General features: G+C 63.2%; 55 protein-coding genes and 1 tRNA gene (1 of these 56 running past the window's edge). 32 read left to right on the top strand and 24 right to left on the bottom strand.

The window, feature by feature from the left end; translation table 11 throughout:
• From FAA86_RS08235 to FAA86_RS08225, 3 genes are all read right to left on the bottom strand, one after another.
• Positions 1-78: the 5' end (the start) of a GNAT family N-acetyltransferase gene (locus FAA86_RS08235; RefSeq protein WP_113462127.1), read on the bottom strand. 699 nt of this gene lie to the left of the window's left edge; the window shows 78 of its 777 coding nt (coding positions 1-78); it begins with the start codon at positions 76-78; its stop codon lies off the left edge, out of view.
• A gap of 7 nt (positions 79-85) precedes the next feature.
• The gene (gene argJ / locus FAA86_RS08230) at positions 86-1,327 is read right to left on the bottom strand and encodes a bifunctional glutamate N-acetyltransferase/amino-acid acetyltransferase ArgJ (RefSeq protein WP_136539651.1); all 1,242 of its coding nucleotides are present in this window, start codon (positions 1,325-1,327) and stop codon (positions 86-88) included.
• Between the two features lie 65 nt (positions 1,328-1,392).
• Entirely contained in the window at positions 1,393-2,244 is an 852-nt protein-coding gene (locus tag FAA86_RS08225) for a peptidylprolyl isomerase (RefSeq protein ID WP_136539649.1), read from the bottom strand.
• Between the two features lie 245 nt (positions 2,245-2,489).
• Between FAA86_RS08225 and secA the strand changes: the two genes are divergently transcribed.
• The 4 genes from secA (at position 2,490) to FAA86_RS08205 (ending at position 9,224) form a co-directional block, all read left to right on the top strand.
• Positions 2,490-5,186, top strand: a complete 2,697-nt coding sequence (secA, locus tag FAA86_RS08220; protein ID WP_136539647.1) for a preprotein translocase subunit SecA — start codon at positions 2,490-2,492, stop codon at positions 5,184-5,186.
• Between the two features lie 108 nt (positions 5,187-5,294).
• Entirely contained in the window at positions 5,295-6,500 is a 1,206-nt protein-coding gene (locus tag FAA86_RS08215) for an acyltransferase family protein (protein ID WP_136539645.1), read from the top strand.
• 61 nt (positions 6,501-6,561) lie between these two features.
• A complete protein-coding gene (locus FAA86_RS08210) occupies positions 6,562-7,956 on the top strand; it encodes a lipopolysaccharide biosynthesis protein (RefSeq protein WP_136539643.1) in 1,395 nt (464 codons plus the stop codon).
• Positions 7,953-9,224: a GNAT family N-acetyltransferase gene (locus FAA86_RS08205; protein WP_136539641.1), complete on the top strand. Its 1,272-nt coding sequence runs from the start codon at positions 7,953-7,955 to the stop codon at positions 9,222-9,224. Before FAA86_RS08210 ends, FAA86_RS08205 begins: the two co-directional genes overlap by 4 nt.
• A 33-nt stretch (positions 9,225-9,257) precedes the next feature.
• Here the strand turns inward: FAA86_RS08205 and FAA86_RS08200 are convergent, their stop codons facing one another.
• The 3 genes from FAA86_RS08200 to FAA86_RS08190 form a co-directional block, all read right to left on the bottom strand.
• Positions 9,258-10,892 carry an AMP-binding protein gene (locus FAA86_RS08200; protein WP_136539639.1) on the bottom strand — a complete coding sequence of 545 codons (1,635 nt, stop codon included), beginning with the start codon at positions 10,890-10,892 and terminating at the stop codon, positions 9,258-9,260.
• Positions 10,893-11,070: 178 nt separating this feature from the next.
• Positions 11,071-11,559: a hypothetical protein gene (locus FAA86_RS08195; protein WP_136539637.1), complete on the bottom strand. Its 489-nt coding sequence runs from the start codon at positions 11,557-11,559 to the stop codon at positions 11,071-11,073.
• Between the two features lie 22 nt (positions 11,560-11,581).
• Positions 11,582-11,666 (bottom strand) — tRNA-Leu (locus FAA86_RS08190).
• A gap of 177 nt (positions 11,667-11,843) precedes the next feature.
• Here FAA86_RS08190 and FAA86_RS08185 point away from each other — a divergent pair.
• Positions 11,844-12,425 carry a YqaA family protein gene (locus FAA86_RS08185; RefSeq protein WP_113462118.1) on the top strand — a complete coding sequence of 194 codons (582 nt, stop codon included), beginning with the start codon at positions 11,844-11,846 and terminating at the stop codon, positions 12,423-12,425.
• An 11-nt stretch (positions 12,426-12,436) separates the two neighbouring features.
• The gene (locus FAA86_RS08180; protein WP_136539635.1) at positions 12,437-12,952 is read left to right on the top strand and encodes a disulfide bond formation protein B; all 516 of its coding nucleotides are present in this window, start codon (positions 12,437-12,439) and stop codon (positions 12,950-12,952) included.
• A 51-nt stretch (positions 12,953-13,003) separates the two neighbouring features.
• On the opposite strand, the gene FAA86_RS08175 is transcribed toward FAA86_RS08180, so the two are convergent.
• Both FAA86_RS08175 and FAA86_RS08170 read right to left on the bottom strand, forming a co-directional pair.
• Entirely contained in the window at positions 13,004-13,561 is a 558-nt protein-coding gene (locus tag FAA86_RS08175) for an HNH endonuclease (protein WP_113462116.1), read from the bottom strand.
• 106 nt (positions 13,562-13,667) lie between these two features.
• Complete coding sequence (locus FAA86_RS08170; protein WP_113462115.1) at positions 13,668-14,312, bottom strand: DNA-3-methyladenine glycosylase family protein; 645 nt, start codon at positions 14,310-14,312, stop codon at positions 13,668-13,670.
• A 44-nt stretch (positions 14,313-14,356) separates the two neighbouring features.
• Here FAA86_RS08170 and gluQRS point away from each other — a divergent pair, with 44 nt between their 5' ends.
• Positions 14,357-15,253 (top strand): tRNA glutamyl-Q(34) synthetase GluQRS, encoded by an 897-nt coding sequence (gene gluQRS / locus FAA86_RS08165; RefSeq protein WP_136539633.1) that lies wholly within the window; start codon positions 14,357-14,359, stop codon positions 15,251-15,253.
• Here gluQRS and FAA86_RS08160 read toward each other — a convergent pair.
• On the bottom strand, positions 15,224-16,114 hold the full coding sequence (locus FAA86_RS08160) for a YihY/virulence factor BrkB family protein (RefSeq protein ID WP_136539631.1): 891 nt from the start codon (positions 16,112-16,114) through the stop codon (positions 15,224-15,226). The genes gluQRS and FAA86_RS08160 overlap by 30 nt on opposite strands.
• A gap of 93 nt (positions 16,115-16,207) precedes the next feature.
• On the opposite strand from FAA86_RS08160, the gene FAA86_RS08155 reads away from it, so the two are divergent.
• The 12 genes from FAA86_RS08155 (at position 16,208) to FAA86_RS08100 (ending at position 28,836) form a co-directional block, all read left to right on the top strand.
• On the top strand, positions 16,208-17,032 hold the full coding sequence (locus tag FAA86_RS08155; protein ID WP_136539629.1) for an SDR family oxidoreductase: 825 nt from the start codon (positions 16,208-16,210) through the stop codon (positions 17,030-17,032).
• A 30-nt stretch (positions 17,033-17,062) separates the two neighbouring features.
• Positions 17,063-17,260, top strand: a complete 198-nt coding sequence (locus FAA86_RS08150; RefSeq protein ID WP_113462111.1) for a twin transmembrane helix small protein — start codon at positions 17,063-17,065, stop codon at positions 17,258-17,260.
• A gap of 4 nt (positions 17,261-17,264) precedes the next feature.
• Complete coding sequence (locus FAA86_RS08145; RefSeq protein WP_113462110.1) at positions 17,265-17,843, top strand: cob(I)yrinic acid a,c-diamide adenosyltransferase; 579 nt, start codon at positions 17,265-17,267, stop codon at positions 17,841-17,843.
• A 1,628-nt stretch (positions 17,844-19,471) separates the two neighbouring features.
• Positions 19,472-20,329: a rhomboid family intramembrane serine protease gene (locus tag FAA86_RS08140; RefSeq protein WP_136539627.1), complete on the top strand. Its 858-nt coding sequence runs from the start codon at positions 19,472-19,474 to the stop codon at positions 20,327-20,329.
• Positions 20,330-20,503: 174 nt separating this feature from the next.
• Entirely contained in the window at positions 20,504-21,253 is a 750-nt protein-coding gene (locus tag FAA86_RS08135; protein WP_136539625.1) for an electron transfer flavoprotein subunit beta/FixA family protein, read from the top strand.
• Positions 21,254-21,278: 25 nt separating this feature from the next.
• Positions 21,279-22,208, top strand: a complete 930-nt coding sequence (locus tag FAA86_RS08130; protein ID WP_136539623.1) for an electron transfer flavoprotein subunit alpha/FixB family protein — start codon at positions 21,279-21,281, stop codon at positions 22,206-22,208.
• A gap of 141 nt (positions 22,209-22,349) precedes the next feature.
• Complete coding sequence (locus FAA86_RS08125; protein ID WP_136539621.1) at positions 22,350-23,231, top strand: 3-hydroxybutyryl-CoA dehydrogenase; 882 nt, start codon at positions 22,350-22,352, stop codon at positions 23,229-23,231.
• A gap of 146 nt (positions 23,232-23,377) precedes the next feature.
• Positions 23,378-24,361 carry a thiosulfate ABC transporter substrate-binding protein CysP gene (gene cysP / locus FAA86_RS08120; protein WP_136539619.1) on the top strand — a complete coding sequence of 328 codons (984 nt, stop codon included), beginning with the start codon at positions 23,378-23,380 and terminating at the stop codon, positions 24,359-24,361.
• A gap of 67 nt (positions 24,362-24,428) precedes the next feature.
• Positions 24,429-25,250: a sulfate ABC transporter permease subunit CysT gene (gene cysT / locus FAA86_RS08115; protein WP_136539617.1), complete on the top strand. Its 822-nt coding sequence runs from the start codon at positions 24,429-24,431 to the stop codon at positions 25,248-25,250.
• A 4-nt stretch (positions 25,251-25,254) separates the two neighbouring features.
• On the top strand, positions 25,255-26,145 hold the full coding sequence (gene cysW / locus FAA86_RS08110; protein WP_136539615.1) for a sulfate ABC transporter permease subunit CysW: 891 nt from the start codon (positions 25,255-25,257) through the stop codon (positions 26,143-26,145).
• Positions 26,142-27,164 (top strand): sulfate/molybdate ABC transporter ATP-binding protein, encoded by a 1,023-nt coding sequence (locus tag FAA86_RS08105; protein WP_136539613.1) that lies wholly within the window; start codon positions 26,142-26,144, stop codon positions 27,162-27,164. The genes cysW and FAA86_RS08105 overlap by 4 nt, the downstream gene beginning before the upstream one ends.
• A gap of 136 nt (positions 27,165-27,300) precedes the next feature.
• The gene (locus tag FAA86_RS08100) at positions 27,301-28,836 is read left to right on the top strand and encodes an EAL domain-containing protein (RefSeq protein ID WP_167494919.1); all 1,536 of its coding nucleotides are present in this window, start codon (positions 27,301-27,303) and stop codon (positions 28,834-28,836) included.
• A 27-nt stretch (positions 28,837-28,863) separates the two neighbouring features.
• Here the strand turns inward: FAA86_RS08100 and tlpA are convergent, their stop codons facing one another.
• Positions 28,864-29,526 carry a thiol:disulfide interchange protein TlpA gene (gene tlpA, locus FAA86_RS08095; RefSeq protein WP_136539609.1) on the bottom strand — a complete coding sequence of 221 codons (663 nt, stop codon included), beginning with the start codon at positions 29,524-29,526 and terminating at the stop codon, positions 28,864-28,866.
• 24 nt (positions 29,527-29,550) lie between these two features.
• Between tlpA and argH the strand changes: the two genes are divergently transcribed.
• The 4 genes from argH to FAA86_RS08075 all read left to right on the top strand — a co-directional run bounded on the left by argH (position 29,551) and on the right by FAA86_RS08075 (position 35,361).
• Positions 29,551-30,954 (top strand): argininosuccinate lyase, encoded by a 1,404-nt coding sequence (gene argH / locus FAA86_RS08090; RefSeq protein ID WP_136539607.1) that lies wholly within the window; start codon positions 29,551-29,553, stop codon positions 30,952-30,954.
• Positions 30,955-31,075: 121 nt separating this feature from the next.
• Positions 31,076-31,264 carry an LPS translocon maturation chaperone LptM gene (gene lptM / locus FAA86_RS08085; RefSeq protein WP_229575016.1) on the top strand — a complete coding sequence of 63 codons (189 nt, stop codon included), beginning with the start codon at positions 31,076-31,078 and terminating at the stop codon, positions 31,262-31,264.
• A 13-nt stretch (positions 31,265-31,277) separates the two neighbouring features.
• Complete coding sequence (lysA, locus tag FAA86_RS08080) at positions 31,278-32,546, top strand: diaminopimelate decarboxylase (protein WP_136539605.1); 1,269 nt, start codon at positions 31,278-31,280, stop codon at positions 32,544-32,546.
• 133 nt (positions 32,547-32,679) lie between these two features.
• Positions 32,680-35,361, top strand: a complete 2,682-nt coding sequence (locus tag FAA86_RS08075; protein ID WP_136539603.1) for a TIGR02302 family protein — start codon at positions 32,680-32,682, stop codon at positions 35,359-35,361.
• 84 nt (positions 35,362-35,445) lie between these two features.
• Here the strand turns inward: FAA86_RS08075 and FAA86_RS08070 are convergent, their stop codons facing one another.
• The 3 genes from FAA86_RS08070 to FAA86_RS08060 form a co-directional block, all read right to left on the bottom strand.
• Positions 35,446-35,805, bottom strand: coding sequence for a response regulator (locus tag FAA86_RS08070; RefSeq protein ID WP_136539601.1), 360 nt, complete (start codon positions 35,803-35,805; stop codon positions 35,446-35,448).
• 150 nt (positions 35,806-35,955) lie between these two features.
• Positions 35,956-36,498 (bottom strand): hypoxanthine phosphoribosyltransferase, encoded by a 543-nt coding sequence (gene hpt / locus FAA86_RS08065; protein WP_136539599.1) that lies wholly within the window; start codon positions 36,496-36,498, stop codon positions 35,956-35,958.
• Positions 36,499-36,578: 80 nt separating this feature from the next.
• Complete coding sequence (locus FAA86_RS08060) at positions 36,579-37,241, bottom strand: hypothetical protein (RefSeq protein WP_136539597.1); 663 nt, start codon at positions 37,239-37,241, stop codon at positions 36,579-36,581.
• A 199-nt stretch (positions 37,242-37,440) separates the two neighbouring features.
• Between FAA86_RS08060 and ftsE the strand changes: the two genes are divergently transcribed.
• The 4 genes from ftsE (at position 37,441) to FAA86_RS08040 (ending at position 40,754) form a co-directional block, all read left to right on the top strand.
• Positions 37,441-38,100, top strand: a complete 660-nt coding sequence (gene ftsE, locus FAA86_RS08055; protein ID WP_102020914.1) for a cell division ATP-binding protein FtsE — start codon at positions 37,441-37,443, stop codon at positions 38,098-38,100.
• Positions 38,093-39,091, top strand: coding sequence for a cell division protein FtsX (locus FAA86_RS08050; RefSeq protein ID WP_136539595.1), 999 nt, complete (start codon positions 38,093-38,095; stop codon positions 39,089-39,091). Before ftsE ends, FAA86_RS08050 begins: the two co-directional genes overlap by 8 nt.
• A gap of 76 nt (positions 39,092-39,167) precedes the next feature.
• Complete coding sequence (locus FAA86_RS08045) at positions 39,168-39,890, top strand: YdcF family protein (protein ID WP_374725522.1); 723 nt, start codon at positions 39,168-39,170, stop codon at positions 39,888-39,890.
• Positions 39,891-39,971: 81 nt separating this feature from the next.
• Complete coding sequence (locus FAA86_RS08040; RefSeq protein WP_136539593.1) at positions 39,972-40,754, top strand: lysophospholipid acyltransferase family protein; 783 nt, start codon at positions 39,972-39,974, stop codon at positions 40,752-40,754.
• Between the two features lie 29 nt (positions 40,755-40,783).
• Here the strand turns inward: FAA86_RS08040 and FAA86_RS08035 are convergent, their stop codons facing one another.
• Positions 40,784-41,305 (bottom strand): gamma-glutamylcyclotransferase, encoded by a 522-nt coding sequence (locus tag FAA86_RS08035; RefSeq protein WP_136539591.1) that lies wholly within the window; start codon positions 41,303-41,305, stop codon positions 40,784-40,786.
• Positions 41,306-41,353: 48 nt separating this feature from the next.
• On the opposite strand from FAA86_RS08035, the gene FAA86_RS08030 reads away from it, so the two are divergent.
• Positions 41,354-42,364: a DUF2125 domain-containing protein gene (locus FAA86_RS08030; RefSeq protein WP_136539589.1), complete on the top strand. Its 1,011-nt coding sequence runs from the start codon at positions 41,354-41,356 to the stop codon at positions 42,362-42,364.
• 10 nt (positions 42,365-42,374) lie between these two features.
• Here the strand turns inward: FAA86_RS08030 and FAA86_RS08025 are convergent, their stop codons facing one another.
• The 3 genes from FAA86_RS08025 to FAA86_RS08015 all read right to left on the bottom strand — a co-directional run bounded on the left by FAA86_RS08025 (position 42,375) and on the right by FAA86_RS08015 (position 45,271).
• Entirely contained in the window at positions 42,375-43,316 is a 942-nt protein-coding gene (locus FAA86_RS08025) for a prephenate/arogenate dehydrogenase family protein (RefSeq protein ID WP_246035030.1), read from the bottom strand.
• A complete protein-coding gene (hisC, locus tag FAA86_RS08020) occupies positions 43,298-44,401 on the bottom strand; it encodes a histidinol-phosphate transaminase (protein ID WP_136539585.1) in 1,104 nt (367 codons plus the stop codon). Before hisC ends, FAA86_RS08025 begins: the two co-directional genes overlap by 19 nt.
• Positions 44,402-44,518: 117 nt before the next feature.
• Positions 44,519-45,271 carry a class I SAM-dependent methyltransferase gene (locus tag FAA86_RS08015; protein ID WP_136539583.1) on the bottom strand — a complete coding sequence of 251 codons (753 nt, stop codon included), beginning with the start codon at positions 45,269-45,271 and terminating at the stop codon, positions 44,519-44,521.
• A 91-nt stretch (positions 45,272-45,362) separates the two neighbouring features.
• Between FAA86_RS08015 and gloB the strand changes: the two genes are divergently transcribed.
• Both gloB and FAA86_RS08005 read left to right on the top strand, forming a co-directional pair.
• On the top strand, positions 45,363-46,133 hold the full coding sequence (gene gloB, locus FAA86_RS08010; protein ID WP_113461446.1) for a hydroxyacylglutathione hydrolase: 771 nt from the start codon (positions 45,363-45,365) through the stop codon (positions 46,131-46,133).
• Positions 46,133-46,555, top strand: coding sequence for a cupin domain-containing protein (locus FAA86_RS08005; protein WP_136539581.1), 423 nt, complete (start codon positions 46,133-46,135; stop codon positions 46,553-46,555). Before gloB ends, FAA86_RS08005 begins: the two co-directional genes overlap by 1 nt.
• A 9-nt stretch (positions 46,556-46,564) precedes the next feature.
• On the opposite strand, the gene FAA86_RS08000 is transcribed toward FAA86_RS08005, so the two are convergent.
• From FAA86_RS08000 to FAA86_RS07990, 3 genes are read right to left on the bottom strand one after another with little or no spacing between them, the layout of a single operon-like run.
• Positions 46,565-47,206 carry a lysoplasmalogenase family protein gene (locus FAA86_RS08000; RefSeq protein ID WP_136539579.1) on the bottom strand — a complete coding sequence of 214 codons (642 nt, stop codon included), beginning with the start codon at positions 47,204-47,206 and terminating at the stop codon, positions 46,565-46,567.
• An 11-nt stretch (positions 47,207-47,217) separates the two neighbouring features.
• On the bottom strand, positions 47,218-48,096 hold the full coding sequence (yddG, locus tag FAA86_RS07995; RefSeq protein ID WP_136539577.1) for an aromatic amino acid exporter YddG: 879 nt from the start codon (positions 48,094-48,096) through the stop codon (positions 47,218-47,220).
• Positions 48,097-48,129: 33 nt separating this feature from the next.
• Positions 48,130-48,891: a DUF3108 domain-containing protein gene (locus FAA86_RS07990; RefSeq protein ID WP_113461450.1), complete on the bottom strand. Its 762-nt coding sequence runs from the start codon at positions 48,889-48,891 to the stop codon at positions 48,130-48,132.
• Positions 48,892-49,128: 237 nt separating this feature from the next.
• Here FAA86_RS07990 and rpmB point away from each other — a divergent pair, with 237 nt between their 5' ends.
• The gene (gene rpmB, locus FAA86_RS07985) at positions 49,129-49,419 is read left to right on the top strand and encodes a 50S ribosomal protein L28 (RefSeq protein ID WP_113461451.1); all 291 of its coding nucleotides are present in this window, start codon (positions 49,129-49,131) and stop codon (positions 49,417-49,419) included.
• A 145-nt stretch (positions 49,420-49,564) separates the two neighbouring features.
• Complete coding sequence (locus tag FAA86_RS07980) at positions 49,565-50,203, top strand: queuosine precursor transporter (protein WP_113461452.1); 639 nt, start codon at positions 49,565-49,567, stop codon at positions 50,201-50,203.
• 78 nt (positions 50,204-50,281) lie between these two features.
• Here the strand turns inward: FAA86_RS07980 and FAA86_RS07975 are convergent, their stop codons facing one another.
• The 4 genes from FAA86_RS07975 to FAA86_RS25165 are packed head-to-tail and all read right to left on the bottom strand — an operon-like array spanning position 50,282 to position 54,883.
• Positions 50,282-51,304, bottom strand: a complete 1,023-nt coding sequence (locus tag FAA86_RS07975) for an esterase-like activity of phytase family protein (RefSeq protein WP_136539575.1) — start codon at positions 51,302-51,304, stop codon at positions 50,282-50,284.
• Complete coding sequence (gene cobT / locus FAA86_RS07970; RefSeq protein WP_136539573.1) at positions 51,297-53,192, bottom strand: cobaltochelatase subunit CobT; 1,896 nt, start codon at positions 53,190-53,192, stop codon at positions 51,297-51,299. The genes FAA86_RS07975 and cobT overlap by 8 nt, the downstream gene beginning before the upstream one ends.
• A gap of 13 nt (positions 53,193-53,205) precedes the next feature.
• Positions 53,206-54,198 carry a cobaltochelatase subunit CobS gene (cobS, locus tag FAA86_RS07965; RefSeq protein WP_113461455.1) on the bottom strand — a complete coding sequence of 331 codons (993 nt, stop codon included), beginning with the start codon at positions 54,196-54,198 and terminating at the stop codon, positions 53,206-53,208.
• 58 nt (positions 54,199-54,256) lie between these two features.
• Positions 54,257-54,883 (bottom strand): J domain-containing protein, encoded by a 627-nt coding sequence (locus FAA86_RS25165; protein WP_113461456.1) that lies wholly within the window; start codon positions 54,881-54,883, stop codon positions 54,257-54,259.
• Positions 54,884-54,910 lie beyond the last annotated feature (27 nt).

Raw genomic sequence — 54,910 nt, 5'->3', positions numbered from 1 at the left:
CGCCGGCCAGGCCCGGAAGCCGACCGCCTCGAGACGCCGGACGAGCGGCAGGTTAGGATCGCTTACCATTGCATGCATTCAGACGTCAGCTCCGATAGTCGCCATTGATGGCGACATATTCCTTGGTGAGGTCGCAGGTCCAGACGGTTGCGGTGCCGGAACCGAGACCGATATCGACGGTCACCGGGATGTCCTCCCGCTCCATCACGGCGGTTGTCGCCTCTTCCGAATAACCAGGATCGCGCTCGCCGTTGACGGCAACACGAACATCGCCGAACCAGATCGCCAGACGATCGCGATCGGCCATTTCGCCCGACTTGCCCACCGCCATGACGATGCGGCCCCAATTGGCATCTTCGCCGGCAACGGCCGTCTTGACCAGCGGCGAGTTGGCGATCGAGAGCGCGATCTTCTTCGCCGCCAGATCGCTCTCGGCGCCCTTGACGGTGATCTCCACCATCTTGCGAGCCCCTTCGCCATCGCGGACGACCTGCAGCGCGAGATCCTTCAGAAGATCGTTGAGTGCCGTCTTGAATTCGCCGAGCCGGGCATCGCCCGCGTCGCTCACCTCCGCCTGCCCATCGGCACGCGCAGCGCCCGTTGCAAACAGCATCAGCGTGTCCGAGGTCGAGGTATCGCTGTCCACGGTGATCGAATTGAAGCTCGGCTCGACGCCAGCAGAAAGAAGTCCCTGCAGGGCGGCCGGCGCGATATCCGCATCCGTCACCACGAAGGACAGCATCGTCGCCATGTCGGGTGCGATCATGCCCGCACCCTTGGCGATCCCGTTGATGGTCACGGTCACACCGTCAATCTTGGCACTGCGGGTCGCGACCTTCGGGTACGTATCCGTGGTCATGATCGCCTTGGCTGCCTCGAACCAGAAATCACCCGTCGCGTCCTTGGCCATCTGGTCCAGGACACCGGCAAACTTCGTCGCATCCAACGGCTCGCCGATGACGCCGGTCGAGGCGAGATAGATTTCGTTCTCGCCACAGCCGAGTGCTGCAGCCGCCGATTTCGCGGTAAGCTCCGTCGCAGCCTTGCCCTTCACGCCGGTAAAGGCATTGGCATTGCCGGAATTGACGACAACGCCACGCGCCACGCCATGCGGCAGGTTCTGCCGGCAGAAATCGACCGGCGCCGACGGGCACTTCGACTTGGTGAACACACCCGCGACGGCAGCCGGCTGGTCGAAGGCCATCAGCAGCACGTCGGTGCGGTTCTTGTACTTGATGCCCGCTGCGGCGGTTGCCATCCGCACACCGCGGATTTCAGGCATCTCGGCATAGGTTTTCGGAGCGAGGGGAGAAATGCTGGAAGACATGGCGCGGCCCGTAATGGAAGGCCCGCAAACTGCGGGCCTTGAGAAAAACAATGATGCGGCGAAGCTTACTGCTGCTCGGCCTTGTTCGCCTCTTCATAGCCCTTGCGCAGGGCTTCGTCGGTGATCTCGATCTTCTGCTCGCTCTTCGCCTTTTCGATGAGCGCGAGATACTTGTCGCGCATCACCAGCTGGCGCACCTGCTGCTCAACGGCTTCGAAAGCCGGCGGCGGCGCATCGCGCTTGTCTTCGAGCAGAATGACGTGGAAGCCGAACTGGGTCTGGACCGGGGTCTTCGTATAGGCACCCTTTTCAAGCGCAAAGGCAGCCTGTTCGAATTCCGGTACCATGCGGCCCTTGGTGAAGTAGCCGAGATCGCCGCCTTCGGTCTTGTTCGGATCCGTCGACTTTTCCTTGGCGATTTCGATGAAGTCCTTGCCGGCATCGAGATCGGCGATGATCTGCTTGGCCTCTTCCTCGGTCTTGACCAGGATGTGGCGGGCGCGAACCTCTTCCTGCTTCGGAAGCGCTGCGATTTCCTTTTCGTAACGAGCCTTGACCTCGTCCTCGGTCACGGCGTCGACGACGTTCTTCTTGAAGAACGCATTGTGCAGCTCGCGCTCGGCGATGAAGGCCATGCGGCGCTTGTATTCCGGGTCGTCCTGCAGGCCGGCAGCGGTCGCGTTGGCGGCGAGCAGCTTCACGTCGATCGCGCCCGAGAGAGCGGCAACCTTCTTCTGTTCGTCAGGAAGCTGGGCCAGCTGCGGATCGAGGTTGGCGATCGCCAGATCCAGTTCCGACTGGGTGATCTCCAGGTCACCGACCTTGGCGACGACCGTGGCGTCCTGAGCAAAGGCCGCGCCGGTCAGGGCCGAGATGGAAACGCAGGCGGCAAGCACGATTTTGTTGAGGCGAAGCATGAAAGACCTTTCGGATGGTGAACCGTTTGAAGACCGTTCGAATCGGGCAAAAGATTGTCAGATGCCCGGCGACCGAGGGGATTTGGCACCAGCCTGCGCCGTTGACATCATTCGACCCCCCTCTTATCTGTCACGCAACCTCGCGTCCAGAGTAGTTTCGGGACGCATTGTGCCTATTCGACCGCGCTAATGGTGGTCCGGAAGGTACGTCAACGATATGACGAAGGTCAGAAAGGACCATCGATATGGTCAGTCTTGGTGGACTTGCGCGCAAAATCTTCGGCTCGTCGAACGAGCGTCGGGTGCGCTCCTATGGACCGCGTGTTGCGGCGATCGGCGCCCTCGAAGAAAAGATGAAGGCGCTGTCGGATGCCGAACTTGCCGCCAAGACCGAAGAATTCAAGGCACAGCTCGCCGCTGGCAAGACCCTCGATGACATCCTCGTCCCGGCTTTCGCCGTCGCCCGCGAAGGTGCCCGTCGTGCGCTCGGCATGCGTCCTTTTGACGTACAGCTGATCGGCGGCATGATCCTCAACGACAATTCCATCGCCGAAATGAAGACGGGCGAAGGCAAGACGCTGGTCGCGACGCTGGCCGTCTACCTCAACGCGCTCGCCGGCAAGGGCGTGCATGTCGTGACCGTCAACGACTATCTCGCCCGCCGCGACGCCGCCACCATGTCGAAGATGTACGGCTTTCTCGGCCTGACCACGGGCGTCATCGTCCACGGCCTCTCCGACGACGAGCGTCGTGCGGCCTATGCCTGCGACATCACCTACGCGACGAACAACGAACTCGGCTTCGACTATCTGCGCGACAACATGAAATACGAGCGCGCCCAGATGGTGCAGCGCGGCCATAACTTCGCGATCGTCGACGAAGTGGACTCAATCCTCGTCGACGAAGCCCGCACGCCGCTGATCATCTCCGGTCCGCTCGATGACCGCTCTGAACTCTACAACACGATCGACGCCTTCATCCCGCTTCTGTCGGAAGAAGACTACGAAATCGACGAGAAGCAGCGCTCGGCCAACTTCTCGGAAGTCGGCACCGAAAAGCTCGAAAACCTGCTGCGGGAAGCCGGTCTCCTGAAGGGTGAAAGCCTCTACGACGTCGAAAACGTTGCAATCGTCCACCACATCAACAATGCGCTGAAGGCCCACAAGCTCTTCCAGCGCGACAAGGACTACATCGTCCGCAACGGCGAGATCGTCATCATCGACGAGTTCACCGGCCGCATGATGCCGGGCCGCCGTTACTCGGAAGGCCAGCACCAGGCGCTCGAAGCCAAGGAAAAGGTCCAGATCCAGCCCGAGAACCAGACGCTCGCCTCGATCACCTTCCAGAACTACTTCCGCATGTACAAGAAGCTGGCCGGCATGACCGGTACGGCGGCGACCGAAGCGGAAGAATTCGGCAACATCTACGGTCTGGAAGTCGTTGAAGTCCCAACCAACCTGCCGATCAAGCGTATCGACGAGGACGACGAGGTCTACCGGACCTTCGAAGAGAAGTTCAAGGCGATCATCGAGGAGATCAAGGCCGCCAGCGAGCGCAACCAGCCGGTTCTCGTCGGCACCACCTCGATCGAGAAGTCGGAACTGCTCGCCAACATGCTGAGCCAGTCCGGCTTCAAGGACTTCAAGGTCCTGAACGCCCGCTACCACGAGCAGGAAGCCTATATCGTGTCCCAGGCCGGCGTCCCCGGCGCCGTGACGATCGCGACCAACATGGCCGGCCGCGGTACCGACATCCAGCTCGGCGGCAACCTCGAAATGCGCCTCGAGCACGAACTGGCCGAGATGGAGCCGGGTCCGGAACGCGACGCCAAGGCCGAAGCCATCAAGGCGGAAATCGCATCCCTGAAGCAGAAGGCGCTCGAAGCCGGCGGTCTCTATGTGATTGCCACCGAACGCCACGAAAGCCGCCGCATCGACAACCAGCTGCGCGGCCGTTCCGGCCGTCAGGGCGACCCCGGCCGTTCGAAGTTCTACCTGTCCCTCCAGGACGACCTGATGCGCATCTTCGGCTCCGACCGCATGGACGGAATGCTGCAGAAGCTGGGCCTGAAGGAAGGCGAAGCCATCGTCCATCCCTGGATCAACAAGGCGCTCGAACGCGCCCAGAAGAAGGTCGAAGCCCGCAACTTCGACATCCGCAAAAACCTTCTGAAATACGACGACGTCATCAACGACCAGCGCAAGGTCATCTTCGAACAGCGCATCGAACTGATGGACGCCGCAGACGTATCCGCGACCGTCACCGACATGCGCCATGAAGTCATCGAGACCATGGTGGGCATCCACGTTCCCCCGAACGCCTATGCCGAGCAGTGGGATGTCGCCGGCCTCAAGCAGAAGGTCGCGACCACCCTCAACCTCGACCTGCCGGTCGATGCCTGGGCGGCGGAAGAAGGCATCGCTGAGGACGACATCTACAACCGCATCATGGAAGCCGCCGACAAGGCCTATGCGGAGAAGTCGGAACGCTTCGGCCCCGAGCTGATGGCCTATGTCGAGCGCTCCGTCGTTCTGCAGACCATCGACAACCTCTGGCGCGAGCACATCGTCAACCTAGACCACCTGCGTTCCGTCGTCGGTTTCCGTGGCTACGCCCAGCGCGACCCGCTGCAGGAATACAAGGCCGAAGCCTTCGAACTCTTCCAGGCCCTGCTCGCAAACCTGCGCGACGCCGTGACCATGCAGATGTCGCGCGTCGAACTGGTACGGGAAGCCCCGCCGGCACCGACCCCGCCGCCGATGCAGGCCCATCACATCGACGCCACGACCGGCGAGGACGATGTCGGCGAAGGCTCGGCCGTCCCTGCCAGCGATCGCGATCCGCAGGATCCGAAGTCCTGGGGCACCGTCGGCCGCAACGAGCCCTGCCCCTGCGGCTCCGGCAAGAAGTACAAGCACTGCCACGGCGCGCTCGAGGCCTGATCCCCAGGCCCTCCGGTTTGAGGCTTTCTCAACATTTCGCCTGTAGTCTCCGATGATGAGGGGAACCGCGCCGCCCGGCCCGGTTCCCCTTTTCCTTTGGAGGTCGGAATGTCGGCTGGTTCAGCACGGGAGCATCAGTGGGATTCGCTGCGCGCGTTCCTGATGCTTCTCGGCATCCCCTACCACGCCGCCATGGCCTACAATGCACGCGTCCTCTGGGATATCCAGTCGCCCGACAAGAGCGAGATCCTCACTTTCCTCAGCGGCTTTCTCGTCACCTTCCGCATGCCCGCCTTCTTCATGGTCGCCGGCTATTTCGCGGTGATGATGCTGGAGAAGCGGCCGCCCGTGCTTTGGCTGCGTGGCCGCCTGACCCGTCTCGGTGTCCCCTTCCTGACCGGCCTCGTTCTGCTTGCCCCGCTCCAGATCGCGCTGATCGACCTCAACGGCGCGATGACGGGCACCACGCCACTCCCGACAGCGCTTGATCGCGCCGTCTCAGACGTGCTCCATCCGGGCTTCAGCTGGATCATGCACCTCTGGTTCCTGCCCGCGCTGATGGCCTACAGCATCCTGCTGGCATTGGCATGGCGACCCCTTCACCGGCCACCCTTGGCGAGCCTGGTGGCACGCATCCATCGCCACGCTGTCGCCCATCCCTTAATGAGCCTCTCGGCCCTCGCCTTTGCGATCGCGGGTTGGGAAGTCAGCGTCCACCTCTCCCATCAGGCCATCCTCTCGCTGCCCGGCACGCTGCCCTATCTCCTCGCCCACGGCATCGACCCCTATCTGCGTTACCTGCCCTTCTTCCTGGTCGGCGCGACCCTGAGAAGCGCACCGGCCATCCGGAAAGCCTTCGTCTGGCAGAAAGGCTGGCAACTCCCGACAATTGCCATCACCACAGCCGTTCTGGCATCCCTCCTGCGCGGGCGCGGCGCTTCCGAGATCGAGGCGCTTTACAACGCCGTCGACGGTGCCGCCGCCATCCTTCTCAGCCTTGTCGTCATCGGCATTGCCGAACGCTTCTGGAACCGGCCGGATGCCCGCGTCGACCGGATCGTCGACGCCTCCTTCACGATCTACCTCCTGCATCATCCGATCATCTACGGCCTCGCCACGATCGGGCTCCTGGTCCACTGGCCACCGCTCCTGGAATTCCTCCTGATCTGCCTGGTGACCCTCGTCCTCTCCTATGCAGCACACCGCCTGATCCGCCTCTCGCCGCTTGCGCTCTTCCTCTTCAACGGCCTGCCGATGAGCCGCAAATCCCTGGACGACAGCCGTCCGCAAAGCGGCATCACCACACTTCGTTAACCCTGATCTGTCATCACTGGAGCCCACACCCGATCCAGCGAGAAGTATTGCGTCCGTACCGATGACTGTTCTGGAGACAGCGGAAAAATGGTTGCCCGCGGGCCAGCGTCTGGTCCGTGCGCTCCGTGCCGAAGACGAGACGGCCCGCGCCCAGCGCATGGCTGCGACCGCCTTTGCCATCCGCGTGGTCAGCGCCGGCATCGCCTTCGTTTCGCAGATCATCCAGGCCCGCCTGATGGGCGAGTTCGAATACGGCATCTTCGTTTTCGTCTGGGTGCTCGTGGTGCTGGCCGGCAACTTCTCCTGCCTCGGCTTCCACACCGCCGTCATCCGCTTCCTGCCGCAATATGACCTCGAGCGTGCCGAAGCCGAAATCCGTGGCCTCACCTCCACGGCGCGCCTCTTTGCCATGACCAGCGCCAGCATCCTGGCTCTCACAGGCATTTCGGCCCTGCATCTCTTCGGCGACAGCATCGAGCACTATTACCTCGTGCCCCTCTTCCTCGCCGTCTTCGCCCTCCCGATGATCGCCCTCGGCGATGTGCTGGACGGCACGGCCCGCGCCAACCGCTGGGCAATCCTCGGCCTGAGCCCGACCTATATCGTCCGCCCCAGCCTGATCCTGATCTTCATGCTGGGCGCGGTCGCAGCTGGCGCGCCCGCAACCGCCGTCACCGCCATGCAGGCAGCCCTCGCCGCGACCTATGTCACCTCGCTCGGCCAGTTCCTGATGGTCGATCGCCGCCTGATCAACCGCTTTGCCAAGGGCAGCCGCCGGATCGACTTCTCCGCCTGGATCAAGGTCGCCCTGCCGATCTTCTTCATCGAAGGCTTCGGCTTCCTGCTCACCAATTCGGATGTCATCGTCGTCGGCTTCTACCTGCCGCCGGACCAGGTGGCCGTCTACTTCGCCGCGGCAAAGACCATGGCGCTCGTCCAGTTCGTCTTCTTCGCCGTCAAGGCCGGCGCCACGCCGCGCTTTTCCGGCCTGATCGCCGAGAACGACCGCCAGGGCCTCGCAAGCTTTGCCGTCACCGCGGCCCGCTGGAGCTTCTGGGCGTCGCTTGTTGTCGGCGCCATCGTGCTGATGCTCGGCGAACTGCTGCTCGGCCTCTTCGGCTCCGCCTTCACGGCAGGCTATGTCCTGATGGTCATCCTCTTTGCCGGCAACATGGCCAAGGCCCTTGTCGGTCCCGCCGAAATGCTGCTCACCATGGCCGGCCGCCAGCAGCTCTGTGTCGCCGTCTACGCCGTGGCGCTCGCCTGCAATATCGGCCTCAACATCACGCTGATCCCCGCCTGGGGTCTGGCAGGCGCCGCCACCGCAACTGCGACGGCCATGAGCGTCGAGGCGCTCCTTCTGCACCTGGCCGTCCGCCGCGCACTCGGCATCACCGTCTTCGCGCTTGCCACGCCGCATGCCCTGACGCCCCGCCCGGAGGCCGTCCACCCATGAGCGATCGCATCTACAACGAGAGCATGAACAGCGACGCCAACCGTCTGGTTGGCAGCCTCGCAGGCGGCCCCACGGCCCCCGTCGCCGATCTGGAAGTCTCGGTCGGCCGCCCCGGACGGCGGCTCAGCGTCTATCCCAGCCAGATGGGCTACGAGCTTCAGGACGAGCTCGAATACCTGACCTACCGCGTGATGGAGGCCAACGTCTTCTTCGCGCCGCGTTTCCTGGCACCCGCCATGCCGCGCCTGGAAGAGCGTCAGGTTCGCTTCGCCGTCATCCGCGACGAGGACGAGCGCCGCTCGCGTCTGCGCCTGCTCTTCCCCTTCTCGGTCGAAAAGCCCGGCTTCTCCGTCGGCCCCTCAATCATCCGCGTCTGGGCCAACCCCTTCGGCCCGCTCGGCACCCCGCTCGTCGATGCCGAAGGTGCCGCCGAAACCATCGACAACCTGCTCGAAGCGCTCGCAAGACCGGAAGCGCGCCTTCCCGGCCTGCTGGTCATCCCCGACCTTCGCCTCGAAGGCCGCTTCGCCCAGCTTGCCCGTGCCGTCGCGCTTGCCCGCGACCTGCCGCTCACCGTCACCAACGAATTCCAGCGGCCCATGCTGCAGAGCTTCGAGGATGGCCCGAACTACCTGCAGGCGGCTCTGAACAAGAACCATCTGCGCGAGATGCGCCGCCAGTTCCGCCTGCTCTCCGAGCATGGTTCGGTCACCTACAACGTCGCCCGCCAGCCGGACGAGATCCGCGTCCGAATGGAAGAGTTCCTGGCCCTGGAAGCAAGCGGCTGGAAGGGGCGCAAGCGCTCCGCCATGGTCAACGACCGCCTGCGCGCCGCCTTCGCCCGCGAGGCGATCACCAATCTCGCCGAAGCCGACGCCGTGCGCATCCACACGCTCGATCTTGACGGCCGGGCCATCGCGTCCATGGTGGTCTTCATCATGGCTGGCGAGGCCTATACCTGGAAGACGGCTTTCGACGAGACCTATGCCCGCTTCTCGCCGGGCAAGCTCCTGATGGCCGATCTCACCGAATGGCATCTCGACGACGCCAACATCGTGCGCACCGACAGCTGCGCCGTGCCGGACCATCCGATCATGAGCCGCTTTTGGCAGGAGCGCGAAGCCATGGGCACGCTGGTGATCGGCTTGAAGCCGAACGCGGACCGCGACGTCCGCCAGGTCGGCGCGCAGCTGCACATGTATCGGAACACCCGCAACATCGCCCGCATCCTGCGCGACAAGGTTCTGAACCGCCGCCTCGGCAACTGAGCGCGCGACGGGCAGAGCGGTCACTCTGCCGTTTCAGCTGGCCTTGGCGATTTCCTGATCCCGCAGCAGCCGGCGGATCACCTTGCCGCTCGTCGTCAGCGGAAGCTCGCCCACAAACTCGATCTCGCGCGGATATTCGTGCATCGAGAGCCTGTTCTTCACCCAGTCGCGGATCTCGGCAGCAAGGGCCGGATTGCCGGCAAAGCCGTCTTGCAGCACGACGAATGCCTTGACGATTTCCGTCCGCAAGGCGTCCGGCTTGCCGATGACGGCGGCCAGCCGCACTGCGGGGTGCCCGATCAGGCAATCCTCGATTTCCGCGGGGCCAATGCGATAGCCGGACGAGGTAATCACATCGTCGTCACGGCCGAAGAACTGCACATAGCCGTCCTCGTCCTGCCGACCAAGGTCACCCGTCTTCATCCAGTCGCTGACGAACTTGTCCGCCGTTGCCTTCTCGTTGTTCCAGTAGCCCAGGAACATCACCGGGTCCGGACGCCGGATCGCCACCTGCCCCGTTTCGCCGACCGGCACTTCCTGTCCGTCGCCGTCGATGATCGCGACCTCGTGGCCCGGCACCGCCTTGCCGATGAAGCCACCCTTGGTCACGCCGAGATGGGCGGCCGAGGAGAGCACGAAATTGCATTCCGTCTGGCCATAAAATTCATTCGGCACGATGCCGAGCACCGACTTCACCCATTCATAGGTCTCGCGACCTAGGGATTCGCCCGCCGAGCCGATGCTGCGCAGCACAAGATCATGAGCCTCGCGCGGCGCCTCCACGACCTTCAGGAGCCGAAGGGCCGTCGGCGGAATGAAGGCATTGCGCACCTTCATCTCCGACATGATCCGGAAGGCCATATGCGGGTCGAACTTCTGCGCCGGCGAGGACACGACCGGAACGCCGAGCATCAGGGCCGGCAGAAGGGCATTCAGAAGCCCACCCGCCCAGGCCCAGTCGGACGGAGTCCAGACCTTGTCGCCAGGCTGCGGCAAATAGTCATGCGCCAGCTGGAAGCCGGGGATATGGCCGGCAAGCACCCGATGCCCATGCAGCGCGCCCTTGGGCGGCCCTGTTGTTCCCGAGGTGTAGATCATCAGCGCCGGCGTATCGGGACCGCTTTCGGCGATCTCGAAATGGGTGGGCCGCCCATCGATCAGCGCGTGGAAGCCCATGACGTCAGGCCCGGGCCCGTCGATCGAAATCACCGTCTCCAGCGCCGGCAGCCTCGCCTTGATCGTCTTCAGGCGCTGAAGACCGAAGCTGTTGGTCACGATCACCTTGGCGCCGGCATCCCGCAGCCGGTATTCGAGCGCCTCTTCGCCGAACAGCAGCGCCAGCGGAAGCGCAATCGCGCCCATCTTGTAGATCGCGACATGCGCGACGACGGTTTCGAAGCTCTGCGGCAGGAGCAGCGCGACGCGGTCACCGACCAGAACATGGAGATCGGTCAGCGCATGCGCCAGCGCGGAGGATTGCGCGGCAAGCTCCCGATAGGTCATCGAGAGGTGTTGGCCGTCGGGAGAGAAATGCTGGAGGCAGACCTGATCCGGCGCCTTGGCTGCCCATTCGTCGGAGACCACGCGTCCGATGTTGAAGTCGGCAGGAATATCCCATCGGAAATCCCGGCGAAGTGCCTCGAAAGTATCGCGCGGCTCAAGCAGCATGGCTGAGGTTCCGGATCGTCATGCTGTCTCTGCTAACATTCATCTCGCAGATGCACAACAAAAGGCTGAAATCAGCATGAACGGGGGGGAAATGTTGCGTCACGACGCCTGCTTGCATGATGTCGCAAGGGAGACGCGATCGATCAGGCTCACACGAGAGGGCGAGACCGGCTATCGGTCAGGCCTTTTTCTGCGCCGCTTCCGCACGCATCAGGGCGACAAGTGCCTTCAACTCGCCACCGCGCACCATCTGGGCCGGAGTGCGGCCACCGAAATTCTCGAGACGATGGCTGCGATACCACTTCTCGGCCACCTCTTTCGATCCAAGGCGCTTGAGCGCGAGCGCGAGGACCAGCGCCTTGGCATCCGCCGCCGAAACGGTGCCGGCCTCGATGGCTGCATCGATACGCGCGATCTGCGACTGGACCGACTGCTGCTTTAGCTTCTGGCGCATGGCCGCGACCTGCGGCGCGACGGGTGCCACGATATTCACCTTGGCCTTGCCGTCTGCTGCCGCCACCGGAGTTGCAAGGACGGGCGCCGCGGCCTTAGCCTTGCGCTTGCCCTTGGTCGCGACGGGCTTCGCCACGGCCTTCGGCAAAAGCGCCGCATCCACGACCACCTGCTTGACGGGCTGGGGGATACGGATCTTGCCGGAAGTGCTCATCGCGTCTGCCTCTTTGGGATGGTGGTGCCCCATGCCGGAATCGAACCAGCACTCCTTTCGGAACTCGATTTTGAGTCGAGCGCGTCTACCAGTTCCGCCAATGGGGCACATGAGCGTCGGTTGGACTGCGCCGGACTATACGAGGCAGGGTGTGACGGTCAACGCCTTTTTCGCGGTGACATCACACAAACCCAAGCGATTGCAGCAGGCAGAAGCTGCCCCGCCATTTACACCGGGCAACGAGGCTCCTAGAACGCAGCAGAACTTGCAGAACGGAACACTCAATGCTTCGCCGCATCTACGACTGGACGATGTCCCTTGCCGGCACCCGGCATGCCGATCGGGCCCTCGCCGGCGTCTCCTTCATCGAAAGCTCCTTCTTTCCGATCCCCCCGGATGTCCTGCTCATCCCGATGGTGATCAGGCGCCGCAGCGACTGGTTCAAGCTGGCTCTCATCTGCACGGCGGCATCCGTTCTTGGCGCATTCCTGGGGTACGCCATCGGCATGTTCCTCTTCGAAGCGATCGGACGGCCGATCCTCGCCTTCTACGGCAAGGAGGATGCCTTCGAGCAGGTGGCCGGCTGGTACAACAGCTGGGGTGGCTGGGGCGTCCTCTTCGCCGCCATCACGCCCTTCCCCTACAAGGTGCTGACGATCTTCTCCGGTGCCACCGGCCTCAATTTCATCGTCTTCACCGTCGTCAGCATCATCGGCCGCGCCTTCCGCTTCTTCCTCGTTGCCTTCCTGCTGAAGCTATATGGCGAGCCCATTCGGCTCTTCATCGAGAAATATCTCGGCCTTCTTTTCACCCTCTTCATGGTGCTGCTGATCGGCGGCTTCTATCTCGTCAAATTCGTGCTCTGAGAGTGTCGCAGATGAATTCCCTTCTCTCTCCCTTCAAGTCCGACGCAGCCCTCGCCGCTCTCCTAACCTTCGGCATGGCGCTGGTCGTCGGCTCGGCGCTCGGCTTCGAACATATCGGTGGCTACGTACCCTGCGCGCTCTGCCTGATGCAGCGCAATCCCTATTACATCGGCATCGGCGTCGGCGCCTTGGCCATCCTGTCTGCCGTCTTCCGCCTGCCGCCCGTCGTTACCAAGGTCCTGCTGGTGGCGATCGCACTGCTGATGCTGACGGGCATGGGCCTCGGCATCTACCATTCGGGCGTCGAATGGGGCTTCTGGGAAGGTCCCGCCAGCTGCACCATCGGCGCCACGGGCGGCGATACCCCGGTCAATGTGCTGGAAGCCTTGAACGCCACCAAGGCGCCTTCCTGCACCGAGGCGACGCTTCGGGTGCTGGGCTTGTCGTTCGCAGGCTGGAACGTGCTGACCAGTGCGGCCCTTGCAGCCCTGGCGCTCTGGGGCGTCTTCCGCAAGCCGGCTAACTGAGGCAGGCCAGGGCGGCGCAACAGCGCCGCCTCTCCGGGTCGAATGCAGGCCTTAGGGCTGCAGTTCGGTATCCCAGTAAAGATAGTCCATCCAGCTTTCATGCAGGTAGTTCGGCGGGAAGAGCCGGCCGTTGTTGTGCAGGTCCTGGACGGTCGGCCGATACGGCGTCTGGTGCGGGTGCATGCCGGCCTGCTTCGGGAGTTTCGATCCCTTGCGCAGATTGCACGGCGAGCAGGCCGCCACGACATTCTCCCAGGTCGTCTCGCCGCCATGGGCACGCGGGATGACGTGGTCGAAGGTCAGGTCTTCGGGCGAACCGCAATACTGGCACTCGAACTTGTCGCGCAGGAAGACATTGAAGCGGGTGAAGGCCGGGTTCCGGGTCGGCTGAACATAGGTCTTGAGGCTGACCACGCTCGGCAGCCGCATCGTAAAGCTCGGCGAGCAGACGGAATGATCATACTCGGCGATGATGTTCACACGGTCGAGGAAGACCGCCTTGATCGCGTCCTGCCAGGACCAGAGCGACAAGGGATAATAACTCAGTGGCCGGTAGTCGGCATTCAGGACGAGCGCCGGCAGGGCCTGGGGAGAAACTGCAATCGTCAAGGCGTACTCCTGAGCGATTCGGCATCTGCCCTTCTATATTAGGTCCGTTGTTACAGCATTGTGAAGCCTGAATCTTTGAGCCGCATTGCGACCTCTCGGCGCGGGCTCATCGGGGCAGCGCGACACGTCCGGTGATCCGCGCATAATGCGCCCAGAAGAGGCGCGCCGCGACCGATCGGACCGGCGCCCAGGCCTGTGCGAGTTCGGCGACGACATCGGGTGCGGGTCGCTCGCCGGCGAAGAACACGTCGCCCACCGAGATCCTCAGCGCCACGTCTCCCACGGGAAAAATATCCGGGTGGCCGCCGCAGAACATCAGATAAACCTCAGCTGTCCAGGGGCCGACACCTTTCAGGCCGGTCAGGGCCGCCATCGCCGTTTCGGCCGGCATCTCCGCCAGTTCGTCGAGCCGGAACGGACCGCCGAGATCGGCCTTGGCGGCTGCTTCCAGCGCCTGCGCCTTGCCGCGCGAGAGACCGAAGGTGCCGATCAGTTCCGGTCCGAGCGCGAGATAATCCTCCGCCAGCGGCCGATTGCCCAGCACCGCCGTCATGCGCCGCCAGATCGCATCGGCACTCGCCCGCGACACCATCTGCGAAACGATGATCGAGGCAAGCCCCGCAAAGCCCGGAGCGGAAAGCCGAAGCGGCAGCGGCTGGCAGACCTCGGCGATCGGACAGAGCCTGGGATCGCGGTCGAGCAGAAGGGAAAGCCCCGCAGCGAGATCGTCCTCGCATCGGATCGTCGTCAACCCTGTCCCCTTTTCCTCATTCCACTCTCATGCGAAGGAAAAGCATGACCGAACGCGATCGTCAAACCGCCGGCAAGACTGCCCCCGTCTTTCGTTTCGCGCCGAGCCCCAACGGCCGGCTGCATCTCGGCCATGCCCTCTCGGCCCTCCTCAATGCCGACATGGCCAGAAAACAAGGCGGCCGCCTGCTGCTGCGCATCGAAGATATCGACCTCACCCGGTGCACGCCCGAACTCGAACGGGCCGTCATCGAGGATCTCACCTGGCTCGGCATCCCCTTTGAGCGCCCCGTGCGGCGGCAATCCGAACATTTTCCCCTCTATCGCGAGGCGCTCGACCGGTTGAAGGCGATGGGCCTGGTCTATCCCGCTTTTCTGACCCGCGGCGAGGTGAAGGCCCGCGTCTCTGCCTTTGAACGTGAAGGCGGCCTTTGGCCCCGCGACCCCGATGGCGCGCCGCTTTATCCGACCGAAGAGCGCGAACTGTCGGCAGCAGAGCGGGAGAGAAAGCTGGCCACCATCGATCGCCATGCCTGGCGGCTCGACATGGAAAAGGCGCTGAGCCTCGTTGGAAAGCCGCTCACCTGGCAGGAAACGGGCGACGGGCACAAGGGCGAGATCGAGGCGGACCCTGCCGCCTGGGGCGATGTCGTGCTGTGGCGCTCCGACGCGCCCTCGAGCTACCACCTCGCCGTCACCGTCGACGATGCAGCCCAGGGCGTGACCCATGTCGTGCGCGGCCTCGATCTCTTTCACGCCACCGCGGTGCACCGCCTGCTGCAGGAGCTTCTGGGTCTGACCGCTCCCGTCTACCACCACCACCGGCTGATCCCGGGGCCGGATGGCCGCAAGCTGTCGAAAAGCCTCGGCGATACGGCGCTCTCAGCACTGAGGGCAGAGGGCAAGACGCCTTCAGATATCCGCGCCATGGTCGGGATTTGAGATCCCGGCGGGTGCACCCTTCACCGGAACCACCCGGAACTTCATCAGCGCCGCATTGAATTCGGCCCCGATGATGAAGATCGCGCCGACCATGTAGAGGAAGACCAATACGACCATGATGGAGGCGAGGCCGGCATAGGTGGCGGCATAATTGGCAAACGAGGAGAGGTAGTAGGCAAAGAGCAGCGCCCCGACCAGCCAGAGGGCCAGCGTTAAGAGCACGCCCGGCAGCACATCGACCAGCCGCCGACGCCCGGCCGGGAGCCCCAGGTGGAAGACGACCAGCCCGACGACGAGGAACAGCACGGTGCCATAGATGCGCCAGTTGGCGATGATGGCGAGGAAGTTTTCGAGCAGCGGGAAATAGCGTTCGGCAAAGGCGAGCGCCACGGGCACGGCAACGAGCAGCGCGCTGATCGCCGCGAGCACCACGACGGCGCCGAGTACGAAGCCGAAGCTGACGAGGCGGGTCACGTACCATGGCCGCGTTTCGGCCACGCGATAGGCGCGGTTCAACGAGATCCGCAGCGCCTCGACCCCGTTGGAGGCGAAATAGGCGGCCGCCAGAACCGAGATCGTCAGAAGCCCGCCGCGCGGAATGGTCAGCACCTGCACGACCTGATCCGACAGGGGCTTTGCGATGGTCTCCGGCCAGGTGTCGAAGATCAGATGCACCGCCGTCTCGGCAAACTGATCCGCACCGAGAAAACTCGCAAGCGTCGTGCCGAAGATCAGGAACGGGAAGACCGCGAGCAGCGCGGAAAGCGCCACATGGCTCGCCATGGCCCAGCCGTCATCCTCGGAAAAATGCCACAAGGCATCGAACACCACCTTGTAGAGCATGCGCAGGGAAGTCTGCATCCGGTCTCCTTCGGACCACTAAGGACGATTGCGGGCTGCGGCCGAATATGGGAAACCCGTCGCGGTTTGCAAAGGAAGAACGAGGTTTTCCCTGTGAAGAGCATCATCGTTACCGGCTGTTCCTCCGGTATCGGCGCCTATTGCGCCGAAGCCTTGCAGCGCGATGGCTGGCGGGTCTTTGCAACGGTCCGCAAGCCGGAAGACCTCGGGCCGCTCGAAGCCAAGGGCATCGAAGCGCTGATCATGGATTACACCGATCCCGCCAGCATCGAAGCCCTCGTTTCGACCGTCTTCGAGCGCACCGGCGGCCGGCTCGACGCGCTCTTCAACAACGGCGCCTATGGCCAGGCAGGCGCGGTGGAGGATCTGCCGACGGAGGCGCTGAGGGAGCAGTTCGAGACCAATCTCTTCGGCTGGCACGACCTCACCCGTCGGGTCATTCCGGCCATGCGGACGCAAGGCGAAGGCCGCATCGTGCAATGCTCCTCGATCCTCGGCATCGTGCCCTATCGCTGGCGCGGCGCCTATACCGCCTCGAAATTCGCGCTGGAAGGCCTGTCGCTGACGCTCAGGATGGAGCTCGAAGGCTCCGGCGTGCAGGTGAGCCTGATCGAGCCCGGGCCGATCGAAAGCCGCTTCACCGCCAATGCCCTCATGCATATTCGCCGGGCCATCGATCTGGAAAACTCTGTTCATGCCGAGGACTATCGCCGCCAGCTGGCGCGACTCGATGGCACAGGCCCGGTAAACCGCCACAAACTGGGGCCTGATGCCGTCTACAAAGTCCTGACCCATGCCTTGACCGCCAAGCGCGCCCGCCCACATTATCTCGTGACCAAGCCGGCCAAGCAGGGGGCCCTGATCAAGCGCTGGCTGCCGGCCGACCTCTTCTATCGACTGATGCGTTCGCTGGACTGACCGGCGACGAACAAAGGCTCATCCCACGTTATGTCCACATTCACCTATGTCCTCGCCATCATCGTCATGGGGCTTGTCGCCCTCGTCCTCCTGAGAGGCCTCATCAACATGATGAAGGGCGGCGACGGCAATACCTCCAACAAGCTGATGCAGGCCCGTATCGTGCTGCAGGCGATCGCGATTGCGCTGATCATGCTCACACTTTGGCTGACCGGCGGAGGCCGCTGAACTCATGGTCAAGCTCAACAAGATCTACACCCGCACCGGCGATGACGGCACCACGGCTCTGGTCACCGGCCCGCGCCGGCTGAAGCACGATCTGCGTGTCGACGCCTATGGCACGATCGACGAAACCAATTCGGCGATCGGCATTGCACGGCTCCATACGGGCGAGATGCCCGAGCTCGACGCCATGCTGATGCGCATCCAGAACGACCTCTTCGACCTCGGCGCGGATCTCGCCGCACCGGAAACCGGCGAGGTTCTCTCCTACGAGCCGCTGCGCGTCATCGAGGCGCAGGTTGACCGGATCGAAAAGGAAATCGACCAGCTGAATGCCGACCTCGACCCGTTGAAATCGTTCATCCTTCCGGGCGGCACGCCGGCGGCCGCCTACCTGCACCTCGCCCGCACCACGGCGCGGCGCGCCGAGCGCATCATGGTCGAACTCTCCCGCTTCGATGGCGAGGAGGTCGGCGAACCGGCGCTGAAATACGTGAACCGGCTGTCGGATTTTCTCTTCGTTGCCGCACGGCATGCGAATGACGGCGGTCGGGCGGATATTCTGTGGGTGCCGGGGAAGAATAGGTAGGCGGAGGGCTATCTCTCCCCTTGTGGGCGAGGTTACAAAATCGAGGGCTTGGCCCGATCAGGGCTAAACCTCAGATTTTGTTGGTGAGGGGATCGGTTGTGGTGGCGGGTTCCCATCTCCTCCCTTGGTGGGGGAGAAAGCGATTTCGATGAATTAGGCGAGCGCAAGCCGCCTAAACATCTGAAATCGCAAGTGAGGGGGTCGGTTATCCCGTGCCCGCAGCACGGATCCCCTCACCAGGAAAATCTGAAGTTTAGGCGGCTTGCGCTCGCCTAAGCCTTCGATTTTCCGTCCTCCCCCACATCGGGGGGAGGTGACACCGAACTGTCAAGAAACCCAAGCTTCGCCGCCGGTCGGGATCATCTCCCTCCGGGTGGGTCGAACTTGTCTCGGACGAGGCGCCAGAAGCAACCTGTCTAAGTATGTATGTGGCTCCTTCCGGCGCCTCGTTCGGCGTCTATTCCGGCTGCATGCGTCTCTCTGGCAAGGCGGCGACGGGCGTCGTGACGATCCTTCGATCCGTCCGACGTTCGACCGGGCGCGGGTCCGGCTTTGGCAGAGGCCTCCTTGCGGAATGTCTGCCAGAGCCTGGCCGGTGGCCCGGGAGGTTCCCGGCGGATGGTGCACCATACCGACCGGCCCCTCGCCCGGGGGATGCGGCTCTCGGTCATTTTCGACCTCGGCCCTCATCCCCGCCGTCTTTGTCGCCCCGCCGTCTGGTGATGTTCGCGACGGCGTGGGCGCCTTGTCTGTGTGCCTCTAAGGCACGTCCTTCCGATCGGGGTATCCGGTGACGAGAGCATCCGACCCCATCACCTTCGTTACCAGCCCCTCGTCCGGAGGGAGACCGTTGCAGCGGGCCGGGATTTTGGATCTGCGACAACCCTCCATCCCGGCGCCGGCCCCGCCTCGCCTGACACCGCATCGTCAGGTGTATCCGAGGGCGGGACGGGGATTAGGATAAGAGGGTGGAAATGGGCGGGGATGAAAAAATGTGTGTGCGTTTGATTTTGTTGAGGAATCGCTGCGGGACGTCCCCCTTTTTTTCGGAAGTTGGCTTCGAATGCGTGGCTTTGCCCCTCACCCTACCCTCTCCCCGCAGGCGGGGAGAGGGGGGCGCAAGCGTTGGCCGTCGTGGCCTTCTCCCCGCCTGCGGGGAGAAGGTGCCGGCAGGCGGATGAGGGGCAGAGGCGGCAAGGGCGGCAGCCATCTATTGGCGGGCTTGTATTTGGATCCTCGGGTCAAGCCCGAGGATGACGACCTCTCGCGCGGGAGAAGGTATTCTCCTCGAGCGTTGTGCGATCGAAACGGTGGCGGAGGATACCTGTAGCTCCCCTCACACTCCGTCATCCTCGGGCTTGACCCGAGGATCCAGTCACAAGCCTCGGCATGCCCGGCCAAACCTTGAGATTTCGCGAGGGGGAGGGCTCGGTAATGTCAGCACCAGCCGAACCGATCCCCTCACCAACAAAATCTGAAGTTTAGCCCTGATCGGGCTAAGCCTTCGATTTTGTAACCTCTCCACAAGGGGAGAGGGGGGAGCCGCCGCACGCACCTTTCCCCCTGTCCCCATCCCCCAAGCTGCGCTAGCATCCTCCGACCCCATTCCGGCGAACCGACGAGGCGCGATGTTCATTCCCCTGCATGACCGAAACGCGCTCAAGCACATTCGCAAGCAATATGTGACGCTGGGGCTGATTGCAGCGAATGTGATCACCTATACGCTGGCGAGCGTGATGCCGGATGCCGCTTATGAGCTGGGGGTCTATGGCCTCGGCTTCATCCCGGCGATCCTCCTGGGCGGGGCGACGCTCGATCCGTCGCTGGTGCTGGTGCCGGAAGGCGCGACCTACATCACCTACTCCTTCCTGCATGGGAGCTGGCTGCATCTGGGCTCCAACATGCTTTTCCTCTGGGTCTTCGGCGACAATGTCGAGGATGCCATGGGGCACTTCAAGTTTCTGCTGTTCTACCTCGCCTGCGCCGCAGCCGGTGCGCTGTTGCATGGCCTGGTGCTGCCGACGAGCCAGGCGCCGCTGATCGGGGCGTCCGGCGCGGTCTCGGGCGTGGTGGCCGCCTATTTGATGCTGCATCCGAAGGTGCGTGTCTGGGTGCTGGTCTTCATGCGCTTTCCCCTGCCGCTGCCGGCCTTCATTCGGCTTCTCTTCTGGGTCGGGCAGCAATTCGTCATGCTGGTGATCGACGGCGAGAGCAATGTCTCCTGGGGCGCCCATGTCGGCGGCATCATCGTCGGGGCGGTCCTGGTGCTCTTTTTGCGACGTCCGGGCGTGCCGCTCTTCGATCGCGCGATCGTGACGCCCAAGGCCGTCCGGCATGCCGCACCCTCCGTGGATGTCGCGACCGTTGGTCCCTGGGGACAACGATCTTCAACGTCCGCATCGGAGGGAGACGTGCCGGCCACCGCAAACACGCGGGAAAGGCCGGCGCAGCAACCGGTTCGCAAGGTCACCCATTGGGGACGATGACAAGAGGTCGCGGACCGCACTGGTTGACGTGGACGTCAACGTCAATTATTGCTGTCGGCCAAACGGCATCGATCGTTGTGTTTGGGGAAAAAATGCGTATCGATGTCGCCAATCGACAAACGGCGGAGCGCATGTGAGCGCATTTTCCGGCGGAAGATTTGAAGAGAGGAACCCATGAAGATACTCGTCCCAGTCAAGCGGGTTGTGGATTACAACGTCAAGATCCGCGTCAAGCCAGATGGTTCCGGCGTCGAGCTCGCCAACGTCAAGATGTCCATGAACCCCTTCGACGAGATCTCCGTCGAGGAGGCACTGCGTCTGAAGGAAGCCGGCAAGGCTGAGGAAGTGGTCGTCGTTTCGATCGGCCCGGCCAAGGCTGAAGAGACACTGCGCACCGCCCTTGCCATGGGCGCCGATCGCGGCATCCTGATCGAGACAGATGAAACCGTCGAGCCGCTCGCCGTTGCCAAGCTCCTGAAGGGCGTGGTGGAAGCCGAAGCTCCGGGCCTCGTCATCGTCGGCAAGCAGGCGATCGACGACGATTCGAACCAGACCGGCCAGATGCTGGCAGCGCTCCTCGGCTGGGGTCAGGCGACGTTTGCCTCCAAGCTCGAACTCGGCGCCGACAAGGCAACCGTGACCCGCGAAGTCGACGGCGGTCTGCAGACCATCGACGTCAAGCTCCCGGCGATCGTCACCACCGACCTGCGCCTCAACGAGCCCCGTTATGCCTCGCTGCCGAACATCATGAAGGCCAAGAAGAAGCCGCTCGACAAGAAGGCTCCGGCCGACTTCGGCGTCGACGTTGCTCCGCGCCTGAAGGTTCTGAAGACCGAGGAGCCGGGTGGCCGCAAGGCGGGCATCAAGGTGAAGACGGTGGCCGAGCTGGTTGACAAGCTCAAGAACGAAGCCGGCGTATTGTAAGCGGAACGGACAGGAGAAACATAAAATGGCTATTCTTCTTCTCGCAGAACACGACAACGCGACCGTCTCCGAACAGACCGCCAAGGCCCTGACGGCGGCGACCCAGATCGGTGGTGATGTGCATGTGCTGGTCGCCGGCTCCGGCGCCAAGGCTGCCGCCGATGCCGCTGCCAAGCTTTCCGGCGTCTCCAAGGTGCTGCTCGCCGACGACGCCTCGCTCGCCAACAACCTGGCAGAGCCGCTGGCGGCTCTCATCGTCTCGCTCGCTGGCTCCTACGACACGATCATCGCGGCCGCGACTTCGGTCGGCAAGAACGTCGCACCCCGGGTTGCAGCCCTGCTCGACGTGATGCAGGTCTCGGAAATCATCGAGGTGGTTTCGGCGGACACCTTCAAGCGTCCGATCTATGCCGGCAACGCCATCCAGACCGTGCAGTCGACCGATGCCAAGAAGGTCATCACGGTGCGTACCGCTTCCTTCGCTGCTGCTGGCGAAGGTGGTTCGGCTGCTGTCGAGACGGTTGCTGCTGCCGCAAATCCCGGCGTTTCCAGCCACGTCTCCGACGCGCTGTCCTCGTCCGACCGCCCGGAACTGGCGTCTGCCAAGATCATCATCTCCGGTGGCCGCGCGCTCGGCTCCTCGGAGAAGTTCCAGGAAGTGATCCTGCCCGTGGCCGACAAGCTCGGTGCTGCCGTTGGTGCCTCGCGCGCGGCCGTCGATGCCGGCTACGCGCCGAACGACTGGCAGGTCGGCCAGACCGGTAAGGTCGTCGCCCCGCAGCTCTACATCGCCTGCGGCATCTCCGGTGCGATCCAGCACCTCGCCGGCATGAAGGACTCGAAGGTCATCGTCGCGATCAACAAGGACGAGGAAGCGCCGATCTTCCAGGTCGCCGATTACGGCCTCGTCGCCGACATTTTCGAGGCCCTGCCGGAGCTCGAGAAGGCGCTCTGAGCGCCATCTCGCAGCTGCGAAAGGACTGGTCAAAGACCGGTTTGCGGTCTATCAATCAGCCGGGTCCGTGATGAGCGGGTCCGGCATTTTTGTCGGTGCCATCTTCTTGAGTGAAGACGAGAACGGGTGAGGAGCGAGACGATGACGGACAAGATCAGCAATGTGGGTGTCGTGGGTGCCGGCCAGATGGGCTGCGGCATCGCGCAGGTCTCCGCCGCCGCCGGCTACAAGGTCACGATGTACGACCTCTCCAAGGAGCGGATCGAGGCAGGGCTCGCCACCATCAACGGCAATCTCGCCCGCCAGGTGACCAACGGCAAGATCACCGACGAGCAGCGCAAGGACGCGCTCGCCCTGATTTCCGGCTCTGCCGATGTCAACGACCTCGCCCCGGCCGACCTCGTCATCGAAGCGGCGACCGAAGACGAAACTGTCAAGCGCAAGATCTTTGCGACGCTGTGCCCGGTCTTGAAGCCCGAGGCGCTGATTGCCACCAACACCTCCTCGCTCTCGATCACCCGGCTTGCCTCGGCCACCGACCGGCCGGAACGCTTCATGGGCATCCATTTCATGAACCCGGTCCCGGTGATGAAGCTGGTCGAGCTGGTGCGCGGCATCGCGACCGACGAGACGACTTTCAAGACGGCGAAGGAGTTCGTCTCCTCGCTCGACAAGACGATCACGGTGGCGGAAGACTTCCCGGCCTTCATCGTCAACCGCATCCTGCTGCCGATGATCAACGAGGCGATCTACACGTTGTATGAGGGCGTGGGCTCCGTCGAGGCGATCGACACGGCGATGAAGCTCGGCGCCAACCACCCGATGGGGCCGCTGCAGCTCGCAGACTTCATCGGTCTCGACACGTGTCTTTCGATCATGCAGGTGCTGCATGAGGGCCTGTCGGACTCGAAGTATCGCCCCTGCCCGCTGCTGGTCAAATATGTCGAGGCCGGCTGGCTCGGGCGCAAGTCCGGCCGCGGCTTCTACGACTATCGCGGCGAAGTGCCGGTTCCCACGCGCTGATTCCCATTCCCGTCCGGCATCATCAGGCGGAAAGATATTTGCCCCTCGGGGTGATCATTGGTCGGCCATTCCTCGGAAGAGGCGGGCCGACCCTCTAGTTTGCGGGTCACATTCCCATCCCCCGCATACCGGAGACTGAAAAGTTCATGAAACGCCTCCTCCTCCTGAGCGCAGCCATCGTCGCCCTGTCCCTGCCGGTTTCGGCCAGCGCCGCTGACAAGCTGCTGAACGCCTCCTACGACATCGCCCGCGAAATCTTCGCCGCCCAGAACGAGGCCTTCATCAAGGCCAATCCGGGCGTGACCATCGATCAGTCGCATGGCGGCACCTCCAAGCAGGCCCGCGCCATCGTCGAAGGTCTGGAAGCCGATGTGGTGACCTTCAACCAGGTGACCGACGTCGAATTCCTCGCCAAGAACGGCTTCATCAACGAAGGCTGGCAGTCGGAATTCCCCAACAACGCCTCGCCTTTCTACTCCTTCCCGTCCTTCCTGGTGCGCGCCGGCAACCCGAAGAACATCAAGGACTGGGACGATCTCGCCCGTGACGATGTCCAGGTGATCTTCCCCAACCCGAAGACCTCGGGCAATGCCCGCTACACCTATCTGGCGGCGACCGCTTACGCGAAAGAGAAGTTTGCCGGCGACGAGGCCAAGGTGACGGAATTCGTCGACAAGATCTTCGACAACGTGCCGGTTTTCGACACCGGTGGCCGCGCCGCGACGACCACTTTCGTCGAGCGCGAGATCGGTGACGTCATCATCACCTTCGAAGCCGAGACCAAGTCGATCGCCAGGCAGTATGGCGAAGACAAGTATCAGCAGGTCGTGCCGTCGGTCAGCCTGCTCGCCGAATTCCCGGTCGCCATCGTCGACAAGGTCGCCGATGCCAAGGGCAGCCAGGAGCTTTCGAAGAAGTATCTGGACTTCCTCTATTCGCCGGAAGGTCAGAAGATTGCCGCCGACTTCGGTCACCGCGTGCATGACGAAAAGGTCTCTGCCGACTACAAGGACCAGTTCCCCGAGATCCGCCTCGTGACTGTTGAGGATGTCTTCGGTGGCTGGGACAAGGTCTCCAAGGAGCATTTCGCCGAAGGCGGCATCCTTGATGGGATCTATGGCAGCCGCTAAGACCGCGCTCGATTGATGTCAGGACCGGCGGATCATCCGCCGGTTTTCTCGTGAAAGGACGACGCCGTTGAAACGCCGCGTACTGCCCGGCTTCAGACTGTCCCTCGGGATCACGCTGGTCTATGCCGCGATCATCATCCTATTGCCGCTGGCCGCCCTGATCTTCAAGGCAGCGAGCCTCGGACCATCAGACTACTGGCGCATCGTCTCCTCCGAGCGTGCGGTGGCAAGTTATGGCGTGACGGTCGGCTCGGCGCTGGTCGCGACCCTGTTCAACCTCGTGTTCGGCCTGGCGCTCGCCTGGGTGCTGGTGCGCTATCGCTTCCCGGGACGCCGCATCATCGATGCACTCGTCGACCTGCCCTTTGCGCTGCCGACGGCGGTTGCCGGCATTTCGCTGACGACTCTCTTTGCCTCCAACGGCTGGTTCGGCTCGGCACTCGGTCAGATCGGCATCAAGGTCGCCTATACCCCTCTCGGCATCATGGTCGCCATGGCCTTCACCAGCCTGCCCTTCATCGTGCGCACGGTGCAGCCGGTGCTGGAAGAACTCGACCCGGCGCTGGAAGAGGCCGGTCAGACGCTGGGCTCCAGCGACTGGAGCATCTTCCGTCGCGTGATCCTGCCGCTTCTGACGCCGGCGCTGCTCGCCGGCACATCGCTCGCCTTTGCCCGCAGCCTCGGCGAATTCGGCGCGATCATCTTCATCGCCGGCAACCAGCCCTTCTCGACCGAGATCACGGCGCTCCTCGCCTTCATCCGGCTCGAGGAATACGACTATCCGGCATCGGCGGCGATTGCCTCGGTCATGCTGTTTGCCGCCTTCGTCATGCTGGCCGTGACCAATTACCTGCAGGCCCGCGCGCTGCGCTACATGGTGAAAGGGTGAACCCATGAGCCAGGCAACAAGCGGGCGCCGCCCGCCGCGCGTCGGAGACGCTCCCCTCTTCAAAAACGCGCTGATCGGCGTGGTGCTGCTGCTCGTCCTGTTTTTCGTGGTCGCGCCGCTTGCCGTCATCGGCATCGAGGCCTTCAGCCGCGGCGTACCCTACTTCGCGGCGACCATCACCGATCCCGACACCCGCCACGCGATCGGCCTGACGGTGCTGACGGCGCTGATCGCCGTGCCCGTCAACACGATCTTCGGCGTCGCTGCCGCCTGGGCGCTGACCAAGCATGATTTCCGTGGCAAGCGACTGCTGACCATCCTGATCGAGATCCCCTTCTCGATCTCGCCGGTTGTCGCCGGCGTTGCCTATCTCTTCGTCTATGGCCTGCAGGGCATTTTCGGCCCCGCCCTCGACAGCGCCGGCCTGAAGATCCTCTTTGCCCTGCCGGGCATCGTGCTCGCCTCGATGTTCGTGACCGCCCCCTTCGTGGCGCGCGAGCTGATCCCGTTGATGCAGGCGCAGGGGCGTGATCTCGAGGAGGCGGCGACCTCGCTCGGCGCGAGCGGCATGCGCACCTTCCTCTCGGTCACGCTGCCCAACATCAAATGGGCGCTGCTCTATGGCGTGGTGCTCTGCAATGCGCGTGTCATGGGTGAATTCGGCGCAGTCTCGATCGTCTCGGGCAACATCCGCGGCCAGACCAACACGCTGCCGCTGCATATCGAACTGCTCTACCAGGACTATAACGCCGTCGGTGCCTTCGCTGCCGCCTCGATCCTCGCGACGCTGGCGCTCGTGACGCTTGTCGCCAAGGTTCTGCTGGAACGCCAGGGCGCAGGTCGCCGCAACCGGCCGACCACGCTTGCCGGCAATACTTCGGAGAAGAATTCGTGAACATTCGCCTCGACACCGTCGTCAAGACCTTCGAAACCTTCCGTGCCGTTCACGGCGTCTCGCTCGACATCCAGAGCGGCGAACTGGTGGCGCTGCTCGGTCCTTCCGGCTCCGGCAAGACGACCATCCTGCGCATGGTCGCCGGCCTCGAATATGCCGATGGCGGCCACATTCACTTCGGCGAGGAGGATGCGACCGATATCCCCGTACGTGACCGCGGCGTCGGCTTCGTCTTCCAGCACTATGCCCTCTTCCCGCACATGACGGTCGCGGAAAACATCGCCTTCGGCATGCAGGTCTCCAAGGTGAAGCGCTCGAGTGCCGACATCGACCGTCGCGTCGAGGAGCTCTTGTCGCTAGTCCAGCTCTCCGGTCTCGGCGAACGTTTCCCCAGCCAGATCTCGGGTGGCCAGCGCCAGCGCGTGGCACTTGCCCGTGCGCTCGCTGTCGATCCGCGCGTGCTGCTGCTCGATGAGCCCTTCGGCGCGCTCGACGCCAATGTCCGCCGCGATCTGCGCCGCTGGCTGCGCTCCATTCACGACGAGCTCGGCATCACCACGCTCTTCGTCACCCATGACCAGGAAGAGGCGCTCGATCTTGCCGATCGCGTCGTCATCCTCGACAAGGGCAAGATCGTGCAGCAGGGCACGCCCGAAGAGGTCTGCCGCCACCCCGCCAACGCCTTCGTCATGCGCTTCCTGGGCGACACCAACGCACTGAAGGCGTCCGTATCGAACGGACGGGCGACCGTCGCCAACATGACCTACGCGGCCGACGGCCTGAAGGACGGTCCGGCCGAACTGCTCTTCCGCCCGACCGACGTCGTCTGGAGCGAGGACGCCACGAAGGGTGTGGCCGCCACCATCCAGCGGGTCCTCGACCGCCCCGGTTCGCGCCGTGTTCTCGCCAAGACCGAAGACGCGACCATCGTCGAGTTCGACGTCTCTCCGGACTTCACCAGGACGAAGGGGGACCAGGGCTTTATCGAGATCCTGCGCCCGCGCATTTACCCGCTGTGAGGCACGCGGCGCTCTTCTCTCCCGAATGTGAACAGGCCTAAGACGGCCCAGGCGCGGGCCTTTGAGCCAATCTTAAGATTTGCCTGCCAGCCTGACCAGTATGGCTGGCAGCGCGACGACGAGAGATCGACTGAAATTGGCCGCAGCGTCCCTCGGGCTCGCAGCCCTGGTCGCCGGCTGCCTCTGGCTGATCGCCCATTCCTTCATCGCCCAGGCCAATCGACAGCAGTTGAACGACATGCTTCAGGCAGCAGTGGTTCGCCTGGAACGTCAGATCGATCTGGCGGTCATCAGCATGGGGGAGCTCGGCGCCCAAGGCCCCTATGGCTGTTCGCCTACCGTGAGCAAGGCGATCGAAGACATCGCGTTCCGATCCGTGTCCATCCGCGAGATCCGCGTTTCCTCTCCGCGCGGGACCTGTTGGGCTGACAACGCCCATGAAGCGACATTTTCCGCAGCGCTCGAAGCCGCCAATCCCTTGCCCGCGGTCAATCCGGCCTACGAGTTTGCGCCCATCGAAGCCGGTGAGTGGAAAGGTCTGATGGTGCGTTGGACGAATGACGACGGCGCCCTGACAGCCTTCCTCGCCACATCGGGCCTGCTCTTCGACATCCTGCCGGCGGAACTGCGCGAGCACGCCCGCATGGAGATGTCGCTGAATGACCAGAGGGTCGTGTCCAGCTACCAGCCGGAGGGATCCCCTGAGATGCAGGGAGACTTTGCGGAATTCGGCACCGCATCCGAACGCTATCCGATCCGCGTTCGACTGATGATCGATGAGGCCGTTGTCGACTCCTGGAACAACAGGATCAGCAGCGATCTCATCGCGATTGCCGGGCTGTTTTCACTGAGCCTCGGCTATCTCGGTGCAAGAGGCCTGACCCGCCAGCAGACGCCTCTTGCCCAGTTGGACGATGCGCTCGTGCGAGGCCACATTCATCCCGTGTACCAGCCGCTGTTCTGCCTCGCGACCGGGGAGATGACGGGATTTGAGATGCTGGCACGCTGGACGAAACCCGATGGCAGCAGCGTATCGCCTGCCGTCTTCATTCCGCTTGCAGAAGCCAGCAAGCGGATCGACAAGCTGACTTTCGCCCTTCTCGACAAGGCGGGCGCCGAAATCGGGGAAATGCTGCGGCACAACGCAAAGCTCAAGCTCTCCTTCAACGTGACACCCGATCAACTGCTCGATCCGCTATTCATTGAGCATTTCGTCGCGAAGATCAGCCAGGCCAATCTCAACCCGAGCCAGTTGGTTATCGAGATCACTGAGCGTCAGCCAATCTCCGATATCCAGGCGGCATTACGCGTGTCGCGGGAACTCTCGGAGCTTGGCGTGCGTCTCGCGCTCGACGACGCCGGGACGGGCCATAATGGCCTCTCCTCGCTGCATGCGCTTCAGGCCCACTATCTGAAGATCGACAAATACTTCGTCGACGGGGTGGTCCTCGACCGCAAATCCTCGGCGCTGGTCGAAGCTCTCATTTCGCTTGCGAAGCAATTCGGCATGGAGGTGGTGGCGGAGGGGATCGAGACCGAGGAGCAGCGGATCAAGCTGCTGGACCTCGGCATCCGCGAGGGACAAGGTTATCTCTTCGCCAAGCCTTTGTCCGCGAGCGATCTGATCGCCCGGTCGGAGCAGAACCCAAGTCTCATGCCCCAGGCGGCCTAGACGGGTGCTGGGTACCCCGGTGGCGCTTCACTGCGTCGCCGCAGCCGTCACCAGTGCCTTGGCATCCGCACCGTCCCAGGCGGCGGGGCCGTTCATGCTGCCAAGCAGACAGCCCTTGCCATCGACGAGCAAGGTCACCGGCAGGCCAAAAGCGAGGCCTTCGCGCTTCAGCTGGTTGAAGACGCCCATGGATGCGTCGCGGTAGAGCCCGAGCGCATCGACGCCGGTCTCTTCGAGAAAGCTCTGGGGCTTTTCGACATCCCCTGTGTCGATGTTGATAGCCAGCACCTGGAATGTCTCGCCACCGGCTGCCTTCTGCAGATTGTTGAGCGCCGGCATCTCCTCGCGGCAGGGCACGCACCAGGTGGCCCAGAGATTGATCAGTACAGTCTTGTCGGCGAAGTTCGCCATGGTCATCGGCGAACCGGCCTTGTCCTGGAAATTCAGACCCTGGATGAGTTTCGGCTCGCTGACCGGGATCATGGCTGCCACGTCGCCCTTCAGGTAAGGCGTGATCGCCTCGGCCTTTGCGACAGAACCCTCGCATTGCGCGGCATCCGCGGTCTCCACGGCATTGCCAGACATGGTCTCTCTCACGTATACCGCAGCCGCGCCGGCGACGATGCCGGCCACCGCCGCGATCGCAACCAGCTTGGTGGGGAAGAGACGCTCAGGTCTTTTTTCTGTCATGTCATTCTCCAGGACGGGCATTCCATGGCCGAGGACATCAAGGACACCAAATCCTCCAACCAGATGTGGGGCGGTCGCTTCGCCTCCGGGCCTTCGGCCATCATGGAGGAGATAAATGCCTCTATCGGTTTCGACAAGAAGCTTTACGCCCAGGATATCCGCGGCTCAAAGGCGCATGCGACCATGCTGGCGCACCAAGGCATCATCTCCGGCGAAGATAAAGACAAGATCCTTCACGGCCTGGACACGATCCTGTCAGAGATCGAAAGCGGCCAGTTCGTCTTCTCGCGCAAGCTCGAAGACATCCATATGAACGTCGAGGCGCGCCTTGCCGAACTGATCGGTCCCGCTGCCGGCCGCCTGCACACCGCCCGCTCGCGCAACGACCAGGTGGCACTCGATTTCCGCCTGTGGGTGAAGGAAGAGCTGCAGAAGACGGAAGCGGCCCTTTCCGGTCTGATCGCGGCCTTCCTCGACCGCGCCGAAGAACATGCCGAGACCGTGATGCCCGGCTTTACCCATCTCCAGACGGCGCAGCCGGTGACCTTCGGCCACCACTGCATGGCCTATGTCGAGATGTTCGGCCGTGACCGCCAGCGCGTGCGCCACGCGATCGAGCACCTGGACGAAAGCCCGATTGGCGCGGCAGCCCTGGCCGGCACCGGCTACAACATCGACCGCCACATGACGGCCACGGCCCTCGGCTTCCGCGAGCCGACCCGCAACTCGATCGACACCGTGTCGGACCGCGACTTCGCGCTCGAATTCCTCTCGATCGCCTCGATCTGCGCAACCCACCTGTCGCGGCTCGCCGAAGAGATCGTCATCTGGTCGACCCCGCAATTCGGCTTTATCCGGCTGTCGGATGCCTTCTCCACCGGCTCCTCGATCATGCCGCAGAAGAAGAACCCTGACGCGGCCGAACTGGTGCGCGCCAAGACCGGCCGCATCAACGGCTCGTTGATCGCACTTCTGACCGTGATGAAGGGCCTGCCGCTCGCCTATTCCAAGGACATGCAGGAAGACAAGGAACAGGTCTTCGACGCTGCCGAAAGCCTGGAACTGGCGATTGCCGCCATGACCGGCATGGTCACCGACATGACCATCCGCACCGACAAGATGAAGGCGGCGGCCGGCTCCGGTTACTCGACCGCGACCGACCTCGCCGACTGGCTGGTGCGCGAAGCCGGCCTTCCCTTCCGCGATGCGCATCATGTGACCGGCAATGCCGTGGCCATGGCCGAGAAGAAGGGCTGCGATCTCGCCGAACTGTCGCTCGAAGAGCTGCAGAGCATCAATTCCGCGATCACGGCAGACGTCTTCAACGTTCTGACTGTGGAAGCCTCGGTCGCCAGCCGCAAGAGCTTTGGCGGCACGGCGCCGTCCGAAGTCAGGAAGCAGATCGCCTGGTGGCGGGCGCGCAACTGACATAGCCACTGATTGGGCAATCGATCACGCGCACATGCGGGACACATCACGAGATCAGGGGTGCACAAGCGCCCCTTTTTTCTGTACACGCTAGCACAACAATATCTTCATGGACCGGGTCATGGTGAATTCGCTGAAACGCACGACGCTGACGCTCTCTCTGGTACTCGCCGCTTCGCTGGCTCTGTCCGCCTGCGGCCGAAAGGGCGATCTCGACCCGCCGAGCACGCCTGTCGACCAGCAGAACAAGCGCGGTGTCGAGGCTGAGAAGACGCCCGACACCCCTTTCCTCCTCGATCCGCTTCTTTGACAGGGCTTAACCCGTGAACCACTTCGAGTATCGCGACGGCGTTCTCTACGCCGAAGGCGTTGCCATCCCGGAAATTGCGCGCGCTGTCGGCACGCCTTTCTACTGCTATTCCACCGCGACGCTCGAGCGTCACTACAAGGTCTTCTCCAAGGCCTTCGACGGCGTCGATGCCCTCGTCTGCTACGCGATGAAGGCCAACTCCAACCAGGCTGTCCTCAAGACGCTGGGCCGCCTGGGCGCCGGCGTGGACGTGGTCTCGGAAGGCGAACTCCGCCGCGCGCTGGCAGCCGGCATTCCGGCAGAGCGCATCATGTTCTCCGGCGTCGGCAAGACGCCGAGCGAGATGGATTTAGCACTTGAAGCCGGCATCTATTGCTTCAACGTCGAGAGCGAGCCGGAGTTGGAGGTCCTGAACCAGCGCGCCATCAAGGCCGGCAAAAAGGCGCATGTCTCCTTCCGCATTAACCCCGATGTCGATGCCAAGACCCATGCCAAGATCTCGACTGGCAAGAAGGAAAACAAATTCGGCATTTCCTATGAGCGCGCGCGTGCCGTCTACGCACGCGCAGCGACACTGGAAGGCATCCAGGTGTCCGGCATCGACATGCATATCGGCAGCCAGATCACCGATCTGCAGCCCTTTGAAGACGCCTTCCGCCTGCTGCGCGAACTCGTCGAAACGCTGCGCGGCGACGGCCACACCATCGATCACGTCGACGTCGGCGGTGGCCTCGGCATCCCTTATAAGGACGACAACAACCCGCCGCCCGAACCCGACGCCTATGCGAAGATCGTCAAGGACCAGCTTTCCGAGCTGAACTGCCGCATCGTCACCGAGCCAGGCCGCCTGATCGTCGGCAATGCCGGCATCCTGGTGACCGAGGTCATCTATGTGAAGGACGGCGGCGACAAGACCTTCGTGATCGTCGACGGCGCGATGAACGACCTGATCCGCCCGACGCTTTACGAGGCCTATCACGAAATCAAGCCGGTGGTGATTTCCGCTGCGAACGCGCCGCGCATCAAGGCCGATGTCGTGGGACCTGTCTGCGAGACCGGCGATTACCTGGCGCTCGATCGCGAGATGGCGATGCCGAAGCCGGGCGATCTGATCGCGGTCGGCTCCGCCGGTGCCTATGGCGCCGTGCAGGCGGGCACCTACAACACCCGCCGGCTAGTGCCGGAGGTGCTGGTGAACGGCAACGAGTTCCACGTGATTCGCCCGCGTCCGACCTATGAGGACCTGATCGCGCTCGACAGCGTGCCCGACTGGCTGGCCTGATCCATTCACAATTCGGCGATGAGGCGGGAAAAACCCTCGCCTCATCCTTGCCGCCCTCGTCTTCGCCACAAAGACTGCTATCTTCGAGAACAATCAGCCGTGACGTTGCGCGGCGCTCTCGGAGACCAGACGGATGAGCTCTTCCCGCCCGGCCGGCCACAGGAAAGGCGCCTTAAAGGACGACCCCACGCTCGCGCGTCGCGTCGGTCTGAAACGTGTGCTCGCCCGCTCCGTGCTCTTTGCCGAGCGTCTGCTGCCGCTCTTCCTTCCCGTCCTCGGCATCGCTGCCCTCTTCGTGGCGCTCGCCTGGTTCGGCGTCTACCGCGAAGTCCCGGACCTCGTCCGCCTGGCGATGGTGTTCATCCTCGTCTTTGCCTTCGTTGCCTCCTTCCTGCCCTTCCTGAAGCTCAAGCTGCCGAGCATTGCAGAAGCCGACCGGCTGCTCGAAGAGCGCAACGGGCTTGCCCACCAGCCGGTGGCGGTGCAGGACGACCAGCTCTCCGCCGAGACGCCCTTTGCCCGCGCGCTCTGGCAGGAGCACCAGCGGCGCATGGCCGAGCGCATTGCAGCGCTCGATGCCGGCCTGCCGCAGCCCGACATCGCTCGCTACGACCGCTATGCCCTGCGCGCCGTGCCGGCCCTGCTCTTCGTCACCGCCCTCGCCTATTCCGGCTCCAATGGTGCCGGCTCGATTGCCGATGCCTTCCGCCAGCACGTACCGGAAAGCGAGGCGCCGACGATCCGCATCGACGCCTGGATCACGCCGCCGGGCTATACCGGCCAGCCGCCGGTCTTCCTCTCGGGCCTCGGCACCCAGGATGCAGCCGGCGTGACTGTGCCGCAGAAGTCGAAGATCACCGTACGCATTAGCGGTGGTCCGTCCGACGAGAAGGTCCTTTTCGTCCAGCAGTCGGATGGCGCCGTCCTCGATGTCGCCGAAAAGCAGGACCCGGCGCGCCAGCAGGCGGCCGGCACAGAGGTGGACGCAGTCAGCCAGACGGCTGTCCCGACACCCCCGCCCGCCCCGGCGCCCAGTGCCCCCATGGTGGCACGCACCCACGAGCTAGAACTGAACGAGGCCGGCGAGCTGCGCGTTGCCGACCGTACCTGGACGATCGGGGTCACCCCGGACCGGGCGCCGGAAATCGCCTTCGACGGCACGCCGCGCCGCGCGATCAACGGTGCGCTCGAGATCGCCTTCACCGCCAAGGATGATTATGGTCTGCGTGAGGCCCATGCCGAGATCGTGCCGCTGGAGCAGCAGCCGGACGCGACCCCGCTCTATCCGCTGCCCGACTACAAGCTCGATCTGCCGCGCCACAATGCGCGCGATACCAAGGGCGTTGCGAGCCGCAACATCACCGAACATCCGCTGGCCGGACAGATGGTGAAGATCACGCTTGTAGCCACCGATGGTGCGGGACAGCTCGGCCGCAGCGAACCGATCGAGATGCAGCTGCCCTCGCGTAATTTCGCTGAACCGCTCGCAGCCTCCGTGGCCGAGCAGCGGCAGATCTTTGCGCTCGACACGCGCCGGATGTCGCAGGCGATCGCCTTCAACGAAGCGATCGTGCTGCGTGCGGACGAGACCATTCCCGACCTCGGCAACTTCATTGCGCTCGAAAGCGCCCGCGCCCGCATGAACATGGCGCGCGGCGAGGAACAGCTGAAGGACACGGCAGACTATCTCTGGGAGATTGCGCTCGGCATCGAGGATGGCGACCTGTCGCTTGCCGAACGCCGCCTGCGCGACGCCCAGCAGGCACTGTCCGATGCGCTGGAGAATGGCGCCACGGATGAGGAAATCCAGCGGCTGATGGCCGAACTTCGGTCCGCCATGCAGGAATTCCTCCAGGCGCTGGCTCAGCGCATGCCCAACCAACAGGGCGAGCCGCAGCAGGATGCCCAGAACATCCTGCGCCAGCAGGACCTCGACAACATGCTCGACCAGCTGGAAAACCTCGCCCGCTCCGGCAATCGCGATCAGGCGCAGCAGCTTCTGTCCGAACTGCAGCGCATGATGAACAACCTGCAGGCTGGACGTCCGCAGCAGGGTCAGCAGCAGCAGAACAGCGAGGCCCGCCGCCAGATCGACAAGCTCGGCGAGATCATGCAGGAACAGCAGCGCCTGATGGACGAGACCTTCCGTCTGGACCAGGCCCTGCGCGACCGCATGCAGCGTGGCGATCCTCAGCAGGGCGAAGAAGGTGCCCAGGGCCAGCAGCAACAGGGTCAGCAGCAGCAAGGCCAGCAGGGTCAACAGGGCCAGCAAGGGCAGCAGGGACAGCAGAACCTGGACGGCATGACCGCCGAACAGCTGAGGGAGGCCCTGCGCCAGCTGCGCGAGCAGCAGGATCAGCTGGGTCAGCAGCTCGGCGAATTGCAGGAGGGCCTGAAGGGTCTCGGCATGGAGCCGGGCCCGGGCTTCGGCGAGGCGCAGCAAGAAATGCAGGGCGCCGGCGAAGCGCTCGGCCAGGGTCAGGGCGGTCCGGCCGTGGAAGGCCAGGGACGAGCCATGGAGGCTCTGCGCCAGGGCGCCCGCGACATGATGAACCAGATGATGCAGGCGCAGCAGGGCCAGGGCGGACAGGGTCCGCAGATGGGCCAGGGCCAGGGCAACCAGAACGGCCGCGACCCGCTCGGTCGCCCGCGCGCCACCAACGGCCCCGACTTCGGCGAACAGGTCAAGGTTCCCGACGAGATCGACGTGCAACGCGCCCGCGAGATCCTCGAAGCGATCCGTGAAAAGCTTGGCGAGAACTCCAGCCCCGAGATCGAGCGGCGCTATCTGGAGCGGCTCCTGGACATCCAGTAGAGCTAAAGAGAGAGCACGACAGAAACGACAACGCCCGCATGAGCGGGCGTTCGTCTATTCGGCGATGTGTCGTTTGTTGCCGGCTCAACCCGCCAGGGCAGAGGCAACCGCCTTGCGGATATCCGGAAGCGCGAAGGGCTTGGACACGACGTCGACGATCTTTGCCGAGAGGTCATCGGCGCGCTCGCGCTGTTCGGCATAACCCGTCATCAGCAGGATCTTCATCGCCGGGAATTCGGAATGGGCGCGGTGCGCGAGTTCGATGCCGTCCATGACCGGCATGCGGATATCGGACAGAAGCAGGTCGAACGCGCCTTCGGAGAGCTTTTCGAGACCTTCGGCGCCATCGGCAGCCTCATGTGTCTCGTGGCCGTCCAGGCGCAGCGCACGCGCCACGAAGGAGCGCAGGGAGACTTCGTCTTCGGTGATGAGGATTCTCGCCATGGTTGAATTCTTCTCCCGCGTCAATTGACTCTTGCGAGAGGCAAATCACCAGACTTTCCTTGTCGAGTGGTAAACGCCGGACGGTGAGTCCGGCGCGATGGTTAACAGCTCACTGCCAGACGAGGGCAGGATGTGCCGTCCAGGGACAGCTCACGCCTCGCCGGTAACGACGCCGACAAACGGCAATTCGCGGAAGGCATAGGCGACATCCATGCCGTAGCCGACGACGAAATAGTCGGGGCATTCGAAGCCCACATAGTCGGCCTCAAACACTTCTTTTCGCTTCACTTTCTTGTCGAGCAGCACCGCGATCGTGACATTGGCGGCACCTCGCTCATACATCAGTTCCTTGGCAAACAGCAGCGTGCGGCCGGACTCCAGAATATCGTCGATCAGGAGGATGTTGCGCCCCTTCACGTCGCTGTCGATGTCCTTGATGATCTTCACGCCCTGGGACACGGTGCCTGTGCCATAGCTGGACAGGGTGATGAATTCGACTTCCGGCGCGAGACCCACGTCATGCAACGCACGAATGAGGTCGGCAGCGAAGATGAAGGAGCCCTTCAGCACCGAGATGACGAGAAGGTCATCGCAAGGACCTTTCATGATGTCCTGCGCAAGCTCGAGATTGCGCTGCCGGATCTGCTCGGCGGTAAAGAGCGGTTCGATGTTCTTTCCGCGAACAACGGGCATGGGAAACTCCTTGCTGGTCAACCTTCAGGGCCTCTGCGGCTTATGCCGGAAAGGCACGGGCCATAGCACACCAGAGCCTCTTAGGCACCCGCCTCTTCGAAGGAAAGCCGGACTTCCGGCGTTTTTCCACCAGGATGCTGGAGCCGGGTGACGATCCCGCGGCTCTCGCCGCCATCAAGGCTTGCGACCGGCGGCTCGATATAGGTGCTTGCAATCACCTGGCCATCGAGCACGAGGTCGGCCCGCAGCTTGGGCAGCGAAATCTCGCGCTGGGTGCGGTTCTCGACGATGGCGTTGAGCAACAGCACCCGCATGCCGTTGCGATCCTGCGGCGTCAGATTGACATGGGTGAAGTCGAGCGGCTTGGCCTCGATATCCGGATGCTCGCCGCTGCCGAAGACGACCTGCCCGGCCAGCGAGAAGATCGAGACGAAGGCGATGGCGACGAGGAGCGAGAACGCGACATCCGAAAGCCGCTGCAGGCGGGCCTCGATGGCGTCAACAGCGGTACGGAACAAGGCGCCGACGTCGAAAGGTGCCATCTGCGGGGTCGACGCTGTCTGAGCGGCGGCAGGTCGCGAAGACGGCCGGGACGGTTCCCGCACTGTGACGAACTGCGCATCGACCACGTCGCTGCGCCCCATGCGCTGATTGAGGGGTTCGATCCGGCGGCGGGCACGGTCCGGCGGCAGGAGGTCGAAGTCCGCGGCAGCGGCCTGCTTCTGGTGACGGAAAGCGCTCATGCATGCGGACCTTTCGCACAGCCAAAATCGGATACCCCGAAAGTCGGCGGTTGAAACGAATCCTCACCAGACGTAAATTCAAATGGTTAATGCTTCGGAAAGAGGGCTGAAAAGCCATGCTCACCGGCGCACATTTACCGGCCGTTGACGATCTTCGTTTACGAGCCCCAGACCTCGGACACGTCAGACTGGGCCCCCTTTGATCCATTTCGAAAATGTCGGCCTGCGATATGGGATGGGACCGGAGATCCTCCGCGACCTGACCTTCGACCTGCCGAAAGGATCGTTCCAGTTCCTGACCGGCCCATCCGGCGCCGGCAAGACGACACTTCTGCGCCTGCTTTTCATGTCCCTGCAGCCGACGCGCGGCCTGATCCGCAGCTTCGGCCGGGACATCACCAGCATCCCGCGCAGCGAACTGCCGATGTTGCGCCGCCGGGTCGGTATTGTCTTTCAGGATTTTCGCCTGCTCGATCACCTGACCACCTATGAAAATGTGGCGCTGCCGCTGAGGGTGCGCGGCAAGGCAGAACAGACCTACAGGCAGGATGTCATCGAGCTCCTGAAATGGGTAGGGCTTGGCGAGCGCATCAATGTGCTGCCGCCGGTGCTTTCGGGCGGCGAGAAGCAGCGCGTGGCCATCGCCCGCGCCCTGATCGACCGGCCGGAAATCCTGCTTGCCGACGAACCGACGGGCAATGTCGATCCGCCCATGGCGCGCAGGCTCTTGAGCCTCTTCCTGGAATTGAACCGTCTCGGCACGGCCGTGGTCATCGCTACCCACGACCTCGCGCTGATGGACCAGGTGGATGCGCGCCGGATGATTCTGACCGACGGGCGGCTCGATATCTATGAATGAGATCCCGCAGAACCCCGCTCAGAAGAAGCGCCGCGTCGAGATGACGGTGCGGCCGACCGGGCCGATCCTGCCGCCCTCCAACATTCAGGGCAATGCGCTGATGGTGGTAATCGCCATCATGGCTTTCCTGGCCTGCCTGACGCTCGGCGCCGTATCCATGGTGCGCGCCACCGCCGCCGGCTGGCAGAGCCAGATCTCCCGCGAGATCACCATCCAGATCAAGCCCGAGGAAGGGCTGGACATGGGTGCGGCGCTGATCAAGGCGCGCGATCTGGCACTGACCTTTGTCGGCACCCGTGACGGGCAGATCATGGACGACAGCGCCACGGCCCGTCTGCTTGAACCGTGGCTCGGAACAGGTCTGAACCTCGATGATCTGCCGGTGCCTCGCCTGATCGTCATTACCATCGACGAGACCAATCCGCCCGATTTCGAAGCCATGCGGGCCCTCCTGAAGGAGGAAGTGCCGCAGGCCTTCCTCGACGACCACCGCACCTGGGTGGACCGTCTCGTGCAGATGGCGCGCACGACCGTGCTGATCGGCTCGGGCATCCTGATCCTCGTCTTCACCGCCATGGTGCTGACCGTCGTCTTTGCCACCCGTGGTGCCCTGTCCGGCAACCGGCATATCATCGAGGTCCTGCATTTCGTCGGGGCGGAGGGCACCTTCGTCGCGCAGGAATTCCAGAAGCACTTTCTGAAGATCAGCCTGAAGGGGGCGGCCGTGGGCGCCGTGCTCGCAGCAAGCTTCTTTGCGCTGGCGAGCTTCTGGCAGAGCCGGTCGCTGGCAACCCCGGAAAGCGACCAGGCGACGGCTCTCTTCGGCACTTTCACGATCGGCTGGGGCGGCTATCTCGGCATCTTCGCGACCATGATCGTCATCGCCCTTTTGACGACGCTGACTGCACGTTTGACGGTCATGCGGACCATCTATGAGATCGACCTGATCCGCTCGGATCCGGCCCGGACGGACGGTCTGCTGGACGACTGACCAAAACTCGCATGTTGACTTGCCTTAAAGCCGCCTGTTCGCTGTGGGAAATCCCGGCTATTCACGGGCAATGAGCATGGATCGGATGACCTCAAATCGAGCGTGGCGAAACGGCCGGCCCGGATCGGGCGCTGGCCTTTTCTCGCGAAAAGGCTTGATACGCAGGGCTTTGCGCTATGGCGGCATGCTCGTGATCCTGTGCGCCGCCGTTCTGGTCGCGGGCTTTCTGATCTTTGCTGATTCGGTCACCAGCATGCGTCCGCCCGAGACGGTGAAGGCCGATGCAATCGTCGTGCTGACCGGCGGCTACCAGCGGATCGAGCAGGCGATCGATCTCCTGAGGCGCGGTTATGGTGAGCGATTGCTGATCTCGGGCGTGAACCCGCAGACCACACCAGGCCAGATCCGCAAGGCGACACGCACTTCGCCCGAGATCTTCGAATGTTGCGTCGATATTGGCTATGGCGCGATCGACACGATCGGCAATGCCAATGAGACGGCCATCTGGACCCGCGACAAGGGCTACCGCTCCGTGCTGGTCGTCACCAGCAACTACCATCTCGCCCGAAGCCTGATGGAACTGCGGCGCAGCGACCCGGACACCGACTTCATCGGCTATCCCGTGGTCAATTCTGATCTGAAGACCCGCGCCTGGTACAGCGAGCCGGATGCGATGCGCACCATGCTGGCCGAATACGGCAAGACGGTCATCGCCTATATCCGTGGCGTGACCGGTTGGAGCCGTGACCAGGGCCTGCGCCCCGAGGGGGAAATCACCGAGTCTGGTCGGGCATCCTGACGCTTGCGGGAAAGCTTGTGCTTTTGCTGAGGAGACTTTTGCTCTAAGGACGGTTTCGCCCGCCCTCGAGAGCCTCACGATATGATTGCGCTGCGTTCCATCCTCTTCAACACCGCCTTCTATGCGAACCTGATCATCCGGATGATCGTGCTTTCGCCGATCTATTTCCTGTTGCCGCGCAAGAAGGCCTACTTCGTGCCAAAAGATTGGGCGCGCTCCAACCACTGGCTGATGGAGAAGATCGTCGGCACGACCTTCACGGTCGAGGGGCTCGAGAACATTCCGGAGGGTGGCTACATCCTGGCGCCGAAGCATCAGTCCTTCTGGGACACCTATGCGCTCCTGCCCTGGCTGGACGATCCGGTCTACATCCTGAAGCGCGAACTGCTATGGATCCCGATCTTCGGCTGGTACGTGGCCAAGCAGCGGATGATCCCGGTCAATCGCGGCGCCAAGGGCAAGGTCATGGCGCAGGTGATCGAGCGCACCAAGCTCGAAATGGCCAATGGCCGCCAGCTGATCATCTATCCCGAAGGCACCCGCCGTCCGCCGGGTGCGGCGCCCGAATACAAGTATGGCATCGCGCGCCTCTATCGCGACATCAATGTCCCGGTCGTGCCGGTTGCCATGCATCCCGGCCTCTTCTGGCCGCGCCGCAAGTTCCTCCGCTTCCCCGGGCATTTCGTCGTGCGCATCCTGCCGCCGATCGAGCCGGGGCTTGATCCCGACGTCATGCATGCAACGCTGATGCAGCGGCTGGAGGCGGCGAGCGACGAATTGCTGATCAAGACGGCGAAGGAGAACCCGAAGCTGCCGCTGCCGGCAACGGCCGTGAACCGGCTGAAGGAACTTGGAGCGCTCTGAGCGCATTCCCTCAACGATCGATTGTGGGATCAGTCTCGCGCGATCTGTGACGCCACGTTTTCGAGCCACTGGTCGCGGATGCCGAGCTCGCGCATATGGGCGACGGTGTTGGCGACGTAGACGGGATTGGGCCCCGACCGCCCGACGGCAGCCTTGACGATCCGGGCGGCCTCCTCGACCGTGACGGCGCCCGCATATTGCGGATGGGCCCGGTCGATGACGTAGGTGAGCGCGCGGACATCGCGACCATCGGCCAGGAGGGTGCGGACATGGCGCTCGAGATAGACGCTGGTGACCAGCTCGCGCTCGCGCAGATAGTCGACGGTGGCGGTCCAATCGGACGGCGAGACGCGGAAGGCCACACCCTTGCAGGAGCCGCCGCGGTCGAGACCGAGAACGAGGCCGGGACGCTCTTCGGTGCCGCGATGGACATAGGACCGGACACAGAGTGCACGACGATAGCCACCGAGCCGGGCCAGCACCCGCTCCTCATAGGGAAAGCCGGGATTCCACATCAGCGAGCCGTAGCCAAAGACCCAAAATTCGTCCATATCGCACGCCAATCCAACAATTCGCCTGATCGCAACGAGGAGTAACCCATGGCCATGTCGACCGACTCGCAAAGCCCGGTCAGCCGAAAGGTTGTTCGGCTGGGCGTTTTGATCGTCCTCGTCATCGCTGTCTATAGCGTCGGGTGGTATTTCGCAGCCGAATATCTGAAGAATCGCATCCTGACCTTCTTCGCCGGCGGAAACCCGGCCGGTGTCACCGCCTCATGCGAGAATGCGGACATGGGCGGCTACCCCTTCCGGTTCCGACTGAACTGCTCGCGCCTCTCCTTCGACGACCACTTCCAGGGTGTGGCCGCGTCCTTCGGCCCCGTGCGGGCGGCGGCCCAGATCTACAATCCGGGCCATGTGGTCTGGGAGCTGGATGGACCGGCCGAGATCCGCTCGGCGCTCGGCTTCAACACGGCGCTCGACTGGACCAACATGCAGTCGAGCTTCAGGATCGGACTGTCCGGCCTGTCGCGCAGTTCGCTGATGATGGAAGGGCTCAACGCCACGGTGACCTCCACCGTCTCCAGCCTGCAGCTTCAGGTAACGGCGCCGAGTGCCCAGTCGCATGTCCGCCAGAACGAAGGCAATTTGGATTACGCGACACTCGTGCGCGACGTCTCGGTTTCCATCGACGGCACGAAGATCGCCCTGCCGCCGGTTTCGGCAAGCCTCGACGCCACCTTCGTCGACAAGGGCGGCCTGCTCGACCCGCGCGTCGCGCAGGAGCAGCGGCTCTACGGCACCAGGGGCGAGATCCGCCGCATGGTGGTCGACCTCGGCGAGGGACGTGTGCTGACGCTCAGCGGACCCTTCGAAGTGGGCGAAGACGGCCTTATCTCCGGGCGCATCAAGGTGGAAGTCGAGCAGATCAAGGCTTGGCGCGACGCCATGAAGACCGCCTATCCGGAACAGTCCGACATGATCGACAACGTCGCGAACGTGCTCAGAGCGCTTGCCTTCGGCCGCGATGACAGCGAGGCCGAGATCACCATCCAGAACGGCGTCGCCGCGCTCGGCTTCATCCCGCTCGGCCAGATCCCGCCGCTCTGACGGAAAACCCTTACTTGTCGAGCGCGTGGCGTCCGAAGTCCGGCACGTCGACATCCTGGCCCGCCTGGACGATCGAGCGGCGGATGGTGCGGGTGCGTGAGAAGAGCTCGAACAGCTTGTCGCCCTCGCCCCAGCGGATCGCCCGCTGCAGATAGGCGAGATCTTCCGAAAAGCGCGCCAGCATTTCCAGGATCGCATCCTTGTTATGCAGGCAGACATCCCGCCACATGGTCGGGTCCGAGGCGGCAAGACGGGTGAAATCGCGGAAACCCGAGGCCGAATATTTGATGACTTCCGATTCCGTCACCGTCTCCAGATCGTCGGCCGTGCCGACGATGTTGTAGGCGATGATATGCGGCAGGTGCGAGACGATGGCGAGCACCTTGTCGTGGTGCTGCGGGTCCATCTCATCGCACATCGACCCCAGCGCTTCCCAGAAGCCGCGCAACCGCGCGAGGGCATCCGCATCCGTGCCTTCGAGCGGCGTGAAGATACACCAGCGGCCCTTGAACAGGCCGGAGAAGCCGGCATCCGGACCCGACTTCTCGGTACCCGCCAGCGGGTGACCTGGAATGAAATGCACACTCTCAGGCATATGCGGCGCCATCTGCGCGATCACGGACGCCTTGGTCGAGCCGACATCGGTGACGATGGCGCCGGGTTTCAAGTGCGGCGCGATCTGCTGGGCCACGGCCTCCGAGGCACCGACAGGCACTGAGACGATCACGAGATCCGCATCCTTGACGGCTTCGGCAGCGGAGGCGACGTAGGAAGTGCCGAGTTCCAGTTCTTCCGCCCGCTTCAGCGTCTCTAGGCTGCGGGTCGAGATGACGACCTCTTTCGCCAGCCCAAGCTTCTTGACGTCGCGGGCGATCGACGAGCCGATGAGGCCGATGCCGATCAGGGCGATGCGGTCGAACAGGATTTCAGACATCACGTGCGTTCCATGAATTCGGTGAGGGCAGCGATCACGCCGACATTGGCCTCTTCGCTGCCGATCGTCATGCGGAGAGCATTGGGAAAACCATAGGACGAGACGGCGCGCAAGACGAAGCCGCGTTCCGTCAAAAAGGTGTCGGCATCCGACGCCCGCTTTCCGTCGCTGTCGGGGAAGTGGATCAGGATGAAATTGGTGACCGACGGCGTGACCTCGAGACCGACGGCCGTCAGCGCTTGCGAAACGCGGGCAAGCCAGAGCTGATTTTGCGCGACGGCTGTCGCGACATGCGCCTGATCGCGCATCGCCGCGGCTCCGGCCAGGAGCGCCGGCGTGTTGATGTTGAACGGCCCACGCACCCGGTTCATCGTGTCGATGATCTCGGCCGGGCCATAGATCCAGCCGATGCGCAGGGCTGCCAGCCCATACACCTTGGCGAAGGTGCGGGTCATCACGACATTGCGGTTAGCGGAGACGAGTTCGATCCCGGCCTCGTAGTCATTGCGGCGAACATATTCGGCATAGGCCGCGTCGAGCACGAGGATGACATGCGCAGGCAGGCTCGCATGCAGCCGCTTGATGTCGGCATAGGGCACATAGGTGCCGGTGGGATTGCCGGGATTGGTGACGAAGACAATCTTCGTGCGCTCGGTGACAGCAGCCAAGATCGCATCGACATCGACCCGCCGATCGGTCTCCTTCACCGTGACCGGCGTACCGCCGGCCGCAAGGATCTGGATGCGATACAGCAGAAAGCCATGTTCGGTGATGATGGCCTCGTCACCGGGACCGAGATAGATATTGGCAAGCAATGAGAGAAGTTCGCCCGAACCATTGCCGCAGAGGATATTGGCCGGGTTCAGCCCATGCACCTCAGCGATGGCATCCCGCAGCATCCGTGCCTGACCGTCGGGATAAAGCTCGAGCTTCTCAGCCGCCGTCTTGAAAGCCTCGATCGCCTTCGGGCTTGCGCCGAGCGGGGTTTCGTTTGACGAAAGCTTGTAGACGCGCGCGACCCCACCCGCATGCTCCTTGCCGGGAACATAGGCGGCGATATCCATCACTCCCAAACGCGGGACTGGCTTTGTCGAGGCATTCATGAGGCGCATTCCCGACCTTCGGGCGGTAGGAGGCCGCCCCTTCTGAGGGGTTTGGGATTACTGCGGAAAGCCGGGTTTGTCGAGGCGGCGAGCGCCGAGACGAGAGCGAAGCGCGCTTTACACCTTCGGCGGCCGGACACGGGTGGTCGGCACGCCCTGGGGCGCGAGCACCGGAGCAAAGACGCGGCGAGACGCACGCGAGGCGACCGGCAGCCCCTGATAGAGCCGCTTCTGGGCCTCGACCACGATCACACCGGAAAAGGCCGGCCAGAGGATGCGGCCGAGGCGCTCGAATCCACGCCTCAGCCTGAGGATCGCCCGGATCTTCGACGGTGGGAAGAACAGCGCTTCCGCCGAGGCGCCGGGGGTGAAATTCGTCTCCCGCAGCAGCGAGGTCAGCTGCCCGCGGGAATAGGGTCGACCGGAACCGAACGGCGTATGTTCCATCCGCGCCCAGACGCCGCGACGGTTCGGCACGACGATGACCAGCCGGCCACCGGGGGCGAGCACGCGCCAGATCTCCTTCAGCGTCTCGCGCGGGTTCTCGGCAAATTCCAGCGAATGGACCATCAGGACACGATCGACGGAACTGTCCGACAACGGCAACTCCTCGTCGAACACCAGGGCCGTCGCCGAGGGCTCGCCGAGCGGCCAGTTCACCGCACCCTGCCCGGCCGGCATGAAGGCCATGGTGCGCTCGGTATCGGCGCGAAAGCGATCAAGGAAAGGGGTGCAATAGCCAAGGCCGACCAGCCGCTCCTGCGGAAGGCGCGCCCAGACCGAAGACAGCGCCATCGCGATCGACTGCTCCGCCACGCGACCCAGCATCGTGTAATAGAACTGCCTTAGATCGACGATATCGACATGCATGAACTTATTGTTAGCAGCCCATCCTTGGAGATCAAGCCGCGACGGGCTACATTCGAGGCAACGAGGTGGGACATAAAAAAGCGGATCAACAATGAAATCACTGCAGATCGAGGTATTCCTCTGCCGAAGTGACAACTTCGGCGTGCTTCTTCACTGCCCTGAGACGGGGGAAACGGCAACGATCGACGCTCCGGAATTCGATCCGATCGTCAAGGCGGCGGAGAAGCGGGGCTGGAAGATTACCCATATCTTCACCACCCATCATCACGGTGACCATGTCGAAGCGAACCTGGCGCTGAAGGAAAAATACGGCTGCGAGATCATCGGTCCGCGTGACGAGGCAGCGGCCATTCCGGGCATCGACAGGACCGTGGGAGACGGTGACGAGTTCACCTTCGGCAATCGCCCGGTGCGGGTGATCGAAACGCCAGGCCATACCGCAGGACACATCTGCTACCACCTGCCCGAGGACATGCTGCTCTTTGCCGCCGATACCCTGTTTGCGCTGGGCTGCGGACGGCTCTTCGAGCGCTCGGCCATGGACATGTGGCATTCGTTGCAGAAGCTTGCCTCCCTGCCCGATGAGACGATCGTCTATTTCGGTCATGAATACACGCTCTCCAATGCCCGGTTTGCGCTGACCGTCGACCCGGAAAACGCCCGCCTGCGCTCCCGTGCCGAACTGATCGAGATGCAGCGCAAGCGCGGCGACTTCACCATTCCGACCACGATCGGGCTGGAGAAGGAGACCAACCCCTTCCTGCGGGCCGGCGATCCGGACATCCGCCGCACGCTCGGCATGGAAGGCGCGACCAATGACGAGGTCTTCGCCGAAATCCGCAAGCGCAAGGACGCTTTCTGATGCAGGCAGCCGACATCATCGAGACCCTCGGCATGCAGCGTCATCCCGAGGGTGGCTGGTACGTGGAAACCTACCGGGACGGAAACGGCGGTCCGCGCGGTCATTCCACCGCGATCTACTACCTCTTGCAGAAGGGCGAGCGGTCCCACTGGCACAAGGTGAAGGATGCGGCAGAAGCCTGGCATTACTACGCCGGTGCGCCGCTTGCCCTGCATCGCTCCAAGGACGGCGTATCGCATGAGACGGTGACGCTTGGTCTCGATCTTGCGGCCGGCCAGCGCCCACAGGCGATCATCGATGCCGATGAATGGCAGGCTGCAGAAAGCCTCGGCGACTTTACGCTGGTCGGCTGCACGGTGGCGCCGGGTTTCGACTTCTCCGCCTTCGAGATGGCGCCGCCCGACTGGGCACCCGGCCGTTAAGGCGAAGGATCAAGTTTCCGACAGTGTCAGCGTCAGGATCACCTGCGCCGCATAATAGGTGACCCAGACGACATAGGCGGCAGCGCTGTCGATGGGGTGATCCGGCCCGGTCCAGTATTTCCGGATGGTCAAGACGATATCGGAAAAGATGAACAGCGTTGCGCCGATGAAGACCAACGGATCGGCAAGGCCGAGCGTCAGCCAGACGAGCACCATGAAAAGCAGGACGTATACGCCGATCGGCAGTACCATGCGGCCCGCGGGCCTCCAGATGCGCATCAGCACGCCGAAGGTGAGGAGCGCCACCATCGCTCCGGCAATGAGCCTCCAGGCATCCGCCATGGCAATGGCAGGATCGGCGATGGTGGCAAGCAGCGCCACATAGGCAATGTGGGCGGAGAGGAAGAAGCCTACCCCACCGATGAAGGCACGATCGCCCTCGAAGGCGAGCGACCAGTCACCCAGCGCTCCGAGCGCAAGGGCGGCCACGAGAAGCGGATGCGCCTCGACGAGATAGGCATAGAGAGAAAGAAGCAGAACGGGGGCCGTCTTCCAGACGGCCCGGAACACGGTCTTCTCCTTCGGCAGGATCCAGAGATAGCTGGTACCGAGCGCGACCGAGAGCCAGAGGATGCCGGTCGCACTTGCCATTCAGTCCCCCGTCAGTTCGGCCGTTCCTTGTTCCGAAAAACCATATCGCGAGCCGCGAGCACCGCGCCACCGGTGATGAGCAGGCATGACAGGCCAATTCTGACACTAAGTTCGCCAAACCCAAAAATGATCAGGATCAGGGTAGAGAGGAGCGGCGCGGCATAGCTTGAGGCGCCGAGGATCTGGATGTCGCCATTCTTGACGCCGTAGTCCCAGACGTAGAAGGCAAGTCCCACCGGAAGAAGGCCAAGGCCGACGACGGCAGCCCATTGGGACGCCGTATCGGGCCAGACGGTGGTCTCGAGTGCGAGATGGCAGAAGAGCGAGAGGATCGACGTTGCAAGGCAGAAGCCGGTGACCACATCGGTCGAGACCTTCTCGAACTTGCGGCTGATGAGTGAATATCCCGCCCAGGTGAAGGCGCAGAGAAAGGCCGTGAAATAGCCGAGGCTATAGGCGGGATCGAAGGCAAAACCGTTCTTGCCGATGATCAGTACGGTACCGGCAAGGCCGGCAAGCGCGCCGACGATATGGTGCCAGCCGAGCTTCTCGCCCGGCAGAAGCGCCGATCCGACGACGATGAACAGCGGCCAGAGATAGGCGATCAGGCCCGCCTCGACGGCCGGCGCATTCCGGAGCGCCGTGAAGTAGAGGAAGTGATAGCCGAAGAGGCCGCCGACACCGGCAAGCCAGACCTTGGGCGGCTGGCGCAATTCCTTCAGGCGCGCCGGCCGCGCGATGAACGGAAGAATGCCGGGCAGGCTGCCGATGGCGAAGGTGATCGCCGAAAGCTGGAAGGGCGGCATGGTGCCCGAAGCCGCCGTCATGAGCGCGAGAAAGGACCACATCAGGATCGCGGTGAACCCGATGAGCGTTGCCTTGGTCTTCATGAAATCCCCTGATGCGGGGCCCGCCCGCTGAAACTACCCGTCGAACTTTTCTGCGGTCACATGCACCGTCCCGTAACGGGTCGGGATCTTCGCATAGACTGGAGCATATAGCTTCAGCGTCGCCGTCTTGGCAAACCAGATCTCCATGCCGGTGACCGACTTCAGATATTCGATGTCCTTGCGGCCCTTGCGATAGCCGGACTTCGGCACGTAGCGGACGGAGCAGACGATCGCATCCCCCTTGGCCTTGCCCGCCGAGAAGCGCTCGGAACGGTTCGGGGAGAGCACGAGATCCATCCGGCTCTCACCGTCATAGACGGGCAGCGTCTGCTGGCAGACGTCGGCATCTCCGGGAATGAGCAAGGCGCCGATGGGATCGAAGACGGCACGCAGATCGGCAGCCGGCACCGGCACCCAGGACTTCGGCTTCGGCCGTTCCGGTGTCACGCGGGTTTCGACGACATTGCCTTCGGAGAACAGGACCTCGTAGACATGTTTACGCTTGCCGCTCTTGTAGCCGAGCACGTAGCGCTCTGGCCGCATGACGCCGCCTGTCATCCGGCCGGAGACGCTGCTATCGGCGGAGACCTCGCGAACGATGTCGATGAGGCTCGAGGAGTGAAACCGCCCGGAGATCGTGTAGCGCCCACCCGAGACTTCCGTCTCGAAAGTCATGCGGGCAATCGGCAACACGCCGAGCGACACGCTGTAGGACGTGTCGTAGCGATAATCGGCGGCCTGGCCGACACCGGCGATCAGGACGAGAAAGGCGGTAACCAGACCGGTCGGACGCAAGGACCATCTCCATCAGGGGAATGCCGGCGATCCGGCTTCGATAGCATGCATAGTCGCGGTGGACTGTGGCAAGAAAATATCCTAGAGCGCCTTGAGCCCGGAAAATCCAAGGTTTGGCTTGACGCGCCGGTTCTCACTGACTATAGAACCGCAACTTTCCAATCAGACGCTGTTGGATTGCCTCGCCGGCATTTGGCCGGAAGCGATGCGATGGCCTAGAAAAACAATAGGTGTACCATGTCCCGCAGTTGCGAATTGACCGGCAAGGGCGTCCAGTCGGGCAACAACGTGAGCCACGCGAACAACAAGACCAAGCGCCGGTTCCTGCCGAACCTGTGCGACGTTACGCTGATCTCGGACGCTCTGAACCAGCGCTTCCGCCTGCGCGTTTCGGCTGCTGCCCTGCGCACGGTCGAGCATCGCGGTGGTCTCGATGCCTTCCTTCTCAAGGCTTCTGAAAACGACCTGAGCATGCGCGCTCGTCTGCTGCGTCGCCAGATCGTCAAGAAGACCGCTGAAGCCGCTTAATAGCGTCATTCGGCCAGACTTTCGAAAGGCTTGACCGGATCCCCGGCCAAGCCTTTTCGTTTGAGGTGAGCACGCAGGACCAGCCTGCGGCGCCTTCGATTACATTGTTGTTCCTCCAACTGGTGGCATCACCCAGGATAAAAAAATGCTGAACAAGCGCTATTTCCTTATCTACAGCCTGCTGATGACGGCCGTCGTGGTCGCATCGAACTTCCTCGTCCAGTATCCGGTCAGCGGCATGCTGGCGGGCATCAATCTCGCCGACCTCCTGACCTTTGGCGCCTTCACCTATCCGATCGCCTTCCTCGTCACCGACCTGACCAACCGTCAGTTCGGCCCTCAGGTTGCGCGGCGCGTCGTGCTCGTCGGCTTCATCGCCGGTGTTCTCCTGTCGATCCTGCTCGCAACGCCGCGCATTGCGGTTGCCTCCGGCACGGCCTTCCTCGTCGGCCAGCTTCTGGATATCTCGGTGTTCAACCGGCTGCGCCAGCAGTCCTGGTGGAAGGCGCCGCTGATGGGCTCGCTGATCGGCTCGGTTCTCGACACGATCATCTTCTTCTCCATCTCCTTTGCGCCCGTCTTCGGCTTCATCGGTCCGAACGACGATTTCGCGATCGCGACGGCCCCGATCCTCGGCGTCATGACCGCAGAAGCCCCGCGCTGGATCTCCTGGGCGATCGCCGACTTCGGCGTGAAGATGCTGATCGGCGTGATCATGCTCTTGCCCTATGGCGCCCTGATGAGCGTCGTGCGCCCCATGCCGACGGCCTCGCGCACGATCTGACGCCAAGATCACGACACGAAAAGACAGACAGCCCCGGGTGACCGGGGCTGTTTGCGTTTCAGACTGTGCTGGGACATGTCAGCCCTGCGGCTGCAGCCTGAATTCCAGCATCAGAGTTCGCTGCAGAATGGAATGGTTGTCATCGGAGACGACGATGAGGCGCACGGAGCCATCCGGCTCGGGGATCGCGTCGAGCCCTTCCATATTGTCGATCTGGGAGCGGTAATTGGCTTCGAAAAGGATCTCTCCGTCGACCACCGCATCCGGCCTGACGCTGTCGCCTTCGATGCGCCGCAGGCGCATGCCGACACCGGTCGCGATCGAGAAGCGGCGCTCCAGCAGCAGGAGATCGCCATCGGGCAGGAAGGTCGCATCGGTAATCTCGAACTCGTCGCGCGGTCGCACCCGGAACTGACCGGGCAGCGGCCCGCCCACAATGGCGGCATAGATATTGCCGTTCTCGTCGAAACTCTTCTCGGTGATCGCCACCAGAGCGCCCGCAATCGCGCTGCCCTGCGGCGCGATGACGAGCGACTCGAAGCCGCCATTGCTGTGCAGGATGTCGAGGTCGAAGGGGAAGTCGAGCGGGGTAAATGGCAGGGCCTTGCCGAGATCGGAGAGCGGCGCATAGGTCACCACGCGATGGCGCTGCTCGAAGCCGACAAAGGCCCTGTCGCCATCCAGCGCCAGGCTTTCGGCATCCACCTGGAATTTGCTCTGGCTTTCCTGCCCCGACGCATCGAGAAGCGGAGCCAGGCGAACCGCCTCGACGCCTGAAAGATGTCCCTCGCCATCCCGCAGGATGCGGCCTTCGATCCAGTAGCCGGTATCGAAGACGCCAAGGAAAGCCTGGTCGTCGCGGAAGCGGATCGAGGAAAAGGCGCCGAAGAGCGGCTCGGGCGAGGACAGCTCAAGGCCGCCGAGGAACGTGAGCCCGGGCGCAATCGTCGGACTGCCGCCAAGTTCCGCAATCACAGTGCTTTCAACCGCGATGGGCAGCGTGTCGCCCGGCAGGATGGTTGCCGGCGTGCAGGACGCCAGCGCCGTGAAGACGGAGATCGCGCAGGCGCTTGCCAGCGTCCGGGCCTTTCGCTCAGGCACGCAGACGCGCCCGGCCCGAGCCTCCGGATGGCTGCTCCTCGAAGAGCGAGGCCAGCTGTTCGGTCATCGCGCCAGCCAGTTCGTCGGCATCCACGATAGTGACGGCGCGGCGATAGTAGCGCGTGACGTCGTGGCCGATACCGATCGCCAGGAGCTCGACCGGCGAGCGGGTCTCGATCTGCTCGATGACGGCGCGCAGGTGGCGCTCGAGATAGTTGCCGGGGTTCACCGACAGCGTCGAATCGTCGACCGGCGCACCGTCCGAAATCATCATCAGGATCTTGCGCTGCTCGCGGCGACCGATCAGGCGGTTATGCGCCCACATCAGCGCTTCGCCGTCGATGTTTTCCTTGAGCAGGCCTTCGCGCATCATCAGGCCAAGATTGCGGCGCGACCGGCGCCAGGGAGCGTCCGCCGACTTGTAGATGATGTGGCGCAGATCATTGAGACGGCCGGGCGCCGGCGGCTTGCCGCCTGCGAGCCACTTCTCTCTGGACTGGCCGCCCTTCCAGGCCTTGGTGGTGAAGCCGAGGATCTCGACCTTGACGCCGCAGCGCTCCAGCGTGCGCGCCAGAATGTCGGCGCAGGAGGCAGCCACCGTGATCGGGCGACCGCGCATCGAGCCGGAATTGTCGATGACCAGGGTCACGACCGTATCGCGGAACTTGGTGTCCTTCTCCTTCTTGAAGGAGAGCGGCTGCATCGGGTCGATGATCAGCCGGGTGAGACGCGCCGGATCGAGATAGCCCTCTTCCAGGTCGAAGTCCCAGGAGCGGTTCTGCTGCGCCATCAGGCGGCGCTGCAGGCGGTTTGCCAGTCGGCCGACGGCACCCTGCAGATGGGCAAGCTGCTTGTCGAGGAAGGCGCGCAGACGTTCCAGTTCGGCCTCGTCGCAAAGCTCTTCCGCGGTGATCTCCTCGTCGAATTCCTGGGTGAAGATCTTGTAGTCGACCTTCTCGTTGAAATCGTCGAAGGGGGTTGCCGGACGGCGCATCTCGCCGGGCGTCTCGCTGTCGTCGTCACCCTCGTCCGACATCTCCTCTTCGGAGATCTCGGCACCATCCATCTCGCCGTCGTCGAGCTGCTCCTGCGAGGCTTCGCTCTCCTCGGCGGGCGCAGACTCCTGACCTGCCTCCTCCTCGGCGCTTTCCTGGTCCTGCTCGCCGCTGCGCGGCTGCTCCTCGTCGGTCGACTGCTCGTCTTCGCTTTGCTCCTGGTCGTCCCCCATGTCCTCGGCCATATCCATGGCCGAAAGCATATGGCGGATCACGCGGGAAAAGGCCTGCTGGTCTTCAATGACAGTGGAGAGATTGTCGAGGTCGGCACCGGCCTTGTCCTCGATGAAGGGACGCCAGAGATCGAGCACCTTGCCGGCGGACTCAGGGGCTTTCTGGCCGGTCAGCTTCTCGCGCACCAGCATGGCGACCGCTTCACCGATCGGAGCATCTTCCTGGCGGCTGATCGTCGAGAAATTGGCTTTCGCGTATTTCTCGGTGTTCATCGACTGGATGTTGGAGGCCACACCCGGCATGCGCAGCGAGCCGAGCGATTCCACGCGCGCCTGCTCGACGGCATCGAAGATCGCACGTGCATCGGCACCCTGCGGGGCCATGGCCGCATGGACCTTCTGGTCGTGGCAGGCGAGCCTGAGCGCCATGGAATCGCCGAGACCGCGGGTGACGGCAAGCTCATGAGCCGTCGGACGCTTCGAAAGCTCCGGCAGCCGGATCCGCTCACCGGCAAGGCCGGGACGCTCATTCGCAAAGGCGACCTCGACCTGCGGATCGCCTGCGATGGAGCGCACGCAGCCGGTGATGGCACGGCGCATCGGCTCCGTGTCTACACCGCCGCCGGCTCTCGCCTTCGAATTGTCGCCGCGCCCTGCCATGCTTCTTCAGTCCTTATGCGCCGAGTACGATATTGGCCGCACTTTCCTTCAGTTCCACGCCGAAGGCGCGCTGATACTGTTCGGCCACCAGCGTGCGCTCGAGTTCGTCGCACTTGTTGAGGAAGGTGACGCGGAAGGCAAAGGCGACATCGCCGAAGATCTCGGCGTTTTCAGCCCAGGTAATCACGGTACGCGGGCTCATGACGGTCGACAGATCGCCATTGATGAAGGCCGCGCGGGTGAGGTCGGCGAGGCGGACCATTCGGGACACGGTATCGCGGCCCTCGGCGGTCGAGCCGAAGCTCTTCACCTTGGCCGAGACGATGTCGACTTCCTTGTCATGCGGCAGATAGTTGAGCGTCGTCACGATCGACCAGCGGTCCATCTGGGCCTGGTTGATCTGCTGCGTGCCGTGATAGAGACCCGTCGTGTCGCCGAGGCCGACCGTGTTGGCGGTGGCGAAGAGGCGGAAGGCGGGGTGAGGACGGATGACGCGGCTCTGGTCGAGCAGCGTCAGGCGGCCCGAGCTTTCCAGAACGCGCTGGATGACGAACATAACGTCCGGACGGCCGGCATCGTATTCGTCGAAGACGAGCGCGACATTGTGCTGGTAGGCCCAAGGCAGGATGCCGTCCTTGAATTCGGTAATCTGCTTGCCGTCCTTGAGAACGATGGCGTCCTTGCCGACGAGATCGATACGGCTGACATGGCTATCGAGGTTGACGCGCACGCAGGGCCAGTTGAGGCGTGCTGCGACCTGCTCGATATGGGTCGACTTGCCCGTGCCGTGGAAGCCGGAGACCATGACGCGACGATTGTGGGCAAAGCCTGCGAGAATGGCGAGCGTGGTTTCGCGATCGAAGAGATAGTCCGGATCAAGATCCGGCACATAGGCATCGCCCTTGGAGTAAGCCGGAACACGAATGTCCGTATCGATGCCGAAGACCTCACGGACCGAAACGGTGGTGTCAGGCAGGTTGGCGATATCCAGTTCAATTTTGCTCATCATGTCTCCCTGCCAGGCGGTGCCGTCCGGCCGTCTTCGTCGCTGCTGCGTGTTCGGATTAACAGAAACCGGCCTGCTTTAACAATTTGTAGGCTTCAATGACAGCGCGAAAACGCTCTTCAGAAGCCCTGTCTCCGCCATTTGCGTCCGGATGGTGTTTTTTTACAAGTTCCTTGTAGCGCGTCTTGATGTCGGATGGCGTCGAGCTGACGTTAAGTCCAAGGGTATCAAGCGCTTTTGCCTCGAGCGTCTTCAGCTTGCGGTCCGATGCCTGATAGCGCGGCGCCCCGCCGCGACCCTGCTGCACGAAGCCGAAGGGATCCTTGATGCGCGCCTGTGACGCAGCCGATCCTGAGCGCATAGTGGAGTGGATCGGGCTTGCCTTGGCAGCCTTGTTCACCCCCACCGTCCAGGTCGGCCGATGTCCGGTGATCGCTTCCTTCTGGTAGCGGGCGATCTCCGTGTCCGACAGGCCTGAGAAGTAGTTGTAGCCTTTGTTGTATTCCTTCACATGCTCGAAGCAGAACAGGAAGAACTGACCTTCCGCATGGCGGCCGACCGGTGCGCGATGGACCCCCGGCTTGTCACAGCCGTCCCACTGGCACTCCGCTTTGGATGGTTCGGGCTCGGCCTCCCGCTTTCGCCGGGTGCGGATCCGATCGAAATATTTCGAGTCGAGTTTCATCCCGTAATTATGGGGCGCCCGATAGGG

Source organism: Rhizobium rosettiformans W3, assembly GCF_004912135.1.
Lineage (GTDB): Bacteria > Pseudomonadota > Alphaproteobacteria > Rhizobiales > Rhizobiaceae > Allorhizobium > Allorhizobium rosettiformans.
The sequence above is the reverse complement of the archived record's forward strand: the minus strand, read 5'-3'. Positions and strand labels throughout refer to the sequence as shown.

What these genes read in the sequence shown, in the direction of transcription:
- FAA86_RS08050 (WP_136539595.1), top strand. Translation starts at nt 38,093, where the DNA reads ATGAATGAGATCCCGCAGAACCCCGCTCAGAAGAAGCGCCGCGTCGAG.
- FAA86_RS07980 (WP_113461452.1), top strand. Translation starts at nt 49,565, where the DNA reads ATGCTGAACAAGCGCTATTTCCTTATCTACAGCCTGCTGATGACGGCC.
- FAA86_RS08145 (WP_113462110.1), top strand. Translation starts at nt 17,265, where the DNA reads ATGGTCAAGCTCAACAAGATCTACACCCGCACCGGCGATGACGGCACC.
- gloB (WP_113461446.1), top strand. Translation starts at nt 45,363, where the DNA reads ATGAAATCACTGCAGATCGAGGTATTCCTCTGCCGAAGTGACAACTTC.
- FAA86_RS08035 (WP_136539591.1), bottom strand. Translation starts at nt 41,305, where the DNA reads ATGGACGAATTTTGGGTCTTTGGCTACGGCTCGCTGATGTGGAATCCC.
- cobT (WP_136539573.1), bottom strand. Translation starts at nt 53,192, where the DNA reads ATGGCAGGGCGCGGCGACAATTCGAAGGCGAGAGCCGGCGGCGGTGTA.
- FAA86_RS08200 (WP_136539639.1), bottom strand. Translation starts at nt 10,892, where the DNA reads ATGCTGCTTGAGCCGCGCGATACTTTCGAGGCACTTCGCCGGGATTTC.
- FAA86_RS08150 (WP_113462111.1), top strand. Translation starts at nt 17,063, where the DNA reads ATGTCCACATTCACCTATGTCCTCGCCATCATCGTCATGGGGCTTGTC.
- FAA86_RS08195 (WP_136539637.1), bottom strand. Translation starts at nt 11,559, where the DNA reads ATGAGCACTTCCGGCAAGATCCGTATCCCCCAGCCCGTCAAGCAGGTG.
- FAA86_RS08160 (WP_136539631.1), bottom strand. Translation starts at nt 16,114, where the DNA reads ATGCAGACTTCCCTGCGCATGCTCTACAAGGTGGTGTTCGATGCCTTG.
- FAA86_RS08070 (WP_136539601.1), bottom strand. Translation starts at nt 35,805, where the DNA reads ATGGCGAGAATCCTCATCACCGAAGACGAAGTCTCCCTGCGCTCCTTC.
- FAA86_RS08215 (WP_136539645.1), top strand. Translation starts at nt 5,295, where the DNA reads ATGTCGGCTGGTTCAGCACGGGAGCATCAGTGGGATTCGCTGCGCGCG.
- FAA86_RS08135 (WP_136539625.1), top strand. Translation starts at nt 20,504, where the DNA reads ATGAAGATACTCGTCCCAGTCAAGCGGGTTGTGGATTACAACGTCAAG.
- FAA86_RS08045 (WP_374725522.1), top strand. Translation starts at nt 39,168, where the DNA reads ATGGATCGGATGACCTCAAATCGAGCGTGGCGAAACGGCCGGCCCGGA.
- rpmB (WP_113461451.1), top strand. Translation starts at nt 49,129, where the DNA reads ATGTCCCGCAGTTGCGAATTGACCGGCAAGGGCGTCCAGTCGGGCAAC.
- tlpA (WP_136539609.1), bottom strand. Translation starts at nt 29,526, where the DNA reads ATGACAGAAAAAAGACCTGAGCGTCTCTTCCCCACCAAGCTGGTTGCG.
- cysP (WP_136539619.1), top strand. Translation starts at nt 23,378, where the DNA reads ATGAAACGCCTCCTCCTCCTGAGCGCAGCCATCGTCGCCCTGTCCCTG.
- lptM (WP_229575016.1), top strand. Translation starts at nt 31,076, where the DNA reads ATGGTGAATTCGCTGAAACGCACGACGCTGACGCTCTCTCTGGTACTC.
- FAA86_RS08005 (WP_136539581.1), top strand. Translation starts at nt 46,133, where the DNA reads ATGCAGGCAGCCGACATCATCGAGACCCTCGGCATGCAGCGTCATCCC.
- FAA86_RS08180 (WP_136539635.1), top strand. Translation starts at nt 12,437, where the DNA reads ATGAATTCCCTTCTCTCTCCCTTCAAGTCCGACGCAGCCCTCGCCGCT.
- FAA86_RS08040 (WP_136539593.1), top strand. Translation starts at nt 39,972, where the DNA reads ATGATTGCGCTGCGTTCCATCCTCTTCAACACCGCCTTCTATGCGAAC.
- FAA86_RS08030 (WP_136539589.1), top strand. Translation starts at nt 41,354, where the DNA reads ATGGCCATGTCGACCGACTCGCAAAGCCCGGTCAGCCGAAAGGTTGTT.
- FAA86_RS08205 (WP_136539641.1), top strand. Translation starts at nt 7,953, where the DNA reads ATGAGCGATCGCATCTACAACGAGAGCATGAACAGCGACGCCAACCGT.
- FAA86_RS25165 (WP_113461456.1), bottom strand. Translation starts at nt 54,883, where the DNA reads ATGAAACTCGACTCGAAATATTTCGATCGGATCCGCACCCGGCGAAAG.
- FAA86_RS08060 (WP_136539597.1), bottom strand. Translation starts at nt 37,241, where the DNA reads ATGAGCGCTTTCCGTCACCAGAAGCAGGCCGCTGCCGCGGACTTCGAC.
- FAA86_RS08130 (WP_136539623.1), top strand. Translation starts at nt 21,279, where the DNA reads ATGGCTATTCTTCTTCTCGCAGAACACGACAACGCGACCGTCTCCGAA.
- FAA86_RS08075 (WP_136539603.1), top strand. Translation starts at nt 32,680, where the DNA reads ATGAGCTCTTCCCGCCCGGCCGGCCACAGGAAAGGCGCCTTAAAGGAC.
- hpt (WP_136539599.1), bottom strand. Translation starts at nt 36,498, where the DNA reads ATGCCCGTTGTTCGCGGAAAGAACATCGAACCGCTCTTTACCGCCGAG.
- FAA86_RS08125 (WP_136539621.1), top strand. Translation starts at nt 22,350, where the DNA reads ATGACGGACAAGATCAGCAATGTGGGTGTCGTGGGTGCCGGCCAGATG.
- hisC (WP_136539585.1), bottom strand. Translation starts at nt 44,401, where the DNA reads ATGAATGCCTCGACAAAGCCAGTCCCGCGTTTGGGAGTGATGGATATC.
- argH (WP_136539607.1), top strand. Translation starts at nt 29,551, where the DNA reads ATGGCCGAGGACATCAAGGACACCAAATCCTCCAACCAGATGTGGGGC.
- secA (WP_136539647.1), top strand. Translation starts at nt 2,490, where the DNA reads ATGGTCAGTCTTGGTGGACTTGCGCGCAAAATCTTCGGCTCGTCGAAC.
- FAA86_RS08000 (WP_136539579.1), bottom strand. Translation starts at nt 47,206, where the DNA reads ATGGCAAGTGCGACCGGCATCCTCTGGCTCTCGGTCGCGCTCGGTACC.
- FAA86_RS08225 (WP_136539649.1), bottom strand. Translation starts at nt 2,244, where the DNA reads ATGCTTCGCCTCAACAAAATCGTGCTTGCCGCCTGCGTTTCCATCTCG.
- FAA86_RS08140 (WP_136539627.1), top strand. Translation starts at nt 19,472, where the DNA reads ATGTTCATTCCCCTGCATGACCGAAACGCGCTCAAGCACATTCGCAAG.
- FAA86_RS08210 (WP_136539643.1), top strand. Translation starts at nt 6,562, where the DNA reads ATGACTGTTCTGGAGACAGCGGAAAAATGGTTGCCCGCGGGCCAGCGT.
- cysW (WP_136539615.1), top strand. Translation starts at nt 25,255, where the DNA reads ATGAGCCAGGCAACAAGCGGGCGCCGCCCGCCGCGCGTCGGAGACGCT.
- FAA86_RS08185 (WP_113462118.1), top strand. Translation starts at nt 11,844, where the DNA reads ATGCTTCGCCGCATCTACGACTGGACGATGTCCCTTGCCGGCACCCGG.
- gluQRS (WP_136539633.1), top strand. Translation starts at nt 14,357, where the DNA reads ATGACCGAACGCGATCGTCAAACCGCCGGCAAGACTGCCCCCGTCTTT.
- yddG (WP_136539577.1), bottom strand. Translation starts at nt 48,096, where the DNA reads ATGAAGACCAAGGCAACGCTCATCGGGTTCACCGCGATCCTGATGTGG.
- FAA86_RS08015 (WP_136539583.1), bottom strand. Translation starts at nt 45,271, where the DNA reads ATGCATGTCGATATCGTCGATCTAAGGCAGTTCTATTACACGATGCTG.
- argJ (WP_136539651.1), bottom strand. Translation starts at nt 1,327, where the DNA reads ATGTCTTCCAGCATTTCTCCCCTCGCTCCGAAAACCTATGCCGAGATG.
- cobS (WP_113461455.1), bottom strand. Translation starts at nt 54,198, where the DNA reads ATGAGCAAAATTGAACTGGATATCGCCAACCTGCCTGACACCACCGTT.